A 56,513-nucleotide genomic window follows, 5' to 3' on the forward strand; every position below is an offset into this window, starting at 1 on the left:
GGCGGTGGGTGCCGCGCGGGGTTGCGGCGGCAATCGTGCTGTTCGTGGTCGCGGTCGGCTGGCTCGCGGTCACCGCGCCGCTGTCGAAATCGCTCCAGCCGCCAACGCCTCCGAGCATCACTTTGCTCGCCGATGACGGGACGCCGATCGCGCGGCGCGGTGCGATCCTCGATCCGCCCGTCGATGCCGCGAAATTGCCCAAGACCGTCACCAACGCATTTCTGGCGATCGAGGATCGCCGCTTCCGCTCGCATTGGGGGATCGACCCGCGCGGCATCGCGCGCGCCTTCTTCCACAACATGACGTCGAAGGGGCGCGATCAGGGCGGCAGCACGATCACCCAGCAATTGGCCAAGAATGCCTTCCTCGATTCGGACCGCACCGCCGCGCGGAAGATCCGCGAAGTGATGATCGCCTTTTGGCTCGAGGCGTGGCTGAGCAAGGATCAGATCCTGTCGCGCTATCTGTCGAACGTCTATTTCGGCGACAATGTGTATGGGCTGCGCGCCGCCGCGCGACATTATTTCGGGCGCACGCCGGAAAATCTGTCGATCGCGCAAGCGGCGATGCTGGCGGGGCTGGTGAAGGCACCGTCGAAACTTGCCCCGACGGTCAATCTGCAAGGCGCACGCGACCGGGCGAAGCTCGTGGTCGCGGCGATGGTTGCCGCGGGGTTCCTCGACAAGGCCGACGCCGCCGCCGTCCGCCCGGCGCGGATCGTGCGCGACCGGACACAAATTCTGCCCAATGGCACCTATTTTGCGGATTGGGTCCTGCCCGAAGCGCGCGATCAGGCCGGCGAGATCGTGACCGAGACGACGGTCCAGACGACCCTCGACCGCCGCTTGCAAAAGGCGGCCGAACGCGCGGTCAAACGGGCAGGTCTGCGCGACGCGCAAATCGCGCTGGTGGCGATGCGGCCCGACGGGCGTGTGGTGGCGATGGTCGGTGGCAAATCCTATGCCGACAGCCCGTTCAACCGCGCGACGCAAGCGCAACGGCAGCCGGGCTCGGCGTTCAAGCTGTTCGTCTATCTCGCCGCGATGCGCCACGGCATGACGCCCGATTCGGCGATCGACGACGAACCGATCACCATCGCGAAATGGTCGCCCAAAAATAGCGACGGGCGCTATTTGGGGCCGATCAGTTTGCGGCAAGCGTTCGCGCGCTCGTCCAACGTCGCGGCGGCCCGCATTACGCAGCAAGTAGGTGTCGCCAGCGTGATCCAGGCGGCGCGCGATCTCGGCGTTTCGACCCCGATCCCCAATGAAGCGACGATTGCGCTGGGCACGTCGAGCATGTCGCTGCTCGAGCTGACGGCAGCCTATGCCTCGGTCGCGGCGGAACACTATCCGGTGCGCCCGCGCGGGCTCGAAGGCGAACCGGAGCGCGGCGTGTTGGCCACGTTGACCGATCGCAGCCGTGCGCTGTCGGGCGACCTGCACGATCACATGCTCGATCTGCTCTCCGCCTCGGCCGAGACTGGCACGGGCCGCGCGGCGGCACTGTCCGTGCCGACCTATGGCAAGACCGGCACGACGCAGGACAATCGCGATGCACTGTTCATCGGCTTCGCGAACGGTCTCGTCTGCGGCGTGTGGGTCGGCAATGACGACAACACGCCGAATGCCGGGTTATCGGGCGGCGGCATCCCGGCGCGGGTGTGGCGCGATTTCATGCAAAGCGCATTGGGCGTAGGGCCAGCGGTCGCGCCCGAACCCGAACCCGAAACGGTCGATCCGGATGCGGGCAACGGCATTGACGAAACGCTCGAAAATTTCCTCGACCCCGCCAACATCCCCGATGTTGAGGGCGAAATTCCCGGTGTCGGCCGGGTCCGGCTACGGGGTGGTGAATTGGATTTCCAGCCCAACCGCCCCGGCGACCCCGACCGTGGACCGCGTCCTCGCCGCGATCGAAGCGACGAGCGGGCACCGCCGCCGCGCGATCCATTTGGCGAGCAGTGACGCTCGCGAGTTGACGCCGCCAACGCAGCGCCGCAAGGCCATGCCATGCGCTTTTTCTCCGACAACGCCGCCCCTGTCCACCCGGCCGTGCTGGCCGCGCTGGGCGATGCCAATGTGCTCGACACCGCCTATGACGGCGATGGCTGGAGCCAGCAGCTCGACGCGCGTTTCTCCGAGCTGTTCGAAGCGCCGGTGCGCGCCTTGTGGGTTCCCTCGGGCACGGCGGCGAATTGCCTCGCGCTCGCCGCGATGTGCCCGCCGCATGGCGCGATCGTGTGTCACCGCGACGCGCATATCCAGAATGACGAAGGCGGTGCGCCCGAATTCTACACGCATGGTGCCAAATTACTGCTGGCCGAAGGAATCGGCGCGAAGCTGACGCCGGACACGATTGCGGCGGTGCTCGACGCAACGCGCAACGACGTCCACCAAGTCCAGCCGCACGCCATTTCGATCACCAATGCGACCGAATATGGGCTGGTCTATACCCCCAATGACGTCGCCGCGATCGGGCATCTGGCAAAGGAGCGCGGCCTTGGCCTGCACATGGACGGCGCGCGCTTCGCCAATGCCGTGGCGCATCTCGGCTGTGCTCCTGCCGATGTAACGTGGCGCGCGGGCGTCGATGCGCTCAGCTTCGGCTTCGTCAAAAATGGCGGGATGAGCGCCGAGGCGCTGATCTTCTTCAAACCCGAATTGGCCGCCGCGACGCTTTATCGCCGCAAGCGCGCCGGACTGCTGCTGTCCAAGGGGCGCTACCTCGCAGCACAATTGCTGGCGTTGCTCGAAGGCGATTTGTGGCTTGATCTCGGGCGCAATGCCAATGCCGGGGCGGCCTTGCTGGCGAAAGCGGCAGGGACTCGGCTGGTCAACCCGGTCGAAGCGAACGAGGTGTTCCTGCGCGTGACCGCCGCCGAGGCCGAAAAGCTGCGCGCGCTGGGCTTCGACTTCTACGATTGGGGTCCGGGCGAAGCACGGCTGGTCATTTCGTGGAACCAGTCGCCCGAGGATATTCGGCCACTCGCCGACGCCATCGCCGACCTTCCGCCCCGTTCGTGCTGAGCCTGTCGAAGCACCCTCGGCCACGACCGGCACGCCCGCTATTGGCGCCGGCCCTTCGACAAGCTCAGGGCGAACGGGGGGTCCGGCAGTGACTCCTCCCCCTCCACCCAATTCGAGCAGGCTGGCCATTCTCATCCCGTTCGGGATCGTCACGCTGATCTGGGGATCAACGTGGCTCGTGATCCGGCATCAATTGGGCGTGGTGCCGCCAACCTGGTCGGTCACCTACCGCTTCATGGTCGCCGGCACCGCGATGCTCGGCTATGCGCTGATCCGGCGCGAAAAAATCATGCTCGATGCGCGCGGCTGGGCCTTTGCTGCGGTGACGGGGCTGTGCCAGTTCTGCCTCAACTTCAACTTCGTCTATCGCGCTGAGGGCTATGTCACCTCCGGGCTGGTCGCGGTGGTGTTCGCGCTGCTGCTGCTGCCCAATGCGGTGTTCGCGCGGATGTTCCTGGGGCAGAAGCTCGGGCGCCAACTGATCATCGGCATGGGCGTGGCGATGGCGGGCGTCATCCTGTTGTTCGTGCGCGAGGCGCGCGTCGATCCGCACGGGCCGACGCAAGTGTTGCTCGGCATCGGCTTCACGCTGCTCGCGATCCTGTCGGCGTCGATCGCCAATGTCATGCAAGCCACGCCGACCGCGCGCGCCTACCCGATGGCCGCGATGCTCGGCGTGGCGATGCTGATCGGCGCGGCGCTTGATGCAACGATCGCCTGGACGATCAGCGGCCCGCCGGTGTTCGACACCTCGCCCGGCTATATCGCGGGGGTGCTGTATCTCGGCATCTTCGCCTCGGCGCTGGCCTTCCCGCTTTACTACGGCGTGCTGCGCGTGATCGGCCCGGCCAAGGCGGCCTATTCGAGCGTGCTGGTGCCGGTGATTGCGATGCTGCTGTCGACGCTTTTCGAGGGCTATGTCTGGACGTGGCTGGCGGCGGGCGGCGCGGCGCTGGTACTCGGCGGGCTGGTCATCGCGCTGAGAGCTCGCAGGCCAGCGCGATAATCGGGATAGGTCGGGGCCCAGCCGAGCACGCGCTTGGCCTTGCCGTTCGCGACGCGACGGTTCTCGGCATAAAATCCGCGCGCCATCGCCGATAGCGACTCGATCGGAACGAAGGGCGGCGACGCTACGCCAAGCAGGCGCGCAGCGAAGTCGATCACATCGTTCTGACTCACGGGGCAATCGTCCGAGAGGTTGTAGGCTCCGGGCGGCGCGGAGAACCCGGCGATCACGCCGGCCACGATATCCTCGACATGAACCCGGCTGAACACTTGCCCCGGCGACTCGACGCAGTGCGCGCTGCCGCTAGCGACTCGTTCGAGTGGGGAACGGGCTGGGCCGTAAATGCCGGGCAAGCGAAACACATGCGCACCCGCCGCCAGCCACGCCGCATCGGCCTCGGCGCGCGCACTGCGACGGCCTGTGCCGGTCGGCGCGGTCTCATCGACCCATGCCCCGCCCGCATCGCCATAAACACCGGTCGAGGACAGATAGCCGCGCCACGCAGGGGTGTTCGCGAGGAGCGCGCCATAAACGGCGAGCACCGGGTCGCTGTCGTCGGCTGGCGGCACTGATGACAGGATATGCGTCGCCGCCGCAATCTCCGATGCCACCGCGGCGGGATCGCCGAACCTGATCGTCCCGTCCCGCCCGCCGCGCGACGTGCCGACGACGTGCCAACCCTCGCCGCGCAACCGCCCCGCCAGCGCTTGCGCGGTATAGCCCAGCCCGAAGATCAGCAGCCGCCCCATCGCGCTATTTCGCGCCATAGCCGTGGTAGAGCAGACCGAAGAAGTCGCCCTTGTTCCAGCGCGGTCGCGCATCGCCATCGGCGATTTCGCGCGCGATCGCGTAATTGGCGTCGATGAAGCGGATGCCCTGTGCCCAGTCGATCGGCTGCGCCACATCATCGGCTGGCTGGTGATAGCGCGTCTTGAAGAATTCGGCGGTGGCGGCCTTGCCCGGCCCCTTTTGCCCCGGCCACAGGAACACCGATGGCACGCCCTGCTGGACGAAACGATAATGGTCGGAGCGCACGAAAATGCCTTGGCCCGGGTCGGGATCGGGCGACATCGTCACGCCGAGCGTGCCGACCGCCTTCGCCACGATCGGCCCGAGCGTCGAGCGGTCGGCACCGAACACCGTCATATCCTCAAACGGATAGGTCAGGATCGGCATATCGAGATTGACGTCGGCGACGATCCGCTCGATCGGCACGGTCGGGTGCTTGGCGAAATAGTCCGATCCGACCAGCCCCTTTTCCTCCGCGGTCACCGCGAGGAATAGGATCGTGCGGCGCGGCGCCTTGCCAGTCGCGCGGAAACGCTTGGCTTCCTCGATCAGCGACGCGATGCCAACGGCATTGTCCTCTGCGCCATTATAGATCGTGTCCCCCTTCGCATCGGCGCGCCCGACACCGAGATGATCGAGATGCGCCGAGAGCACGACAACCTCCTTCGACAGCTTGGGGTCGCTGCCGGGGATCATCCCGGCGACGTTGGCGCTGCTGGCGGGTTCGAACACGGTCTTCAGCGCGACCGCGGCATTGACCGGCAGCGCCTCCGCCGCGAACACCGTCTTGCTGTCGGCGACGCGCGCGGCGATCGCGCTCCACGGCGTCTTTGCGCCCGCGAAGAGCTTGGCCGCGCCGGTCGCGCTGAACGTCGCGAGGATCGGCACGCCAGACGCATCGCCGGTCCCGTCGGGCCGCGCCCAACTCGTGCGGGGTCGGTCATAATTGACGCCGCCGCCCGGCAGGGGCGCACGCGTCAGCACGATTGCGCCGACCGCGCCCTGCGCCGCCGCGATCGTCGCTTTGGTCGTCGCGCTCTGGAAATGCGCGCGCTCCTCGCTTTGGAAATCGAGCGGCGCGCCGCCGAAGAACGCGACAATCTTGCCGCGCACGTCGACCCCGGCATAATCGTCGCGGCCGTAGTGCGGCGCGACCAGGCCATAGCCAACGAACACCACCGGCGCATCGATCACGGTCCGCGCCGCGCCGGCGACCGTGCCCGGCACATAATCCTCGCCGAAGATCAGCGGCGTGGGGGCCTCCCCCTTGCGCGTCAGCACGACATCGCCTTTGTCGCCGGCGCGATAGGTCACAAGCGGCACCTTCTGGAGATAGCTGCCCGGATCCCCCGCCGGCTCCAGCCCGGCGGCGAAGAATTGCGCAGCGACATATTCGGCAGCAATGCGATATTCGGCGCTACCCGCCTCCCGCCCGCGCAATACATCGGAGGCGAGAAACAGGACATGTGCCTTCATCGCCGCCTGATCGTCGGGGAGCGCAACATCCCCCGCCCGGTCCTGCGCCATTGCCGATCCTGCCAGGGCAATCGCCGCGAGTCCTGCCATCCAGCGCTTCATCATCGTCCTCACCTTCGTGTGGTGGCGGGGTATCACAGTGCCGTCGCCACGCAAGTACGGCGATTTCGGTGGCGAGCGCCGCCTGCGCATCCTACATCGACGTTAATGCTCGATATCCAGACCAGCCTCGCCCAGCCGCACGTCACCCGCCGCGCGGATTATACCCCGCCGGACTGGCAAGTACCCGACATCGCGCTCAATTTCGACCTGGACCCGGCCGCGACTCGCATCACCGCGACGCTGCATGTCCAGCGCAGCGGCGTGCACGATCGTCCGTTGCGGCTCGACGGCGCAGGGCAGACCTTGCTCTCGGTGTCGGTCGATGGAACGCCGGTCAACGATTGGGTGATCGAAGGCGGCGCGCTCATCCTGCCGCTGAGCGGTTCGGCGCATGTGATCGAAACCACGGTCGAGATCGCGCCCGAACGCAATACGCAATTGATGGGCCTGTACGCATCGGGTGGCAATCTGTGCACACAGTGCGAAGCCGAAGGCTTCCGCCGCATCACCTTCTTCCCTGATCGCCCCGATGTGCTGAGCCGCTATCAAGTGCGGATGAGCGCGGACAAACAGCGCTATCCCGTGTTGCTCGCCAATGGCGATCCGATCGCGTCGGGCGATCTCGACGATGGAAGGCATTGGGCCGAATGGCACGATCCCTTCCCCAAGCCCTGCTATCTCTTCGCGCTCGTCGCCGGCGACCTGGCGGTCAATCGCGGGAGTTTCATCACCATGTCCGGACGCGAGGTCGCGCTCGGCATCTGGGTGCGTGCCACCGACCTGGAGCGCACGCATCATGCGCTCGACGCGCTCAAGACCGCGATGGCGTGGGACGAGCGCGTCTATGGCCGCGAATATGATCTGGATGTGTTCAACATCGTCGCTGTCGACGATTTCAACTTCGGCGCGATGGAGAATAAGGGCCTCAACGTCTTCAATTCGCGCTACATCCTCGCCGATCCCGACACCGCGACCGATTACGATTATGACGCGATCGCGGCAGTCGTCGCGCATGAATATTTCCACAATTGGTCGGGCAATCGGGTGACGTGCCGCGACTGGTTCCAGCTGTCGCTGAAAGAGGGCTTCACCGTCTATCGCGACCAGTGTTTCTCCGCCGACCAGGGCTCGGCCGCGGTCAAGCGGATCGAGGATGTGCGCGGGCTTCGCGCGGCGCAGTTCCCCGAGGATGCCGGCCCGCTCGCGCACCCGATCCGGCCCGACGCCTATCAGGAAATCTCGAACTTCTACACCGCCACGATCTACAATAAGGGTGCCGAGATCATCCGGATGCTCGCGACGATTCTGGGCGCAACGGCGTTCCGCACCGGGACCGATTTATATTTCGACCGCTTCGACGGGACGGCGGCGACGTGCGAGGATTTCGTCGCATCGCTGGAGGAGGCAAGCGGCACCGACCTGACGCAATTCCGCCGCTGGTATGGGCAAGCCGGAACGCCGCGCGTGACGGCATCGCTGCTGCACCACGAAGGATCGGGCCGTGCCGAACTGGTGCTGGCGCAACGCACTCCGCCGACGCCGGGACAGGACAGCAAGACGCCCGTCGTGCTGCCACTGCGCGTGAAGCTGTTCGGCGCGCAAACCGCCGGCACCGTCGCGCCCGAGCACGTGATCCTGCTGAGCGACGCCGAACAGCGGATCGTGTTCGAAGGCGTCACCGAACGGCCGATCCTGTCGATCAATCGCGGGTTTTCGGCACCAGCGATCATCGAGACCGACCGCAGCGCGGCCGACCTCGCTTTCCTCGGCGCGCATGACGATGATCCGTTCGCGCGCTACGAGGCATTGCAGCAATTGATGCTCGATACGCTGGTGGCGGCGGCCGGCGGCAATCAGGCCGACCATGCCGCGGTCATCGCCGCCGTCGCGGGTACGATCGGCGATGCCAAGCTCGACCGCGCCTTCGCCGCCGAAGCGGTATTGCTCCCGTCTGAAAGCTTCATCGGCGATCAAATGGCGGTGGTCGATCCCGAGGCGATCTTCCGCGTGCGCGAGGCGCTGCGGCGCGACATCGGGCGGGCGCTTACCAGCGAATGGTGCGCCGCCTATGATGCAGCGCAAGCGATCGGCGGCTATGTCTATTCGCCCGAGGCCAAGGGATTGCGGCGGATGCGCGCGGTCGCGCTTGGTTATATCGCCGCATCGGGCGCGGCGGATTCGGGCGACCTCGCCTTTGCGCAGTTCGAGGCGGCGGATAACATGACCGACCGGCTGAGCGCGCTGACGACGTTGGTCGCAGGCGATGCCGCGCAGCGCACCCCCGCGCTCGACATCTTCTACAATCGCTACAGCGACAATGCGCTGGTGCTCGACAAATGGTTCTCGGTGCAAGCGATGGCGCCGCGCGACGATACCGGTGACGTGGTGCGCGAGCTACTGCGACATCAGGACTTTACATTGTCCAACCCAAATCGCGCCCGTGCGCTGATCGGGGCATTCGGGGTCAACCAGCGGGCGTTCAATGTTACCGACGGATCGGGCTACCGCTTCCTCGCCGATCAGTTGATCGCGCTTGATACGCTCAATCCCCAGACGGCCGCAAAGCTGATCCCGCCACTCGGCCGCTGGGGGCGCTTCGACGCCGCGCGCGGCGCGCTGATGCGCGCCGAGCTGGAGCGGATCGTCAAGGTTCCGGGATTGTCGAAGGATATGTTCGAACAGGCCTCGCGCAGCCTGGAGGGATGAGGCTTAGCGGTTTGCAGCGACCGGACTGGTAGCCGACGCACGCGCAGAGTCCGCCGGTTGGAACGTGACGAGCGCGATTGCGCCCAGCGCGAAGCCACCGAAGAACTGCCACAGGAAACCCGACTTCAATACGCTACGCATCACGATGCCCTTTCGCGTCGGCACCGGACCGATCGCTGCAACGCAGCAAATCGGGTCCCGGCGATCGTTTCGCAAGAGACATTCTGGCAACCATCCGTTACCAAAATGCCTCCTTCAGGCTATCGTACGTTGGCGCAGGCGGTTTGGATGCGTTCGCACGCTTCGCGCAACAGCGCGTCCGATGTGGCGTAGGAGATGCGCATCGCGGGCGACAAGCCGAACGCGGCGCCCTGGACTGCCGCCACTTTGGCGTCATCGAGCAGATAGGCGACGAACGCTTCATCACTGTCGATCAGCTTGCCCGACGGCGTCGATTTGCCGATCAGCCCGGAAAGCTCGGGATAGACGTAGAACGCCCCCTCGGGCCGCGGGCAGGTGATGCCATTGGTCTGGTTAAGCATCGACACGACCAGATCGCGCCGCGACTGGAATGCCGCTGCGCGATCTTTCAGGAAGGACTGATCGCCATTGAGCGCGGCGACCGCCGCCGCCTGCGCGATCGAACACGGGTTGCTGGTCGATTGCGACTGCAATTTTGAGATCGCCTTGATCAGCCACGACGCGCCCCCGGCATAGCCGATGCGCCAGCCGGTCATCGCATAGGCCTTGGAACAGCCATTTACGGTCAGCGTGCGCTCGTACAGCGACGGGCAGACCTGTGCGATCGTGGCGAATTCGAAATCGTCGTAAAGGATATGTTCGTACATATCGTCGGCGAAGATCCACACGTGCGGATGGCGTTCGAGCACTTCGCCGAGCGCCTTCAGTTCGGCCTTGCTATAGGCGGCACCGGTGGGGTTCGACGGGGAATTGAGGATCACCCATTTGGTGCGCGGGGTGATTGCCGCCTCAAGCTGGTCGGGGCGCAATTTATAGCCCTGCTCCGGGCCGGCCGCGACGAATACCGGCGTTCCGCCGGCAAACAGCACGACATCGGGATAGCTGACCCAATAGGGCGCGGGCACGATCACTTCGTCGCCGACATCGACCGTCGCGACGATCGCGTTGAACAAGGTATGCTTGCCGCCCACATTCACCGTGATCTGGTCGGGGGTATAGGCAAGCGCGTTGTCGCGTGCGAATTTGGCGATGATCGCAGCCTTCAACTCGGGCGTGCCGTCGACATTGGTATATTTCGTCTGTCCGTCGCGAATCGCCTTGATCGCAGCCTCTTTGACGAAGTCGGGCGTATCGAAATCGGGTTCGCCAGCCCCCAACCCGATCACGTCGACCCCGGCGCGTTTCAGCTCCAGCACGCGCGACGTGATCGCCAGCGTCGGCGAGGGCTTGATACGGGCGAGCGCGGCGGATGGGTGCATGAGTAAGGGCCTTGATGACGAAGCGTCGCGCGAGCGCTTATCGCGCGCGCGGCATCGCTGCAACCGCAAGGCGCGCAACGATCAGTCCGCGCAAGGCATTGCCGACGAAAAAATCGGTCGCCAGGTCCGCCGCGGTCAGATCACCCTCGATTGCACGGCCGCTTTCGAGCAAGTCCGCGCGCAGCACCCCCGGCAATAGTCCGACGCTGCATGGCGGCGTCACCAGGATATCGCGACCGGCTCCATCCTTTCTGGGCACGAACAGCGAGGTAAAGCTGCCCTCGGTCAGCCGCCCATCGGGACGTTCGAACACGACTTCATCCACGCCCGCACGGATCCGCGCATCGTCGTAAAAGCGGCGATCACTGGTCTTGTGGCGCAGCCGGATATCGGCGGGTGCTACTGGCAACGGTACGACCGCGACCGACAGTGCCGCATGCGCTGCCGGCATCGGTGCCACTTCGACCGCGACCGCGCCGCTCGGGGCTACCACCAGCCGTACCTTTCGCGCGTCGCGCAAGCGGAAGGTCGCGGCCTGCAATTCGTTGCGCGCGGCATGGCGATCGAAGGGAAAATCGAACGCGCGGGCGCTCGCTGCGAGGCGGTGGAGATGACGGTCGAGCAAGGCGATACCGTGTTCCGGGTCGAACGCCATCGTCTCGATCAAATCGAACGCGCTTGCATCGCGCGTCAGGAAATCCGTCTTGGCGCGGGCTTCATCCCATTCCTCGCTCGCGCGCGAATCCGCGACGATCCCGCCGCCCGCGCCGAAGCTCGCATGCTCGGCCCGATGCGCCAGGGTTAGCGTGCGAATCGCGACGTTGAACATCGCGTCCCCCGACGCGTCGAACCGACCGATCGCCCCCGTGTAAAGACCGCGCGCGCCGCCCTCGATCTCCGCAATCGCCTGCATCGCGGCAATCTTCGGCGCGCCGGTGATCGATCCGCACGGGAACAAGGCCGCTAGCACGTCGACCGCATCGGTTTCGGGCGCGATCTCGGCGGTGACGGTAGAAACCATTTGATGCACGGTGGGGTAAGTCTCGACGTCGAACAGCACTGGCACCGCGACCGATCCAGCGCGGGCGACACGTGACAAATCGTTGCGCATCAGATCGACGATCATCAGATTTTCCGCGCGCTGCTTGGGATCGCTTGTCAGCATGGCGACGATCGCCGCGTCCTCGCGGGCATCCGCGCCGCGCCGCGCCGTGCCCTTCATCGGGCGACAGGTCAGCGTCGTGCCGTCGAGCGCGAAGAACAACTCGGGCGACAGCGACAGGATCGTCGCGCCGCCCGCGCCGGACCCGGTATCGATCAGCGCCCCGAACCCTGCGCGCGCGGTGCCGCGCAACCGGGTATAGAGCGACAGCGGATCACCCCGCAGCGCGAGCTGCGCGCGATAGGTCAGGTTCGCCTGATACAGATCGCCCGCTGCGATCTTCGCCTGCACGAGCGCGAAGTGCGAATCATAGGTGGCGCGGTCGATCGCCGGTTCCGGGCGGCCACTCCACGCACCCGCCGGATCGGGCAAGAGGCCCGCAACCTGGTCGACACCGATCTCGGTATAGCGTTCGAACAGGCCGAACCACAGCAGCGGGAGGTTGGACGGGGCGGGATCGGCCAAGGCGGGTTCGAACGCCGCGCCCGCTTCGTACGACAGGAAACCCGCAGCATGCAGCCCGGCTTGCTGCGCTGCGCGGATCGCATCCAGCGCCGGACGGACAGCATCAACGGTGTTTGCCGTGACGATCCGCACCGGATCGACGTAGAGTCGGGCTGCCGCGCCACCATCGCGGGCGTCGTCGAGCAACACGAAGGGCGCGCGCAAAAGGGGGAGGGAAAGCATCGGCATCGTGTCAGCCCGTCAGATGCCCCGCGAAGGCCCCGTCCGGCAACCCTTGGTTTTCGCGTAGACCCACCGTATCTGCAGAAAGATGAACGCTCAGCCCCCGCCTTTGCCCCCTTTGCGCGCCGCGATGATCCCGGTCACGCCGCTGCAACAGAATTGCACCTTGTTGTGGTGCACCGCCACCATGCGTGGGGCGTTCGTCGATCCCGGCGGCGATTTGCCCAAACTGATCGCCGCCGCGGCGCAGCACAAGGTCACGATCGAGAAGATCATCCTCACCCATGGGCATATCGACCATTGTGGCGAGGCGAAGCCGCTGGCCGATCAGCTCGGCGTGCCGATCGAAGGGCCGCATGAGGAAGATCGCTTCCTCACCACGACCCTGTCCGAAAGCGGCGCGCAATACGGGATTGCCGGCGTGAATTTCGAGCCCGACCGCTGGCTGGTCGAAGGCGACACGGTGACCATCGGGGATCTGGTGCTCCAGGTCTATGAAACCCCCGGCCACACGCCCGGGCATGTGGTTTTCCACCATGCGCTGTCGAAACTGGCACTGGTCGGTGATGTGCTGTTCGCCGGATCGGTTGGGCGCACCGATTTTCCGCGCGGGAATCATCCGCAATTGCTCGCCTCGATCGTCGCCAAGCTCTGGCCGCTCGGCGACGACACGACGTTCATCCCCGGACACGGCCCGGCGAGTACGTTTGCGCATGAACGGCGTACCAACATGTTCGTCAGCGACGCCGCCTTGGCGGCTTAGCCGGCCGGCATCGCGCTGACCGCGGGAGTCCCGGTGGCGCCGTGCGGCAGGAACGGCAACGTCACCGCATAGCCGCCGAGGCCGAGCAGCAGCACGAAGGTCAGCAGCGTGCCGATCATGCGCCCGGCCGGCAGGCCATCCATGCCGAGCGGATGCGCGATGCGCGCGACCAGAAAGAGCGCGCTCGCCACCCAGAGCCACAGCGACGTGCCGGTGCTGAATTCGAGCAGGCCGATTAAAATGATGATGAACGGTGCATATTCGACGAAATTGGCGTGCGCGCGCATCCGGCGAATCAGCATCTCGTTGCCGCCGTCGCCGATGCTGACCTTGGCCTTGGTACGCACCGCGCCAGTGCGCAGCGCCAGCCACAAATTGAGGATCGCCGCGGCCCCGGCCGTCATTAATGTGATCGGCAGTATGATTGAACCCACAGCATTTCTCCCCTTTGCGCGATGATGGCTGCCTTGGCACCGTGCGCGCGCGCTTGCAACGGCGGGCAGAATCGCTATAGGCCCCCATCTTCGCGATATGTTTGGCCAACGTGCCGCTTGCGCGGCCGACGGCGTCGGTTGCGTGGCAGTCTGGTTCGGGCCTATCGCATCTGTCAGACAAGCATAAGGTTTCGCCGAAATGGCCGTCCCCAAAAGAAAAACCACGCCGTCGAAGCGCGGCATGCGTCGCAGCCACGATTCGCTGACCGCCGCCTCGTTCCAGGAATGCCCGAATTGTGGCGAGCTGAAGCGTCCGCACAATCTGTGCGCGGCGTGCGGCCACTATAACGGTCGCGAAATCATTTCGGTCGAAGGCTGAGCCGGACCTCGCGAACGGTACCGTGAACAGGGGAGCGGCCAGCGTGACGAACAGCTCCCGGATCGCGGTCGATGCGATGGGTGGCGACGAAGGGCTTGGCGTAATGCTGGCAGGGGTCGCCCGTGCTCGCCGCCGGTTCGAGGACATGCGCTTCATTCTGGTCGGCGACGAGACGGCGATTGCGGACGGCTTGAAGGCGCACCCCAATCTGAGCGCGCATTCCGAGATCGTCCATGCGCCCGAGGTGGTCGGTTCGAATGATAAACCGAGCCAGGCCATTCGCCGCGCCAAGACGACGTCGATGGGTATCGCGATCGACATGGTGAAGCAGGGCCGTGCCGCCGCGTGCGTTTCCGGCGGCAACACCGGTGCGCTGATGGCGATGGCCAAGCTGTCGTTGCGGATGATCCCGGGGATCGACCGACCGGCGCTCGCGGGCTTGATGCCAACGCTGGGCAAGAATGACACGGTCGTGCTCGATCTCGGCGCCAATACCGAATGCGACGCGCGCAACCTGATTCAGTTTGCGGTAATGGGGGCGGCCTATGCGCGCACCACGCTCGATCTTGCGCGTCCGCGGGTCGCCTTGCTCAACATCGGGAGCGAGGACCAAAAGGGGACCGAGACGATCCGCGACGCCGCCAGCGCTTTGCGCGCAGCATCGCATTTGCCGCTCGATTTCACCGGGTTCATCGAAGGCGACAAGCTCTCCCGCGGCGATGTCGACGTCATTGTCTGCGACGGCTTTTCGGGCAATATCGCGCTGAAGACTGCCGAGGGCACCGCGCGTTTCGTCGGCGATCTGCTCAAGCGTGCATTCCGCTCCTCGGTCCGTTCGAAGATCGGATTTCTGATCTCCAAGCCCGCGACCGAGTTGCTGCGCCATCATCTCGACCCCAACAACCATAATGGCGCGGTGTTTCTCGGCCTCAACGGTCTGGTCGTGAAAAGCCATGGCGGCGCGAACGAAGTCGGTGTCGCGACCGCGATCGCGGCTGCGGCAAAGATGGTGCGCGACGATCTGACGCGGCGAATCGCACAGGACCTTGGCGATTTCGAAAAGAAGGCGGCATGATGCGTTCAGTCATCATCGGAACCGGTTCGGCGCTCCCCGCACGACGCGTGTCGAATGCGGAACTGGCCGAAACCGTCGACACCTCCGACGAATGGATCGTCGAGCGCACTGGCATCCGCTTCCGCCACATTGCCGGCCCCGCTGAAACGACGGCAACGCTCGCCGCCGATGCGTGCCGTGCGGCGCTCGAATCGGCCGGCCTGACGGCGGACGCGATCGACCTGATCGTGCTCGCCACCGCCACGCCCGACCAGACCTTTCCCGCCAGCGCCACCAAGGTGCAGGCGATGCTCGGGATCAACGATTGTGTCGCGTTCGACGTCGCCGCGGTATGTTCAGGCTTTCTCTACGCGCTGCAAGTGGCCGACAGCATGCTGCGCAGCGGTGCCGCGGGCCGCGCGCTGGTGATCGGCGCCGAGACCTTCAGCCGCATCCTCGATTGGGAGGACCGCACGACCTGCGTGCTGTTCGGTGACGGCGCGGGCGCGGTGGTGCTCGAGGCGCAGGAGGAGGCTGTTTCCGGCGGGCGCGGGATCCTCGCGATGCGGCTGCACGCCGATGGGCGCCACAATGACTTGCTCTATGTCGATGGCGGACCCTCGACCACCGGCACCGTCGGCAAGGTGCGGATGAAGGGGCGCGAAGTGTTTCGCCACGCCGTCGTCAATCTTGCCGCGGTGATGACCGAAACGCTCGCCGTGGCGGGGCTTGCGGCCGACGACGTCGACTGGGTCGTGCCGCATCAGGCCAATGCCCGAATTCTCGATGCGACCGCGCGCAAGCTCCACCTCGCCCCCGAAAAGGTGGTGGTGACGGTCGACCAGCACGCCAATACTTCGGCGGCATCGGTGCCGCTCGCGCTCGATACCGCGGTCAAGGACGGACGGATCAAGCAGGGCGACCTGATCGTGCTGGAGGCGATGGGCGGTGGCTTCACTTGGGGTGCCGCAGTCGTCCGCTTGTGAAACGCTTCATTTCGCTGTTGTAACTAAGCACTTTCAGGGAGCGGCTTCTGTGTGTTACGCACATTCCCTAAGTTTCGGGAAGGGTAACGGATGGCACCTGCGGGCACTTTAACACGCGCCGATCTGGCTGAGGCATTGCATCATCAGATTGGTCTGTCGCGCGCCGATTCATCGAACCTGGTCGAACAGATTTTGGGTCATATGTGCGGTGCCCTTGCCAAGGGCGACAACGTCAAGATTTCAGGCTTCGGCACCTTCGTACTGCGCGACAAGGGCGAGCGCGTTGGGCGCAACCCCAAAACCGGCGTCGAGGTCCCGATCGCGCCGCGCCGCGTGCTGACCTTCCGCGCCAGCCAGATGATGCGCGACCGCATTGTCGAGGCCGATTGAGCGACACTGGGGCGGTGTCGCCGGACGTGATCGACAAGGCGGAGCGCGCATACCGGACAATCGGTGAGCTTTCGCGCGAAACGGGCCTCGCGCAGCACATCCTGCGCTATTGGGAGACGCGATTCCCGCAACTGCGCCCGCTGCAACGCGCTGGAAACCGGCGGTATTACCGGCCCGAGGACGTGGCGTTGGTGCGCCGCATCGCCGCGCTGCTCGACCAGGACGGCTATACCATTCGCGGCGTGCAGCAAGCGCTTGCCGGCAAGCCGGGCGCCGCGCCTACGATGCCCGATCGCGACACAAACAGCGCGATTCGCCGGGTGCGCGCGTCGCTCGCCGCGGCACTGAGCGAGGATGCCCGCGCCTAACGTTCGCGCGTCGCGGCGAAGGTGACCTTGGGGTAGCGCTCTGTAACATAGCCGACGTCCCACGCGGTCTTCGCCAGATAGACCGGGTTGGCATCGCGGTCCTTGGCCATCGACGTGCGATTCAAATCCATGAACGCCTTCAAATCCGCCGGGTCGACCGCCGAGACCCAGCGCGCGGTGTCGTACGGGGCCATTTCCAGCGCGGCATCGACCTTATATTCGGCCTCCAGCCGGCTGAGCAGCACTTCGAGCTGCAATTGCCCGACGACGCCGACGATCCAGTTCGAGCCGATCTCGGGATAGAAGACCTGCGTGACCCCCTCCTCGGCCATGTCGTCGAGCGCCTTGCGCAGCTGCTTGGTCTTGGTCGGGTCCTTCAGCGCGACACGGCGGAGGATTTCGGGCGCGAAATTGGGGAGCCCGGTGAAGCGCACATCGGCGCGTTCGGACAGCGTATCGCCCACCCGCAGCGTGCCGTGGTTGGGGATGCCGATGATGTCGCCAGGAAATGCCTCATCCGCCAATTCGCGCTCGCGCGCGAAGAACAGGATCGGCGAGTGGATCGCGATCGGTTTGCCGTGGCCCGTCGGAGTCAGCTTCATGCCGCGTTTGAACGTACCCGAACACAGCCGCATGAAGGCGATACGGTCGCGGTGGTTGGGGTCCATATTGGCCTGGACCTTGAACACGAAGCCGGTGACGTCGGCGCGGTCCGGATAGACCGCCGCCGGTTCCGCCGGTTGCGGGCGCGGGCCGGGCGCATGGCGTCCGAGCGCGTCGATCAGCTCCGCCACGCCGAAATCCTTGAGCGCCGAGCCGAAATAGACCGGCGTCTGATCGCCGCCGCGATACGCCTCGACATCGAACGCGCCATAGCCGCCAAGCGCGAGTTCCGATTCGTCGCGCAGCGTCTTGAGACCAGCGGCGGAGAGCGTCGCGGCGAGCGCCGGATCGTTCATCCCGGTGAAGTGCGTGGCCTTGCCGTGAAACTCGCGACTCGGTCCTTCCGGCTGGCTCAGACTATTGGCGTGGAGATCATAAATCCCCTCGAAATCGCTCCCCATGCCGACCGGCCAGCTCATCGGCGTCACGTCGAGCTGGAGCATTTCCGCCACTTCGTCGAGCAAGTCGAACGGCGGGCGACCCTCGCGATCGACCTTGTTGATGAAGGTGATGATCGGGACCGAACGCAAGCGGCACACTTCGAACAGTTTCCGAGTCTGCGCCTCGATCCCGCGCGCGGCGTCGATCACCATGACGGCCGAATCGACTGCGGTCAGCGTGCGATAGGTGTCCTCGGAGAAATCCTCGTGGCCCGGCGTATCGAGCAGGTTGAAGGTCAGGCCATTGCGCTCGAACGTCATCACCGAGGAGGTGACCGAGATGCCACGCTGCTGTTCGATCTTCATCCAGTCCGAGCGCGCACGGCGATTTTGCCCGCGCGCCTTCACTTCACCCGCGAGATGGATCGCGCCGCCGAAATAGAGCAGCTTTTCGGTCAGCGTGGTCTTGCCGGCATCGGGGTGCGAGATGATCGCGAAGGTGCGGCGGTCGGATGTGTGGTTCATGGGGAAAGTTGCTCAAACAAGACGGGGCGGCGAAAACGGAAGTTTAGGCTAAGTTTAGGCATAAACGCACCCGTTCGTCCCGGAGACCGCGTGTCGGGAGCGGACAGGTCGCAAGCGCGGACCGGGGGGCGGACGGACGGGCGGACGAACGGGTCACCGCGCGGCTTTGACAGAAGCCGGGCGTGTAGGACAGCCCCGGTCGTTAATGCTCCAGCGTGACCGCCATCGTGACGGTGCGCGTTTCGCCCGGCGCGAGAATCAAGATGCCGGGCTTTACCGCCATGGCGCCATTGAAATCGACCGGATCGGCGATGCCGTGCCACGGTTCGATACAGACGAACGCCGCGCCAGGCTTGCTCCAGATGCCGAGCATCGGCGTGTCGGGGAAATCGATTCGCAGGTTGGGGCCGGTCGGCGCGCCGTAGCGGAGGCTTTGCGAGCGGATTTGGTCCCAGACCAGCGCGTCGGCGGCGAACACAGCATCGTCCAGTGCGAGCGTCCGTCCGGCGAGCGGCGAGGGACGGGGCGCGGGATCAACCAGGCCGTCGGTCAACTGGCGGATCGATTCGGCCTCTTCCGCCTCAAAGATGATGCGGTGCGCGTCGCGCGGCTGGCCGTAGGGGAGCGGCCAGGCGAACGCGGGGTGGAAGCCGAAGCTCGCCGGGAGCGAGCGCTCGGTCTCGCGATTCTCAATGTGGATGGTGATCGATAGCGTCGCATCGTGGATTTCGTATGTGGCGCGCAGCGCGAAGGCGCGGGGATAGATTGCGCGGGTCTCGGCGTGGTCTTCCAGCAGGAACACCGCCTTGCTGGCGCGCTGTTCGACCAGCGTGAAGGCGTTGCGGCGGGCGAAGCCGTGCTGCTTCATCGGATAGTCTGCGCCGTCGATCCGTAGCACGTCGCCGTTGAGCCGCCCGACGATGGGGAAGAGCAGCGGCGCGTGGCCGGTCCAGAAGGCTGGGTCGGCGTCGGTCATCAACTCGCGCCCGTCGGCGTCGCGCAGGTGGATGAGTTCCGCGCCGAACGGGTCGATCGCGGCGGAGAGGTGGCGGGAGGCGATCGTGAGGAGATCGGGTTGGGGCATGTCCATCTTTCCTCGAACACAGGATCATAACTACCCCGGCGAAGGCCGGGGCCCAGCAGCGAGCGGATGGCGCGCGCTGCGCATCGTTACCAAGCCCTGTCCCGCTGGCCCCGGCGTTCGCCGGGGTGGGAAAGCGGGCCGCGCTGGTGCCTATCCCCGCAAACTCGCGCCCAGCTTGGTGGCCGCCGCGACGACCTTGTCCGCCACGGCCTTCAAATCCGCTTCGGTGAAGCTCTTCTCGCCGGGTTGCAGCGTGATTTCGACGCCGAGGCTCTTATGGCCGGGTTCGACGCCGGTGCCGACAAAGACATCGAACAACCGCGCGGCAACGATGCTGGCTTTGTCGGCCCCCTTCACTGCGCGCACCAACGTATCCGCCGCGAGCGCTTCGGGGACGAGGAAGGCGAAATCGCGACGGACCGCCTGCAGCACGGGCGGCGCATAGGCAGCGCGGGCGAAGCTCGTCGCTCGCTTGGCCGGAAGCGCATCGAGGTAAAGTTCGACCGCGGCGACCGGACCGTCGAGATCGAACGCGCGCAGCGTGAGTGGGTGGACCATGCCGAACGCCGCGAGCACCGTCTTGGGCCCAAGCCGCAGCGTGCCCGATTGGCCGGGGTGCCAGGCGTTGCCTGCCTCGCCCATGACCTGAAGGTTATCGACCGGTGCGCCTGCCGCCGCCAGTAATGCCAGCGCCTCGGCCTTGGCATCGAAGGCGGTGAAGGCGGTCGCCTTGCCGTCCTGCCAGCCGCGCGGGCGGTTCTCGCCTGCCAGCACCACGCCGAGCGTCGCGCGCTCGCCCTCGGCCAGATAGCGCCGACCGAGTTCGAACAGCCGCACGCCGGGCGCGCCGCGCTTCATGTTGCGCTCGGCTGCGGCGAACAGGCCGGGCAGCAGCGACGGGCGCATGACCTTCAATTCCTCGCTGATCGGATTGGCGAGGCTCCATGCGCCGCCGCCGATTGCTGCGGCTTGCGCGTCGGACAGGAAGCTCCAGGTGATCGCTTCGTTCAGCCCCCGCGCGGCGGCGGCGCGGCGGACGCGGCTTTCGAGCGCTTGGGCGGGCGTCGCGGTCGGCTTGGCCACGCCGGGGGTGCGGGGCAGCGGCGTTGCGGGGACGCGGTCGATGCCCTCGATCCGGATCACTTCCTCGACCAGATCGGCGGGGCCGTCGATATCGCGGCGCCACGTTGGAACCATGACGTGCCAGTCGAACGCGACTTTGAAACCTAGGCTTTCTAGGATCGCCAATTGCCGATCATGAGGAATTTTCAGGCCGCCAAGCGTCTCCGCGAGATTGGGTTCGTAGACAACAACCTTGTCACCCAGCGGCGGCTGGCCCGCCCGCGTGATCACGCTGGTGGTGCCGCCGCAATGTTCGGTCACCAGCCAGGTCGCGATCGCCAGGCCGGTGTCGAGGAACGCGGGATCGACGCCGCGCTCGAAACGCTGGCGCGCGTCGCTGGTCAGGGCGAGTTTCTGGCCGGCGCGGGCAATGTGATCGGGATCGAAGAAGGCGCATTCGATCAGCACGTCGGTGGTCGACTCCGACACGCTCGAATGCTCGCCGCCCATGATACCGCCGATATCGTGCACCGCGCTATCGTCGGCGATCACCGTCATCGACGGATCGAGCGGATAGGTCTTGCCGTTGAGCGCGAGCACACTCTCGCCAACCGCCGCGCGACGCGCGACGAGCGGGCCGAACAGCTTGGCGCGGTCATAGACGTGCAGTGGGCGACCGAGATCGATCGACAGGAAATTGGTGATGTCGACCAGCACGGAAATCGGTTTCTGGCCGATTGCGGCAAGCTTGCTGCTCATCCATGCCGGGGCTGGACCGTTGGTCACGCCCGAAACGGCTTGCGCGAAGAACGACGGACAGCCCTCGGGATCGTCGGTGCGGACCTGCGGCGCGGCGTCCGGGCCATCGACCGGGTCGAGCGTCGCCATGCGATAGACCGCGTCCAGCGGCTTGAGCGTTCCGAGGCCCGCCGCGGCAAGATCGCGCGCGATGCCGCGGACCCCCATGCAATCAGGCCGGTTGGGGAGCACGTTGATGTCGATCACCGGATCGTTCAGCGCGGCATAATCGGGATAGGCCATGCCGACGGGCGCATCGGCGGGCAATTCGATGATGCCGTCATGCCCCTCGCCCACTTCGAGTTCGCGCGCGCTGCACATCATGCCGTTCGATTCGACGCCGCGAATGGCCGCAACCTTCAGCACCATGCCGTTCGAGGGCACGACCGCGCCGGCCGGGCCGAACACGCCGAGCATGCCCGCGCGGGCATTGGGCGCGCCGCAGACGACTTGCAGCGGGCCGTCCCCGGCATCGATCGAGAGCACTTGCAGCTTGTCGGCCTGCGGGTGCGGCGCGGCGCTGAGCACGCGCGCGACCTTGAACGCGGCGAGCGCGGCGCCGGGGTTCTCGACCCCCTCCACTTCGAGGCCGATGCGGGTCAGCGTCTCGACAATGGTGTCGAGCGTGGCGTCGGTGTCGATATGCTCTTTGAGCCAGCCAAGCGTGGTCTTCATTTCATATCATCCGTCACCCCAGCGGAGGCTGGGGTCGTTGTGGGGCTTGGCGACCGCGCGCCAACGGGGAGACCCCAGCCTGCGCTGGGGTGACGATGGGGGCGGGGCGGCGTCATGCGCCGACTCCCTGGCTCAATGTGGGCACGTCGAGCGCGGAGAAGCCGTAATGCTTGAGCCAACGCGCATCGCCTTCGAAGAAGGGGCGCAAATCATCCATGCCGTATTTGAGCATCGCCAGCCGATCGACCCCGACGCCGAAGGCGAAGCCCTGCCATTCGTTGGGATCGAGCCCGCACGCCGCGATCACGCGCGGGTGGACCATGCCGCTGCCGAGCAATTCCATCCAGCCTTCCGAGCCGCCGAGCGTGCGGCGGCCCTTTTCCATCGTCCAGCCGACATCGACTTCGGCCGAGGGTTCGGTGAAGGGGAAATAGCTCGGACGCAGCCGCAGCACGATATCGTCGCGCTCGAAAAACGCTTTCAGGAACGTCTCGAGCGTCCATTTGAGATGGCCGAGCGTGATGCCCTTGTCGATTACCAGCCCCTCGATCTGATGGAACATCGGCGTGTGCGTGGCGTCCCAGTCCGAGCGATAGACGCGGCCCGGTGCGATGATGCGGATCGGGGGTTGCTGGCCCATCATGGTGCGGATCTGGACGGGGCTGGTGTGCGTGCGCAGGACATACATCTCCCTCTCCCCTTCAAGGGAGAGGGTCGGGGAGAGGGGCTGTGCTGGGTCGCCGAGGACACCAACTGATGCAGACGCCCCCTCTCCCCGGCCCTCTCCCCGGAGGGGAGAGGGAGAAAGATAGAAGGTGTCGTGCATCGCCCGCGCGGGGTGGCTTTCGGGCATGTTGAGCGCGGTGAAATTGTGCCACTGATCCTCGATCTCGGGGCCAGTCGCGACCGCGAAGCCGAGATCGGCGAAGATTTCGGCGAGCTCGTCCATCACCTGGCTGACCGGGTGGACCGACCCCTGCGGGGCGGCAGCGGCGGGGAGCGTCATGTCGAGCGTTTCGCTGGCGAGGCGCGCGTCGAGCTCGGCGCGGTCGAGGGATGCCTTGCGCGTGGCGATGGCCGTGGTGACCGCCTCGCGCAGGCCCTGGATGCGGGGTCCCTGTACTTGCCGCTCGTCGGGCGACATGCCGCCCAGCGTCTTCAGGAGTGCGGTGACGCTGCCCGCCTTACCGAGCGCAGACACGCGGACCGCCTCCAGCGCATCGAGCGTCGCAGCCGAATCGATCGCGGCGAGCAGGTCGGTTTTCATCTGGTCGAGGTCGGTCATCGCATTCCCGTTCGTTGCACCGTGGCCGATAACGAAAAGGGCGCGGATGGCCTAGACCATCCGCGCCCCGATTTCGGTCGCTCGCAGGTCGCCTCAGGCGGCCTGGGGCAGAGCCGCCTTTGCCTGCGCGATGATGCCGCTAAAGGCGCCAGCTTCGTGCATCGCCAGATCGGCCAGGACCTTGCGGTCGAGCTGGACGCCGGCGAGCTTCAGGCCGTGCATGAACACGCCGTAGGTGAGACCCTCGGCGCGGACAGCGGCGTTGATGCGCTGAATCCACAGCGCGCGGAAGTTGCGCTTGCGGACCTTGCGATCGCGATAAGCATATTGTCCGGCCTTTTCGACGGCCTGACGGGCGATGCGGATCGTGTTCTTGCGACGGCCATAATAGCCCTTCGCCAGATTGAGGATCCGCTTGTGTTTTGCGTGGGTGGTTACACCCCGTTTTACGCGTGCCATTTAATCAGTCCTCCGATTCAGCCGAGACCGTAAGGCGCCCACGCCTTAACGGTGGCCGTGTCGGCCTTGGACAGCAATTTCGTGCCACGGTTCTGGCGGATGTACTTGCTGTTATGGCTCATCAGCCGGTGGCGCTTGCCCGCAACGCCATGCTTGAGCAGGCCGGTCGCGGTGAGCTTGAAGCGTTTCTTGACGCCGCTCTTCGTCTTGAGTTTGGGCATTTTCGTCCTTTCGTTATCGCGGGCGAGTATGAACGGCCTCGGCAGCCCATACCGGCCGGGCAGTTCCTCTGTACACGCGTGAGAAGCGCGCCGTTTAAGCGAGAGTCGCGCCAAATGCAACCGTCGGTGAAAAACGCAGACACGCTTTGCGATCCGCCACGCAACGCGGTAACGCTGCACCGCAATGGACATCTACCTGCCCATCGCCAATCTTTCGGTCAACGCGCTTGTCATCGTGTTGCTGGGGGGTGGCGTCGGGCTGCTGTCGGGGATGTTCGGCGTGGGCGGTGGATTTCTCACCACGCCGTTGCTGATCGTCTATGGCATCCCGCCGACCGTCGCCGCTGCGTCTGCCGCGAGCCAAGTGACCGGCGCGAGCGTCTCGGGCGTGTTCGCGCATGTCCGGCGCAAGGGCGTGGATTTCAAAATGGGCGGCGTGCTGGTCGCGGGCGGACTGGTCGGATCGGTGTTGGGCGGGTGGATTTTCCGGCTGCTCCAAGCGAGCGGGCAAATCGATACCGTGATCGCGGTCATCTATGTGCTGCTGCTGGGGTCGATCGGCGCGCTGATGGCGAGCGAATCTTGGGGGGAAATCCGGCGGCAGCGCAGCGGCGAGCCGCCCAAAGCGCGCAAACGCCGCCACCATCCGCTGGTCGCCTCGCTCCCCTTACGGACGCGCTTCTACCGATCAGGCCTGTACATCTCGCCGCTCGCGCCGCTGATCCTCGGTTTCGGGGTGGGGATCTTGACCATCCTGCTCGGCATCGGTGGCGGGTTCATCCTGGTGCCGGCGATGCTCTATCTGCTCGGCATGACGACGCAAGTCGTGGTCGGCACGTCGCTGTTCCAGACGCTGTTCGTTACCGCAATGGCGACGATGATCCATGCCACGACGACCAAGGCGGTCGACATCGTGCTGGCAGCGCTGCTGCTGCTCGGATCGGTCGCGGGCGCGCAAGTCGGCGCGCGGCTGGCGAGCAAGGCCAAGCCCGAATATCTGCGCCTCGCGCTCGCGGTGATCGTGTTGTTGGTCGCAGGGCGAATCGCGCTTGGCCTCGGCTGGCGGCCCGATGAGATTTATTCGGTCGAGCTGTCGTGATGGGTTGTTTGTGGCTCTGGGCTCCTGCCTTCGCAGGAGAACGACGGGTGAGGCGGGGGTGGCTGCCGCTGCTGCTGGCACCCTTGCTGATGGGGCAATCGGCCCCCCGGCCAACGGTCAAACCGGTGCTCGTCCCCGACGTGTCGCAGCGCGATATCGAGATTCAGTACAGCTTCACCGGCGCAAACCTGTTGCTGTTCGGCGCGATTCTGTATCCGCAGGGGCGCTTGCCCAACGATGACAAGCCGACCGATATCGTGGTGGTGGTCAAAGGACCGACGCAATCAATTCTGGTGCGCGAGAAGGACAAATTGGGCGGGCTGATCTGGGTCAATGCCAGTCGCCTGCGCTATCGCTCCGCCCCCAGTTTCTACGCGATCGCATCGTCCAAGCCGATCGAACAGATGCTCGATGCCCGCACCCGCGCGATTTACGAACTCGGCGTATCGAGCCTGCAGCTTTCCCCGGCGTCGAACGCACCGCTGACCGAGCAGGACCGCTTCGCGCGTGGGCTGGTCGAGCTCAAGGCCCGCTCCGGGCTCTATGTCGAGGCCCCAGGCGCGGTCGAGATTACCGACGGCGTGCTCTACCGCGCGCGCGTGCAGATTCCGGCGCGCGTACCGGTCGGACGCTTTACCGCCGAAACCTTCCTGATCCGCGACGGACGTGTGCTGGCAGCGGCGACCCGCGACATCGAGATTCGCAAATCGGGCTTCGAACGCTTCGTCGCGCGCTCAGCCGATCGCCATGCGATCCTGTACGGGTTGGTCGCGGTGGCGCTATCGGTCTTGTTCGGCTGGGCAGCGGGGCAGATCGCGCGGCGCTTTTGATTGAGGCACCCGCCTTGCCGGCGCACATCGTCTGACACCCAATCTTTACCGGTGCTCCGCCATAGCACTTCCCTGATAAACGGGGCGGATACCACGAATGACCGAAATGCAGGGTGCCCAGGTTTTTGCACACGCCGCACCGCTGGCGACGGCAACCTGTATCGGCATGGTGTTCGAAATCGCCGGATCGAGCAGCATGGTGATGCTCGATCCGCAAGCGCTCGATACGACGCTGTCGCATGCCGATCCGGTCATCGCCAGCGCCGGTTCGGTCGGCAGCCAGATCAAGATGCGCGTCGGCGGCACGTGGTTGATCGCCAATATCCGGTCGCTGAAAATGGTCGACGGGCATGACGACCGCATCGCCGCGCACGTCGATTTTCTCGGCGAAGGCGACGAGGAGAAGCTGACCGGCAAGCTCTACCACTTCCGCCGCGGCGTCACGCGCTATCCGACCCCCGGTTGCGCGGTCTATCCGGTTTCGACCGCCGATCTGAAACAGATCTACGCCGCCGACGACCGCGCCAATATCGAGATCGGCACGGTCTATCCGACCAAGGATATCCGTGCCGCGCTCTATGTCGATGCGATGCTCGGCAAGCATTTCGCACTGCTTGGTTCGACCGGTACTGGCAAATCGACTGCGGCTGCCTTGATCCTGCACCGTATTTGCGAACTCAGCCCGCAAGGGCATATCGTGATGATCGATCCGCATGGCGAATATGCCGCCGCGTTCAAAAGCAATGGCGCGATCTACGATGTCGGCAATCTGCAAATGCCGTATTGGCTGATGAATTTTGAGGAGCATTGCGAGGTGTTCGTCACCTCCGCGGGTTCCGAAAAGCAAATCGATGCCGACATCCTCGCCAAATGCCTCTTGCTTGCCAAGGGGAAAAGCCGGTTGGGGCAGGAAATTACCAAACTGACGGTCGACGCGCCGATCCCGTATCTGCTGAGCGACCTGACCAATTTGATCCAGCTCGAAATGGGCAAGATGGACCGCGCGGGCGACACCGCGCCCTATCTGCGGCTGAAGACCAAGATCGAAGAGATCAAGGCCGATCCGCGCTATGGCTTCATGTTTTCCGGCATGCTGGTTGCCGATACGATGGCGGCGTTCCTTGAACGCATCTTCCGCTTGCCCGGCGACGGCAAACCGATCTCGATCATCGACGTGTCGGGCGTGCCGTCCGAGATCACGTCGGTGGTCGTTGCCGTATTGAGCCGAATGGTGTTCGATTTCGCGATCTGGTCGCGCGGCGAGGCGCAGCGCCCGATCCTGCTCGTGTGCGAGGAAGCGCATCGCTACATCCCGGCCGGCAGCGACAGTGCCGGGGGTGGCGCATCGAGCGTCGGGCGGATCCTCAGCCGAATCGCCAAGGAAGGCCGCAAATATGGCGTCTCGCTCGGCCTGATCACGCAGCGTCCGTCCGATCTGGCGGAAGGCGTGCTGTCGCAGTGCGGCACGATCATCGCGATGCGCCTCAACAACGATCGCGACCAGGCGTTCGTCCGCGCGGCGATGCCCGAGGGCGCGCGTGGATTCCTCGATGCGATCCCAGCTTTGCGCAACCGCGAGTGCATCATTTGCGGCGAGGGCGTGGCGATTCCGATCCGCGTCTCGTTCGATGCGCTGGACGATGACAAGCGTCCGGCGTCGGACGATCCGGTCTTCTCGCAATTGTGGCGCGAGACCGGCGGCGAAGGCGAGATCATCGCGCGCACGCTGAAACGGTGGCGCTCGCAGGGGCGGTAGGGTTTCGCACGCGAAGGACGCGAATCAAAAGAAGAAGCTTGGTTCGCGCGGAGACGCGGAGAAGAAGGAAGAGGGCGGCAGCCCTCAATACAGCACAGATCGATCCTGCATCGTCGTTCGTAAAGTCTGCCAACCTCAGGGCTGGGTGATCTCCGCGTCTCCGCGTCTCCGCGCGAACCAACCTTCTTGGGATTGAAGCGCTAACGGCACCGAAAGTGCATGCTTACGCCCCCGGCTTAACCGCCAGCAGCCCCGCCACCTTCGCCTTGAACGCGCGCAATTGCTCGCCCGAAAGCGTCGCGATGCTCGAGAAGGAGAAGCCGCGCGGGTTGACCGCAACGCCGCCGCGCAGCACTTCCCAATGCAGATGCGGGCCGGTCGACAGGCCGCTATTGCCCGAATAACCGATGATTTGCCCACGCGAAACACGCTGGCCCGAGCGTGACGCGAAGCGGCTGAGATGGCCGTAGCACGTCACGATATTGCCGCCATGCGCCATCTTGATGTAATTGCCATAGCCGCCACTGCGCCCGGCATAGACGATCGTGCCGTCGGCGGGGGCGTGGATCGGGGTGCCCCACGGCGTGCCGATATCGATCCCTTTGTGCATCCGCGTGAAGCCGAGCAGCGGGTGGAAGCGCATGCCAAAGGACGACGTTACGCGCGCCATCGACACCGGCATGGTGAAGGTGCCCTGACGCTCGGCCTGGCCGGTTGCTTCATACCAGGTGCCGTCATTCCACTGCACCAATTGCGTTTTTTTGCTGCCGTGATCGAGCCCGGCGAAGAGCAGATTGCCGATCTGGGTCTCGCCCGTGGCAGCGCGTTTGCGGTCGATCACGAAATCGTAGCGGTCGCCGGAGCCGATCTGCCCGATTGCGAATTTGCTGTTGATCGCGCGGATATAGCTTTCGACGACCTTGGCCGGGATGCCCGCGGCGCGTGCCGAACGATACAGGCTGCTGCCGACCAGACCCTGAATGCGTAAGGGGGTATTGTCGATCGCGATCACTTGGCGGCTAAGCACGAGAGTGTCGCCGACGCGCTTCAGCGACAGTTCGAGATCGAAACGCGCGCGTAGCGCGAGCGCTTCGAGCGGACGCGCGACGGTCTTGTTCGGGCGACGGCCGAGCGTCATCGGGATTTGCTTGCCCGCCGTCAGATCGCCCAGCGGCACCGCGCCCGCGATCAACACGACCGCATCCTGCGCATCACGTTCGGAGAGCCCGGCGCGTTGCAGGACGGCACCGAGGCTGTCGCCATGCCCGATCGTCGCGGTACGTTCCTCGATCGGGCGTTCGGGCGCTTCGGCGAGCGGAACCACAAGATCGTTCGCGGCCATGTGGCGGCCGGTATCGGCACCCCAGGCAAGCGGCGCGATCGCCTGCGCGCGCGCTTCATCACGGTCGCTGCCGCTGAGCGGGGCAGGCGCAGAACCGAGAATAGGGTAGGCGATGGGGGGTGCGAGTACGACTGCCGTGGCGCACAAGGCGGCACAGGTCGCTGCCCCGCGCCACCACTCAAGCGAGCCGATGCGCGATCCGAGATCGGGCACCCAGTCGATCCGCATTGCTGCGGCCCGCAGCCTGTCGAGCGTGCCGAGTTCCGCGACCGGGACGAACGCGCGACCGAACGACACGGCGGCGGTGCCTCCGGCTTGCTCGAACCCATGATCGTCACGCAAGAACAAGGCGTTTGTGCCCCCGAAAAATTTCAAAACCGCTGCCGTCCCGCCCCGCAGCGTAGAGCCACTCGACTGTGGCCGCCAAAGCCTAAAGTCAAATTAACCGCTGTCCCGTTAGGACACACTCACGGCGAAGCGTTGCGAGGCTGCGGCAAGGTGTTGGAACCGACCGTAAGCCCCGTGTTTTAACAGGGTTAATGCAGAGCGGCAGAGCGTATTTACCCTTAGCGGTTGCACCAGCGCCCCGGGCACGCGATGTTTGTCAGTCATGAACCGCCACGATGAGCATCAGGTCACCGCGGTCCTCGGGCCGACCAACACCGGCAAGACGCATTTGGCGGTCGAGCGGATGTGCGGCCATTCGAGCGGAATGATCGGCTTCCCGCTGCGTTTGCTGGCGCGCGAGGTTTATGACCGCGTCGTCAAGATCAAGGGGGCGAGCCGTGTCGCGCTGATTACGGGCGAGGAAAAGATCGTTCCCAAGGATGCGCGCTGGTTCCTGTGCACGGTCGAATCGATGCCGCTCGAGAAGGATCTGGCGTTTGTCGCGGTCGACGAGGCGCAATTGGGCGCGGACCCCGAGCGCGGGCATGTCTTCACCGACCGGATTCTCCGCGCGCGCGGGCGCGACGAAACGATGCTGCTGGGGTCGGAGGCGCTGCGCCCGATGCTCAAGGCGCTCGTGCCGAAGATCGAGATCATCAACCGCCCGCGTTTCTCCACCCTGACCTACGCCGACGCGAAGAAGATCAGCCGCTTGCCCAAACGCTCGGCGATCGTCGCGTTCAGTGCGGAGGAAGTTTATGCGGTCGCCGAGATGCTGCGGCGCTTGCGCGGCGGCGCGGCGGTGGTGATGGGTGCGCTCTCGCCGCGCACCCGCAACGCGCAAGTCGCGATGTTCCAGGCGGGCGAGGTCGATTATCTCGTCGCGACCGACGCGATCGGCATGGGGCTCAACATGGATGTGGCGCATGTCGCGTTTGCCAGCCTCAACAAATTCGACGGCCGTCGCCAGCGCCGCCTGACCGTCGCCGAAATGGCGCAGATTGCCGGGCGCGCCGGGCGGCATCAGCGCGACGGGACGTTCGGCGCGCTGGTCGAGGAAGGGCCGGGCGCGTTCACGCCGGAGGAAGTGCTCAATATCGAGGAGCACCGCTTCCCGCCGCTCGAACAGCTTTACTGGCGACAGGGCGAGCCTGATTATAGCAGCATCGCGGCGTTGATCGACAGTCTGGAAGCCCGTCCAGCGCACCGCGTGTTGTGGGCGGCCCCGCAAGCGGTCGATCTGGCGGTGTTGAAGCGAATGGCGAGCGAGGATTGGGTGCGTGACCGCGCACGCTCCCCGGCGATGGTCGCGCGGTTATGGGCAGCGTGTGGCCTGCCCGATTTCCGCAAAGTGGGGGTCGATCCGCACACGCGCTTCGTCGAACGGGTGTTCCGTTATCTGAGCGAAGGCATGGGCCATGTCCCGCACGACTGGTTCGCCGCCGAGCTGGCGCGGCTCGACAATGTCGCGGGGGATGTTGCGACGCTTGCGGGCCGCATCGCGGCGGCGCGGAGCTGGTCGTATATCGCCAACCGCGCCGACTGGCTCGCCGATCCCGCGCATTGGGCGGCGCGCGCGGGGGCGGTCGAGGAACGGCTGTCCGATGCACTGCATGCGAGCCTGACGCAGCGCTTCGTCGACAAGCGTACCACCTTGCTGATGCGCCAGATCGGCGCCGATCCGCGCGCGCTGCCGGTGGTGATCGGGCCGGAGGGCGAAGTGCTGGTCGAGGATCATGCGATCGGGCGGCTCGACGGGTTTCGCTTTATCGTCGCCGGCGATGCGCGCGCGGCGGACAAACGCTTGTTACTGGCGGCGGCCGAGCGGCGGCTGGGCGACGAGCGCGCGCGGCGCGGAAGCGCGCTCGTCGCGGCGGGGGACGCCGATCTGGCGCTTACCGCCGAGCCCGGCGCGGCGCCGACGCTGCGCTGGCTGGATCTGGCGGTCGCAACGCTCGCGCCGGGGCCGAGTGTGCTGCGGCCCCGCGTCTTGCTCGACCGCGCGCTCGATTGCTTGACGGTCGAGCTCCGCGCGCGGATCGAGACGCGGCTGCGCGATTGGCTGGCGGGGCAGCTCAAGCGTGCGCTGCCGGGGTTGGTGGTGCTCGATGCGGTGCAGCGCGATCCTGCCGCCACGCCTGCATCGCGCGCGGTGGCCGCGGCGTTGGTCGCGCAAGCCGGGCTGGTTTCGCGGGCGGAGATAGCCTTGGCGGTCGACGGGCTCGATCCGGTGGCGCGCAAGGCTTTCCGCGCGGCGGGCGTGACGATCGGCGCGCTCGACCTGTTCGATCCGCGCGTGCTGAAGCCCGGCCCTGCGCGCTGGCGGGGGGCGTTACTGGCGGCGCGACAGGGCAGCCAGGTCGCGGTCGGGGCGCAACCGGGCGCGACGGTGCTGGAGCGCGGTGCGCCGGGCGCCACGCTCGATCACGGCTATCGCCCGGTCGGCGGGCAGGCGGTGCGGATCGATCTGATCGAGCGCATCGCGCGCGCCGCGCACGACGCGCGGGGTCGCGAAGGCCGCAAGCCGTTCGCGCTTGACCCGGCGCTGGCGCTGTCGATGGGACTGACACGGCCGACACTCGAGCGGCTGATGGCGGGGTTCGGTTTCCGCCCGGCCGCAAGCCCCGATGATGCGCCGCGCTGGACGTGGCGGGGGCGGCCGCCCGTACCGGTGACGCCCCCGCCCAAGGACAATGCGTTCGCCGCGCTGGCGGCGCTGACGGCACCTTTTGGCATCTAGCGCGGGCGATACGATCCGGCTCGACCGGTTCCTGTGCTTTGCGCGGATCGTCAAGACGCGCGGGCAAGCGCAGGCCATGGCGGAAAGCGGGCATGTGCGGATCGACGGGCGCGCGGTCGACAAAGCGGCGACGCCGGTGCGGGTCGGCTGCGTGATCGCCTTTGCGACCCCCGGCGGGCAGGTTCGCGCGCTACGGATCGTCGCCTTGCCGGTGCGGCGTGGCCCCAGTGAGGAGGCGCAGCGCTGTTATGATGACCTGATCGAAAATGCGCGCGGACCCCGCGCGGGCGTTGACGCCGCCAGCGCCCGCGCATAGCAGCATCGCTGTTCGTTGCTCCAGGAGTGTTTCAATGACCTACGTCGTCACCGACGCCTGCATCAAGTGCAAGTACATGGACTGCGTCGAGGTATGCCCGGTCGATTGCTTCTATGAAGGCGAGAACATGCTGGTGATCAACCCCAGCGAGTGCATCGATTGCGGCGTGTGCGAACCCGAATGCCCGGCCGAGGCGATCCTGCCCGATACCGAAAGCGGGTTGGAGCAATGGCTCGAGGTCAACACCGCTTATTCCGCCGAGTGGCCCAACGTCACGCGCAACACTGGCCAGACCCCGGCGGATGCCGACGCGTTCAAGGGCCTGGAGGGCAAGTTCGACAAGTTCTTCTCGGCAGAACCCGGCAAGGGCGACTGACCGACGCAGGCGCGACCGCGCCGATGCGGCAAGGCCGCAGCGTCGGTCGCGGACGGCTTTGCCGACGGCCCGCGCAGAAAGAATCCCGTTTCTGGCCACCAAACCGCAACAAACCAGACGCATTTGAGCGTTACCGCCGCGCGTCGTGCCATGCGACGCTGGTAATTTTATTACGACTGTGTTAATCAGGCTCCGACGGAAGCGTATCCCATGCGCGTTTTCCGGCACGGAGACGTACACAACCCACACCCCGCGCGCGCCGATGCAGCCTTGCTGCCGCAGGTGCGTTGCCCCGGTATACCCGGTCCACAGAAAGGTCTTACGGAATGGCTGCCAAGGCGCTGTCCTTCGACGTCGGCGATTATGTCGTTTACCCCAAGCACGGCGTTGGCCGTGTGATCGAACTGCAACGGCAGGAAATCGCCGGGATGCAGCTCGAACTCTATGTGCTGCGCTTCGAAAAAGAACGCATGACGCTGCGCGTTCCGACCAACAAGGCCGAAAGCGTCGGCATGCGCAAACTCAGCAGCGACAAGACGCTGCGCGAAGCGCTCGACACGCTGACCGGCAAGCCGCGCGTGAAACGCACGATGTGGTCGCGCCGTGCGCAGGAATATGAAGCGAAGATCAATTCGGGCGACCTCGTGTCGATCGCCGAAGTGGTGCGCGACCTGTTCCGTGCCGAGGACCAGCCCGAGCAGAGCTATTCCGAGCGGCAGATCTTCGAAGGCGCGACCAGCCGCCTCGCGCGCGAACTTGCTGCGATGGAGCAAGTCGACGAGCCGACCGCGCAGGAGAAGATCCTCGACATTCTGCGCAAAGCTGCGGCGATCCATAACAAGGACAAGGTTGCCGCCTGATCCGGTTGGCAGATCATCCCAGGTACCAAAAGGGGCGGCTGGCGACAGTCGCCCCTTTTCGCAGGTGCGCGACGTAGCCGCGTTGCTACGCGACGCGGCGCGTGCGACATTCGCACTGTGGCCGAACCAGAAGACGCTGATCCCGAGTCCGTTCGCGGATTTCGGGCTTTCCTGAAGTCGCTCGGGCCTGGCCTGATCACCGGCGCAGCGGATGACGACCCGAGCGGAATCGGCACGCATAGCCAGGTCGGTGCCGAATTCGGCTATGGCCTGGCCTGGACCTTCGTCCTCAGCTTCCCGCTGATGGTGGCGATCCAGCAAATCGCCGCAGAGATTGGCCGCGTCACGGGGGCCGGCATCGCACGCAATCTGAGGCGGCATTATCCGCGCCCGATCCTGTGGGTGATGGTCACGCTGTTGCTGATCGCCAACATCGTCAATCTCGGCGCCGATCTGAGCGCGATGGGCGCGGCGCTGAAACTGCTGATCGGTGGCAATGGCGCGCTCTACACACTGCTGTTCGGCATCCTGTGCATCGTTCTGGAAGTCGGTCTGAGCTACCCGCGCTATTCGGCGATCCTGAAATGGACGACGCTGTCGCTGTTCACCTATGTCGCGGTGGTGGTGGTGGCGCATGTGCCGTGGGCGCACGCGCTACGGTCGCTCATCGTCCCCGAGCTGCAATTCAATATTGCCTATGCCACTGCCTTCGTCGCGATCCTCGGCACGACGATCAGCCCGTATCTGTTCTTCTGGCAGGCGGGGCAGGAAATCGAAGAACAGCATCGCCACCATGCCAAACCGCTGTGCCTGACTGCGAAGACCGCCGGACCCGAGTTGCGGCGGATCCGGATCGATACCCTGACGGGCATGGCGTTCAGCACGCTGATCTCGCTCGCGATCGTGTTCGCAACGGCGGCGACGCTGCATGCCAGTGGCGTGCGCGACATCACGACATCGTCGCAAGCTGCCGAGGCACTCCGGCCGATTGCGGGGCAGTTCGCCTTCGTGATGTTTGCGGTCGGGGTGATTGGCACGGGACTGCTCGCGGTGCCGGTGCTGGCCGGATCGGCCGCCTATGCCGTGACGGAAATGGCGGGGGTGGCCGGCAGCCTCGACGCAAAGCCGCTATCGGCGCGGCTCTTTTATGGGACGATCGCGGCGACGACGCTGGCCGGCTCGTCGCTCAATGCGGTCGGCATCGATCCGGCGCGCGCGCTCTATTGGGCGGCGGTGGTCAATGGCATCCTCGCCGGCCCGCTGATGGTGGTGATGATGCTGATCGTTCGCAATCCGCGCGCGATGGGGCGGTTGACGATTGGGCGTGAGCAGGTGATCTTCGAATGGGCGGCAACCGCCGTGATGATCGCGGCCTCGCTGCTGTTCCTTGGGTTCGTGATCCGGGGCGTGGCCTGAGGGGATGCCAGTCCTGACGGGTGCGCCCCCGGTCTTGCATACCGATCAATTCAGTGTATTGTAGCAGCAACACACAGGAGGTTCTGATGCGCGCACTCATGCTTCTTCTCATCGTGCCGTTGGCGGCATGCTCGGTCGATAGCGACGCGTCGCGACCGGGTGTCGCCGGATCGGGTAGTGGCACGACGCGAACCTTCGCAGTCGCCGATTTCACCGCGCTCTCGCTGCGCGGCTCGGACGATGTCGATGTCCGCGTCGGCACCGGTTTCTCGGTCCGCGCCGAGGGGCCAAGCAAGGAACTCGACAAACTCAAGATCGAGCGCGTCGGCGATACGTTGCGAATCGGGCGGAAAGACCGGAGCGGCTTCAGCTGGGGCGATAGCGACGATGTGAAGGTGTTCGTGACGATGCCGCGCATTGCCGCCGCGACGATCGCCGGATCGGGCGACATGGCGATCGACCGCGTCGAGGGCGAGCGCTTCGTCGGCGACACCGCCGGTTCGGGCAGCCTGAACATCGCGATGCTCGGTGTGCGCGAAGCCAAGCTGTCGATGGCGGGTTCGGGGGATATGACGCTGAAAGGAACCGCCGAGCGGCTGACGATCGACATTGCCGGGTCGGGCGATGTCGATGCATCCGGCGTCAAGGCCAACACCGCCGCCGTGGCGGTGATGGGATCGGGCGGGGTCCGCGGCGATGTCACCGGCGCGGCGACGGTATCGGTGATGGGGTCGGGCAATGTCGATCTTGGCAAGGGTGCCAAATGTTCGATCACCAAGATGGGATCGGGCGAGGTGAAATGCGGCGGGTAAGGCTTGCCTGAAGCCGCGATTGGGGTGATGCCGGGGGCATGAAATGTGCTCTACTCCTCGTCCTGCTGATCGCAACCCCGGCTCAAGCGGCGGAGCGCAGCATCATCGTCACCAGCTTCGATCGGTTGCGCGTCGACGGGCCGTTCGACGTGCGCGTGGCAACGCGGCGCCCGCCCTCGGCACGGATCGAGGGCACGATCCGTGCCGCCGATGCGGTCTCGATCCGAGTCGAGGGGACCACATTGATCGTCAGCACCGGACCCAAAGGCTGGACCGAAGTCCCCGTGATCGGCAAACCGAGCGCGCCGATCGTGTATCTCGGTACGCTGACGCTGCGCAGCGCAACCGTCATCGGCGGCGGAACCGTGCAAATCGACGGGCCGTTACGCGGACAGCGGATCGACCTGCAAGTCACTGGCAGCGGCGGGCTTGCCATCGCCGCGCTCGATGCCGACCAGCTCAATGCCACGCTGCTCGGCCCGGCCACGATGGCGCTCGGCGGGCGCGGTGCGCGCGTGCGGCTGATCGGCAGCGGGCCGGGCCGCCTCGATGCGGGCGCGTTGCGCGGCGATGAGGTGACGGTGCGGCTGGAAGGTCCGGGCGCGATTGCGGCGCAGGCGCGCTACACCGCCGACGCGATCAGCACCGGAATCGGCGCGATCACGATTTACGGCAAGCCGGCGTGCAAGGTGAAGGCGGCGGCGGGCGGGCCGATCAGCTGTGGCGCAATCGCAGTGCCGCCGGTCAAATAAGCCCAAGCGCGGCGAGCTTACCGATCAGCCCGACCGGCATCACATCGCCCGCCAGCACGCCGTCGCCAAGATCAGCAGGTGCATCCGCCGCCTCGAGATAGCGCCAGCCCTGATGCGCGCGCTTGGGGCGTCCCTCGGTCAGCACCAAGGCGGGATCGATATGGATCGCGACGCGCCCGCCCTCGGCCTCGCCAAACTGCAGGATCGGCGAGCGCGCGACGAGCGTGTGCTTGATGATCCAGAACAACGATCCGCCACCCAAAATCTCTTCGTGCCGCTTGGGCAAATAGCGCGTCGTGAGAAACACCGGCCCGTCGGCGCTGCGCTCGCGCAAGCGCGTTGCGAGGTGATCGAGGCTGGTCGCGCCAAAGGCGACCTTGGTCAGGTGAAGCGGCATTGCAAGGATATGCGGTGACGCGCGTCAGGAACCAAGCCCCGCCAGCGCCGCCAGACCGAGAAACGTAAAGAAACCAAGGCAATCGGTCATCATCGTCACGAACACCGCCGACGACACCGCCGGATCGACATCCAGCCGGTCGAGCGTCACCGGAATCAACACCCCGGACAGGCCCGCGACCAGATTGTTGATCAGGATCGCCAGCCCGAACACGATGCCAAGCGGCACATTATGATAGAACAGGATCGTCCCAAGGCCGATCAACACGCCAAGCACCATGCCGTTTGCCAGCGCGATGCGGAATTCGCGCACGATCATCCATACCGTATTGGAACTGGTCAGCTGGTTGGTGGCGATCGCGCGGACGACCACCGCCAGCGTCTGCGTGCCGGCATTGCCGCCCATGCCCGAGACGATCCCCATCAGCGCGGCGAGCAAGGCGAACTTGGCGATTTCAGTCTCGAACAGGCCGACGACGGCGGCGGCGAGCATCGCGGTGCCGAGGTTGATCACCAGCCACAACACGCGCGTGCGCACCGTCAACGCGATCGGCTCGTTAATGTCGCCATCGCCCGCGCCCGACAGGCGCAAAATGTCCTCACCGGCTTCTTCGGAAATGATGTGGACGACATCGTCGACCGTGATCATCCCGACCAGCCGGCCGCCCGGATCGACCACCGCCGCGGAAATCAGCGCATATTTCTGGAAGCGCAGCGCGACCTCTTCCTGATCCATGTCGACCGGGATCAGCGTCTGTTCGCGCTTCATCACATCGGCGATGGCGATGCTGCGCGGGGTGCGCAACACCCAGGACAAGGCGACCGTGCCGACTGGCTTGTGCGCCGGATCGACCACGAAGATTTCCCAGAAATCAGTCGTCAGTTCGTCATGGCCGCGCAGATAATCGAGCACGTCGCCGACCGACCAATGTTCGGGCACCGCGATCAGCTCGCGCTGCATCAGGCGACCAGCCGATTCCTCGGGATAGGAGAGCGCTTCCTCGATCGCAGCGCGATCGTCGGGGTCTAGCGCGCGGAGCACTTCGCGCTGATCGGCGGGCTCCATATCCTCGATGATCGCGACGGCATCGTCGGTGTCGAGCTCGGAGGCGATGTCGGCGACTTGCGTTGCCGACAGCGCGTCGATCAAATCCTCGCGGACATAATCGTTCATCTCGGCGAACACGTCACCGTCGAGCAGATCGGTGATGGCCGTGGCGAGCGCCGCGCGCGAATCGCGCGGCGTCAGTTCGAACAGATCGGCGATATCCGCCGGGTGCAGCGGTTCGACCAGCGCCCGCGCCGCCTCGGCATCGCCCGTATCGACCGCATCGAGGACGGCGCGGACGAATTCGGGCTTCAGCCGGTCATCCGCGTCGAGCTGGGTGGTGTCGATCTCGGGTTCGGGAAGGTCGGTCTCGCTCATTTCGGACCTCCAAAGCCAAGCGCGTGGCGCGGTGTAGCGCCGCGCTGTCACAAAGCCAATGCCGGATACCCAGTGTGGATTTGCCAGCCGCGCGCCGCCTCGCTAGGGCGGCACTTCCCCCATTTGCCAGGAGTGCCATGATGGCCGATCTACCCGAAACCCTTACCCTTTCTTTGGATAGCGGCGGCGACGTCGTCATCAAGCTGCGCGGCGATCTTGCCCCCAACCATGTCGCGCGGATCGCCGAGCTCGCCAATGACGGCTTTTACGATGGCGTCGTGTTCCACCGCGTGATTGCGGGCTTCATGGCGCAGGGCGGTGATCCGACCGGCACTGGCATGCACGGATCGGACAAGCCCAATCTCGCGCAGGAATTCTCCAAGGAGCCGCACGTCCGCGGTGTCGCGTCGATGGCGCGCGCGCAGAGCCCGAATTCGGCCAACAGCCAATTCTTCATCTGCCTCGACGATGCCCGCTTCCTCGACAATCAATATACCGTGTGGGGCGAAGTGACGTCGGGCATGGAGCATGTCGACGCGCTACCTAAGGGTGAGCCGCCGCGTACGCCCGGCAAGATCGTCAAGGCGAGCGCAGTCTGAGGTAACGCCTGCCTCCCCCCGTTCACCCTGAGCCTGTCGAAGGGCCAGTGCCAGATGCTTGCCGCGTGCCTCTGGCACGGTGCCCTTCGACAGGCTCGGGGCGAACGGGTGGGGAATTCCCACCCGTTCGGGCGGCGTCACAAAACCTTGCGCACCTGAAGATACGCATAGCGCCCGCGCCGCGTCGCGCGCTCCTCGCGGAAGAGGAGCGGTGCCACGGTGCGCGGGCCGTCATAGACATCGCGCAGCGTCGCGCTGCTGCCATTGACGAGATGGCCGAGGTCGAGTCGGAGTGTCAGGTCCGACGTGGGTTTCCACTGGCCATAGACATAGGCGAAGGGCGGCGCGCGCCCGATCCGTACCTCATCGATGCGATAGCCGGTGACACGCGCGACGTCACAGCCGTGTTCAAACCCGAACTGGAAGCGTCCGCCCTTCACATCCTGTGTAAAGCCGACATTGCAGTCAAACCTTTGCTGATATGCCAAGGTCCGCGGTATCCCGGTTAAGGGATCGGTCACGCTTGATTGCCGGTAGGCGGAATTGAGCTTCAGCAGCCCGTCCTTCAGCCCGAGTTTGTCGAACGGGAGCGTCAACGCAGCGCGCACGACATTCGAGCGGGCATGGCCGATATTGCCGGTCGCGGTGAAGCCGCCCGCGAGCGGGATCGAATCGATCACATCGAACAATTCGGTATGCCGCGCGGTCAGTTCGAATACGCCCTTCTTCCAGAAGCGGCGCTCATATACCGCCTCCGCCGCGATCGAGTGCGACGGGCGCAGATCGGCATTGCCGCCCGAGATGGTGCCAAGCGCGAGATCGCTCGACGCTGCGAAATCACCGAAATTGAGCTGGGCGACTTCCTGTTCGAGCCGCAGCCGGAGTTGGTGTCCCTCCTTGGGCAGCCATGTGACCAGCAATTTCGGCTTGGGAAAGAGGAAGTTTCGCGAGCGTGTGACATCACCGGTCTGGCCGATTCGCGAGAGTTCGACGCGCATCGTGGCGTCGATCGTCAGCTTCGGCTGCGGATTCCAAACCGCTTGGGCAAAGCCTTCGCCGCGCACTTCGCTGACGCGTACCGACGCATTGGGAAGCGGAACCGCGACGCCATCCGCGGCAAAGGCGCTTTGGCTGTCGCGGAAATTGTACGCGATCTCCCCGCCACCTTCAAACGTCCAGGCACCGCCCGGACGATAGGTATCCGTCGCGCGAAGCACGCTTTCCCCCGCTGTCGCGCGGCTGACGAAGAGCGATTCGCTGCCAACGCTGTCGAAGCGTCCCCGATAAGTATTGTGGTTGAGGCGTTGCAGTCCGGTCAGCTCGAACGTGCTGCGCGGCCGCTCGCGTGTCCAGGTGAAGCCAAGCTCACCACTCGGATAATAGCTCGCCTCGCGTACGCGTTCATCGTCGCCGCTCCCGACCAGGATCGTGGTGGTCTGAGTATCGTGCTGCTGGAAGTAATCGAGCACGGCATTGGCCTGGAGCTTGCCACCGAACAGCGGTCGCTGGATCGATCCGCGCGCATCATAACTGCCATAGCGTTCAACGGTGTCGAGCGCGGCGGCCTGGAGCACCGTGCCCGCCGGCGTGGTGCGGTCGCGCGTGCCGCTGGTGGTGTTGCCGCGATCGTTGGAGGCGTATAGCGATGCTTCGGTCACCCGCTCGCCGTTGCGCCGGGTGTAAGACAGCTTGCCCGATGGCCCGGTCTCGCCATTGTCATAGACGAAGGCGTTTCCTTCGGCGACGATCTCGGTCTTGGGCGTGCGCTTCAAAATAACATTGGCGACGACCGCGCGACCGCGCATGTCGATCCTGGGCACGCCCCCGCGGATCAGCTCGATTCGCTCGACGCTCACTGCGGTGGTGCGATTGAGGACATCGGCGACATTGTCGCTTTTCGACGAGGGCCGACTGCAGTCGATCAAAACATTGCCGCTTGCCCCGGCCAACCCGCGCGAATCGAGATCGCCGACATCGAGCGTGAAGCCCGGCAGCCGCTGGATCATGTCGAATGCGGTCCCCGGATTGCTGCTGGCGAAGAAGCTCGCCGGATAGACCAGCACCGCCTGCGACGACGGGGCTGCAGAGTCGGGGGCGGCGGGCGCAGTCGCGGGAGCGGGGACGGATTGCGCCATTCCGGCGAGCGGCCACGCCGCGACCGACGCCGCACTCCCCGACCAGACCGCCCACTGTCTCAACCCAGCCTCCCGCCACGTCTTTTCCTGCTAATGCCGCGGCATTACGGCATAAAACAGGCGCTAGACGCCCGGCTCGGCGATTGTTGCGATCAGCCAGTCGTGGAACAGCTTGACCGGGCGCGTTGCAAGCGCGCGCGGGCGGCAGGCGAACCAATAGCTGTACGGGCTTTCCACCACGATATCGAACAGCCGCACGATCCGCTCATCGCGCGCATCCTGAAAATGGCTTTCGTGCATGAACGCGATGCCGAGCCCCTGCGCGGCAGCCTCGAGCATCAATTGCCCGGAATCGAAATGGTCGATCGCCAGCGGCTCGAGCTCGCCCAGCCCTGCTGCGGCGCGCCACGCGCTGAACGTATCGGGCATGTCGCGGTGGACGAGCGCAGTCAGCCCGGCGAGCTGTTCGGGGCGCACGATCGGATCGTCGCGTTCGACCAGCGCGCGCGCGCCGATGACATAGACCTGGTTGCGGTCGAGCCGCCGCGCGTAGAGCGTCGGATCGATCTCGCGCGCCAGCGCGATCACCGCATCGAGCCCCTCGCCCAGCCGCGCCAGCCCATGTTGCGCGGTGTCGATATCGAGATGCAGTTCGGGATGCCGGGTGCGCAGTTCACCGAGCCGCGGGAACAGCCGCTGCGATGCGAACAACGGCAGGATGCCGAGCCGCAGCCGCAAGACATCGGTATTGCTCGTCATCACCTCGACCGCGTCGGACAATTGATCGAGCGCCGGCGCGATCTGCGCCAGCAGCCGTTCGCCATCGGCGTTGAGCACGACCGCCTGATGCCGCCGTTCGAACAAGGGGCGCGCGATGAACCGCTCAAGCGCTTGAATCCGGCGGCTGAGCGCGGGTGGCGACAAAGCAAGCTCTTGTGATGCGGCCTTGATCGACCCGGTCCGCGCGACCTGAACGAACGCTTCGATCGCGGTGAGCGGTGGCAGTCTGCGCATTGTCGGACGATCCTCTCTATGGTTCTTTGTGCAGCGCACAAAGATACCCTCACCTCGAAAGCTAACATTCCTCCACGGCAAAAAGGAAGCACCGATTGCAGAAAGTGCAATCGTGCGCGATCCTTTCGCACTTGCAACATAAACCGAGTCGCTGCAGATAGGGGGTGCCTTTCAGGCATCCTCTCCTAAAACTTTCAAGGCCGATCCTCCGGGGTCGGCCCTTTTTTTGTGCATTTTCCGGCGCTTGGCACGGCGCGTCAGTATCGCCCTATTATTCGTGGAACCGCCTTCCTATCTCGCGCACTCAGCAATGGGTTCCACGTGAAGGTAGCAGAAATGGCGGATGCCGAGGCACCGATTCAGAAATTGCAGGTCGCCAATGCACGGCCCGAGGATAGTGGTCGTGGGTTGGCGCATCTGCCGCGCGCGATGCTGGCGGCGCTTGGCATCGGCGAAGGCGATGTGATCGAGATCATCGGCAAATCCTCGACCCCGGCGCGCGCGGTGGCACCTTATGCCGAGGATGAGGGGCTCGAGATCATTCGTATCGACGGTCTGCAGCGCGCCAATGCCGGTGTCGGGTCGGGCGATTTCGTCGAGGTCCGCAAGGTCGAATCGAAGGCGGCCACGCGGGTGGTGTTCGCCCCGGCACAGCAGAACCTGCGGCTACAGGGGTCGAGTCAGGCGCTCAAGCGCACCTTTTTCGGGCGGCCGCTGACGCAAGGCGACATCGTCGCCACCGCGGGACAGCAGCGCGTCGACAATATGCCGCCCGGCGTCCAGAACATGCTGCGCGCGCCGGCCTATGCGCTGCAGGAGATCCGCCTCGCGGTCATATCGACGGTGCCCAAGGGCGTCGTCCATGTCGACGAGACGACCGAGATCGAGCTGCGCCCCGAATATGAGGAGCCGAAGGAAGCGCGCCGCGCCGACGTCACCTATGACGATATCGGCGGGATGGGCCCGACGATCGACCAGTTGCGCGAGATGGTCGAACTCCCTTTGCGCTATCCCGAGCTGTTCCAGCGGCTGGGCGTCGACCCGCCCAAGGGCGTGTTGCTGCACGGGCCGCCGGGCACGGGCAAGACGCGACTCGCGCGTGCGGTCGCCAATGAATCGGCGGCGGAATTCTTCCTGATCAACGGGCCCGAGATCATGGGCTCGGCCTATGGCGAATCCGAAGGCAAACTCCGCCAGGTGTTCGAGGAAGCCGCCAAGGCCGCGCCCTCGATCGTGTTCATCGACGAAATCGATTCGATCGCGCCCAAGCGCGGTCAGGTGTCGGGCGAGGCGGAGAAGCGGCTCGTAGCGCAATTGCTGACACTGATGGACGGGCTCGAAGCGCGCGCCAATGTCGTGGTGATTGCGGCGACCAATCGCCCCGAGGCGATCGACGAAGCGCTGCGCCGTCCCGGCCGGTTCGACCGCGAAATCGTCATCGGCGTGCCCGACGAACGGGGCCGCCGCGAGATTCTCGGCATCCACACGCGCGGAATGCCGCTGGGCGACAAGGTCGATCTCGATGAGTTGTCGCGTACGACCTATGGCTTTGTCGGGGCCGATCTCGCCGCGCTCGCGCGCGAAGCGGCGATCGAGGCGGTGCGCAAGCTGATGCCGCGCTTGAATCTCTCCGAAGGGACGATTCCGCCCGAAATCCTCGATACACTTGCCGTGACGCGCGAGGATTTCCTCGATGCGCTGAAACGCGTCCAGCCGAGCGCGATGCGCGAAGTGATGGTCGAGGCACCGCGTGTGCGGTGGGACGATGTCGGCGGGCTCGACGATGCGCAGATCCGCTTGAAGGAAGGCGTCGAACTGCCGCTGAAGGACCCCGATGCGTTCCGGCGACTGGGGATACGCCCGGCCAAGGGCTTCCTGCTCTACGGCCCGCCCGGCACCGGCAAGACCTTGCTCGCCAAGGCGGTCGCGCGCGAGGCGCAGGCCAATTTCATCGCGACCAAATCGTCTGATCTGTTGAGCAAATGGTATGGCGAGAGCGAGCAGCAAATCGCCAAATTGTTTGCGCGCGCGCGGCAAGTCGCGCCGTGCGTGATCTTCATCGACGAACTCGATTCGCTCGTGCCCACGCGCGGCAGCGGGATGGGCGAGCCGCAAGTGACCGAGCGCGTCGTCAACACGATCCTGGCGGAGATGGACGGGCTGGAGGAATTGCAGTCGGTCGTCGTGATCGGCGCGACCAACCGGCCCAATTTGATCGACCCGGCCTTGTTGCGGCCGGGCCGGTTCGACGAACTGATCTATGTCGGCGTACCCGACCGTCCCGGGCGTGAGCGCATCCTGAAAATCCAGACCGGCAAGATGCCGCTTGCCGCCGATGTCGATTTGTCGACCGTCGCGGCGCGGACCGATCGCTTTACGGGTGCCGATCTGGAGGATGTCGTGCGCCGCGCGGGCCTCAACGCGCTGCGCCGCAGTCTGAAGGCGGCGGAAGTGTCGATGGTCGATTTCGAGGAAGCGCTGAAGGATTCACGCGCCTCGGTCACGCCCGAACTGGAGCGCGAGTATGAGTCGATGAAGGCGCGGCTCAAGCAGGATGCGACGTCGCTACAGCCGATCGGCTTCGTCTCGCCCGGCCAGTTGCGCGCCCGCGAGCGAGATGGCTGAGGGCTCGCGCAAGGCGAAGCGGGCGTAGGCGAACAATACGAGCATCGCCGCGCCCGCGAGCAAATACGGCAAGGAATGCTGCACTTCATACAGGCCAACGCCGATCGACGGGCCGAGCACGAAGGCGGCGCCATTGACCGAAGTGACCTTGCCCGCGACCGAGCCTTGCGCATTATGGCCGACCGCAAGCGAGGCCCCGGCGGTAAAGGCAGGGCGGGTGAAGCCGAAGCCGACGCTCGCCAGCGCATAGGCGCAGGCGATACTGTAGAGCGAGGTCGCAAGCCCGGTCAGCGCGCAGCCCATCGCGGCGAACACCAGTCCGGTCAGCATCATCGTGCGCGGGCGCAAATTGAGGTTGGGGATGATCCCCCATTGCACCAGCAGCGCCGCCCCTGCCCCCATCATCAGCACGAGTCCCGTCGGCTGCAGCGCGAGCGCCGGCGCGACGTGGAGCCGATCGATGACGAGGAAGCCGATCGCCTGGCCCGTCATCGCCTGACCATGCCCCATCACCAGCCCGGCGATCATCCAGCTGCGGATGCGCGGATCGGTATAGCCGACGGGTTCGCTGTGCGGTTCGGTCGCCGCGGTGATGCTGGCACCCGAACTTTGCCCGCCGATCGAGGGGTAGGCATTGGCGGCGCCGTGACAGTCGTCGCGCGGCACATCGCCCGGACGCGGACGGTCATCGGGAAGGATGCGCAGCACCGCGATCCATACGCACAGCCCGAACAGTGAAAAGATGAAGGCCGGCCCCGCCAGCCCGATCTCGACCCCGCCAAGCGACCCGAGCAGCAGATAGGGGGCGATCGCCGGCCCAAGGATCGTCCCGAGGCCGAAGGCCGAGCCCAACAACGTCAACGCCTTGGTCCGCTCAGCGCGCGTCGTGCGGCCCGCGACCAGCGCCTGCACCGCGGGCGGAGCCGCCGCGCCGAAACTGCCGTAGATCAGCCGACCGCCGATGAAGCAGACGAACGCGGTCGTGCCGCCGATCCAGCCATTGATCCCGGCGGCAAGACATATCCCGCAAATCGCCAGCGACAGCGCAAACCCGCCCATGCCGAGCAGGATCATCGCGCGCCGGCCATGCCGGTCCGCGCGGTTGGCCCAGAACGGGGCGGCCAGTACCCAAAGCAAGGCCGACACCGAAAAGGCGGCGGCCACCGCGCTGTCGGGCACCTTGAGCGATCGCCCAAGCGCGGGCAGCACCGATTGCAGCGCGGTATTGCCGCCCGCGATCGTCAGCATCACGACGAACAACAACGCAAAATCGCGGTCGGGCCGTGACGAGGGCGACGCCGCAGCGGTCATGCGCGCGGCCCGAAATTGAGCCGCTTGGTGATGTTATAGTCGAGCACGGTCATCACGAAAAAGGCCGCGGCCTGTTTGGTGCGCGTCCACCAGCCGGTGCGGGCCCGGTACAGCGCGGCGGTGATGCGTTCGGATTCGGCGACCTCGCCGTCGACATAGGTGCGGACGTGCGCGGCAAAGGTGGCGTCCTCGATCCGCAGCATCATTTCCAGATTCAGGAACAGGCTGCGAATGTCGTAATTGGACGAGCCGATATAGACCACATCGTCGAGCACGAAGAGCTTGGTGTGGAGTTTGGTCGGCTGATATTCGTAGATCTGCACGCGTTTGCGCAGCAGCCCGGCATACGTGAAGCGCGATGCCCAGATCGCCGCGCCATGATCGTTCTTGGAGGCAAGCACGATCCGCACCTCCCCGCGCAAACCCGCGGTATCGAGCCGCCGCAGCATCGCCGGGCTTGGGGCGAAATAAGCGGAGATCAGGTCGACCTTCATTGCGCGCTGCAAGTCTTTCTTCAAAGCGTGCGCCCAAGGCGACAGCCGCCGCGTCGGGCCACCGAACAGCCAGCGCACGTTGCCCTCGGGCTCGCTCCAGCTCTGCAAGGCGCGGCGCAAGGCGCGCAGCGGCGGCTTGGACCGCGCCGCCCAGCGCGCCAGCGCATCGAAATAGCCGGTGATGCTGTGCGCGGCGGCGCCCTCGATCAGCAAACCGAGATCGCGCCACGCCTGTTCGGCGGGCGTGCCGAAATAGCTGTCCTCAACGTTGAACCCGCCGATGATCGCGCGCGCATCGTTCTGCTCGCCATCGGCGAGTGCGAGTTTTTGATGGTTGCGCAGCAGATAACGCCGCCCCCAGCGCGGCACGAAGCGGCACACCGTCACGCCAGCCGCGCGCAGCGGCGCGAAGAAATCATGGCTTTCGGCCACTTCGCTGCCAAGCCCATCGACGATCAGCGACACGCGCACGCCGCGCGCCGCCGCACGGAGCATCGCCGCGCGCACCGTTTTGCCGGCTTCGTCATCGACATAAATGTAATAGATAATCCGCAAGGTATGCCGCGCGCCGTCGATCAGCGCGATCAGCGCATCGAGCCGCCGCGGCCCGGTGTCGAGCAGCGTGAGCGTATTGCCCGCAATTCCAAAGGTAGGTTGCACTGCGGACTCTGCCATCGCTATTGCTCTGGCGGGACGATACGGGCCACGCAAGCCGAATTTCTTGACTCTGCGCGCCTTCCCGCCTAGATCGCCGCCTTTCCGACATTCGTCGCACAGAAGGAAGCCGTTCATGGCGCGCGTCACCGTCGAAGATTGCGTCGACAAGATTCCCAATCGCTTCGATCTCGTCCTGTTTGCGGCACAACGTGCGCGGCAAATCTCGGGCGGCGCCGAAATCACGATCGATCGCGACCGCGACAAAAACCCGGTCGTCGCCTTGCGCGAAATCGCCGAGGAAATGGTCCATCCGCCGACACTGAAGGAATCGATCATCAACGGCCTGCAGCGCGTCCAAGTCGATGACGAAGACGTCGCCGATGCGGTTGGTTCGCTCGCGGCTTCGGCCGAGGCACTGCGCCTGACGGCGGCAGCACCGCCGCGCAACCAGAACCTGGGTGCGGATTACGAAGGTTGAGGCCCAAGGCTAACGCTTAAGCGTTAGCCGCGGATCAGCCGAAACCCGGACGGCGGGCCCTCGGCCCCGACCGACGACGTGGCTTTGCCACGGCGCTATCGTCCTGATGCACCTAATCCCGCAAGGCAGTCGATAGCGCCGCCTTGCCCAGCGCGGCGACGTCGTCGCGCGGGTCGCCATAACCGCCATGCACCAGTCGCGCGATGCGCTGCATGAGCGGTTCCGGCGCACCGTTCTTCTGCGCCGCCGCGATAAAGGCCCGCTCGTCCCACGGCGCGCCAGCCTTGACGAGCGCGAACAGCGTCTTGTTGACGGCGTGCAACCCGTCGCCATTTCCGGCCCGTAGCGAATCATCGACCGCCAGCCAGATCAGCAATCCGCACTGATAGTGCAGGTCGAAGTTCCCGGCGGCGGTGGCCTGATCGAGCGGAGCGCTCGCCAGCCCTTTCGCGCAGTCGGCCTCGGCACTGCGAACCCGACCTCCGACATACGCGCGGTCTTCGGTCCCGCGTCGCGCCAAGACGAGCGCGGCCATCGCATCGGCGCCGCCCTCGTGGATCCACGTTGCGGTTTCGTCGCCCGCGAGCTTGCCGATCTTGTCCTGCTGGAAGAGACGGGCGGCTTCGTGCGCGAAAAACCAGTCGAGCCAGAAGTGCGCCCCCGCAGTCACGCGTTGGCGGGCATTTTCCCCGTCGAAATGCATAAAGATCTGACCCGGCAGCGTTCCGCCCTGGGTCGAGACATGGCCGTCCTTTCGGGGCCGGGCATCGATCGAGACATACAACTCGGGACGGAACGACAAAGCGCCATAGCTGCGCGCGAACGTTTCCATCGCGCGGGGCAGCGACTGTTTCAAATGGTCGCGTGCGATGGGTGGAAGGCCGGGGTCGATGATCGCGATGAATCCCTCGGCATCCTCCGGCACCAGCCTCCCGACAAAAATGTTGGTGCCTTCGTCGCGACTGATAAAGCGCGTTCGATCGGCAAAACGGCGCGCTTCGACGCCAATGGTCTTTCCCGTTGCAGTGATGTCGATCGGCAAGGCCGCGGCGCCCTCGCATGGCGCGCGCAAGCAGGCATGGAACTGGCCCGAGTGGATCAGGACGCTCCCGTCGCTGAACGGGGAGAAGGGCGCGTAGCTCTTCGGCAAAGCGCGGTAGCGGGCCGGCAGGGTGAATCGCACTGAGCGGAATACGCCGCCATCGGATCGCTCAATCCGCTCGCCGGGGCCTTCCTGAATCCATCGGAAACCGCCCGATTGCGGTTGCCAATCCTCCGGGCGATACCCGCCCAACGCCTGCGCAAAATGGAGCGCCCGGGTCGGCGCCGTTATCCGATAGGTCACTACGACGGTTTCGTCGGGTCGAACGTCGAGGTCGAGTGTGATCGGTGAAGCAGTGTTTTGGGAAAGTCGGTCGATCGACGCGCAGGACGACAGCGCAAAACAGAGAAGAAGTGCGGCCAAGGCCGCTTTCGGGGACGCCTTCATAGTGCCACCTCGGGCCGAAACGGATGGGCCGTAACGATCCGTCGGGCGACGCGGATTGGCAAGCGTTAATCCGCTGAGCGCCCCTTAAATCCCTGCGCCACGACATACCATTCGCTCGACGCCTTGCGCGACGCCGGCGGCTTGGCATGCTTCACGGTCGCGAAGTTGCGCTTCAATTCCGCCACCAGCGCGGTATCCGCGCCGCCGGCAAACACCTTCCCCACGAACACCCCGCCCGGTGCCAGCACGTCGATCGCGAATTCCAGCGCCGCCTCGACCAGACCCATCGTGCGCAGCGCATCGGTTTGCGGATGGCCGACGGTGTTGGCTGCCATGTCCGACAAGACCAGATCGGGCATGCCGTCGAGCGCGGCGCAAAGCCGTTCGGGCGCGACATCGTCCATGAAATCGAGCTGGAGGATCGTCACACCGTCGATTGGATCGACGGGAAGCAAATCGATCCCGACGATCGCCGCCTTGGGCACTTGCCGCCGCACCACTTGCGCCCAGCCGCCCGGCGCGATGCCGAGATCGACGACGCGGCGTTTGCCCTTGAGAAAGCCGAAGCGTTCGTCGAGTTCGCTCAATTTATAGGCCGCCCGGCTGCGAAAGCCGTCGGCCTTGGCGCGCTTGACGTAGGGGTCATTCAACTGCCGGTCGAGCCAGCGCGTCGATTGCGCGGTGCGCTTGCGCGCGGTTTTCACGCGGACCCTAAGGCCGCCCCCGTCGCGGCTCACGCGACCATCCTAAAGCTATCCCTGCTCATGACCCATTTCCCATCAAACGCCGTAAAATGCCTTCGCGGATGCCACGATCGGCGATCCCGATCCGCTCCGCCGGCCACAAATCCATGATCGTCTCGAGAATCGCGCAGCCCGCCACCACCAGATCGGCGCGCTCGGTGCCGATGCAAGGGAGCGTGGCACGCTCGCGTAAATCCATCGCCGCCAGATCCGCGCTGATCCGCCGCAGCGCAGGTGCCGGAACGATCAGTCCGTCGACTTGCGCACGGTCATAATGCGTCAGCCCGAGATGCACGCTGGCAAGCGTCGTGACCGTACCCGACGTGCCAAGCAAGCGCGGCACCACGACATCCCGCGGCAAGCGTGCGGCGAAACCCGCCATGCTTTCCGCAACCAGATCGCGCATCCGGGCGTAGCTGGCGGCGCGCCCCTCGGCGCCGCCATCGCGCCCCGGCGGGCCGTGGCCGGCACTTTCGGTGAGCGAGACCACGCCCCATGGCGCGCTGTGCCAGTCGAGCACGACCGGCAGAGCGGGGCGCGTATCGACCAGCACCAACTCGGTTGATCCGCCGCCTATGTCGAATACCAGAGCGGGGCCCTCGCCCGGCTCGATCAGCGCGTGGCAGCCAAGCACCGCAAGGCGGGCTTCTTCCTCCGCGGAGATGATGTCGAGCAGGATGCCCGTCTCGGCATAAGCGCGCGCGATGAAATCGGGGCCATTGCTTGCGCGCCGGCACGCCTCGGTCGCCACCGCGCGCGACAGCGTGACGTTGCGCCGCTTCAATTTGTCGGCGCAGATTTTCAGCGCGGCGATCGTGCGTTCGATCGCGGCGTCGCTGAGGCGCCCCGAACTCGCCAGCCCCTCGCCCAGCCGCACGATTCGCGAAAAGGCGTCGACCACGGCAAAGCCATCGCCTTGCGGGCGCGCGATTAACAGCCGACAGTTATTGGTACCGAGATCGAGCGCGGCGAAATGGCGGGGTTCGCGTGGCCGCGCCGTGCCCGCCGCCTTACCTGGGGCCTTGGGATGTGCGTTGCCGTGGACCGGCGCCGAACGAGCAGGGCGGGCCTGCCGGTACGGCATATCGGGAACGTCCCCCATGCCGTGTTACTCGCTTATTCTGTTCTGCCGTCGCGCCGTGCCGAAGGGCGCGACGCTCGGTGCTTGGGCGCGATCCTAGCGGATGGCCGGGTGGGCGGCAAGCGACGGACTTTGCACGGATTGCGCGGCTCAGTTGACACTCAGGGCCCACACCCGTAGATCGCGGCCCGGCCCACGCCTTGCTGATGCCCCGTCGTCTAATGGTAAGACTGCGGTTTCTGATACCGCCTATTGAGGTTCGAATCCTCACGGGGCATCCAGCCATGCTAACACCATTGAAAAACAACAGTTTTTACCCCATCGGGGTGCGGACTGTAGCCCAACGGTGTCGCCCAAAGGTCGGCGTGATCATGGGTCAAACCATTCTGATAGAACGATAATCGGTCGATCACGGTGTAGCCCAATGGTGTCGCCCANCGTTCATTGGCAACATCTTCACGTCGTGAAGCAAGGCGCGCGCTTCGCGCGACGGCGCATGAAATCGACATGTACTTCGACGATGTGCGGCGAAACGGTGCGCCAACTCGCGCGGCAACGACTCGACCATCGCGGGCAGCACCAGCAGACGAAATCACGCTGCGTCAGGCATACGAGATGTTCCTCAACGACGCATCGACAGCGCGGTCCGCAAAAACGCTGCTCGCTTACCGCACGATCAGCCAGACGGTCATGGACATTCTCGGGGAGCATGTGCCGCTGCGATCAATCACCCGACCCCAGTGCCGCGAGTTGCTTACGAAGCTGGGCATGCTTCCGCTGCACGCGCGAGCACGGTGGCCAGATCGTAGCGCGCTTGAGGCCATTTCGCTCGGCGAAGGTCAAGGCTTGCGAACGATGAGTCCTGCACACGTCAACGGCCATATGAATAAGTTTTCGTCCCTGCTGAATTGGGCAACCAAGGAGGAACTGATTGCGCGAAATCCTGCGCTCGGCCTGCGCGTCCATGATCCTATCCCAGCCCGTGACAAGCGCCGACCTTTCAGCACACAACAACTTCAGAAAATCTTCGAGGCACCTATTTTTCGAGGCTGCATAGATGACGAAAATGGATACGCAGCCTCGGGATTTAACAAGCCAAAGCGCGGTCGTTTTTGGATACCAATCATCGGCTTGCATTCGGGCCTACGACTGAACGAAGCCTGCCAACTCGATACTTCCGACGTGAGGATGGTCGATGGGCATCTCTGTTTCCTGATCACCACCGCGTCGATGCACGGGGGGGACGACAAGCGCTTGAAGACATTATCGAGCGAGAGGATATTGCCTGTTCATCCCGTTCTGCTCGATTTGGGGTTCGCAGATTATGTAGAGGAGCGTCGGTTCGCCAACGATCTCAAATTATTCCCAGAACTACCGCTCCGACACGGTCTTTACTCCCACCTATTCAGCAGGTGGTTTGGTCGCTTCCTCGTTTCGTGCGGCGCAGCCGCAGAACGAACGTGCTATCATTCCTTCCGCCACAGCTTCAGGGATGCCTGCCGAGCAGCCCATCTTGATCGTGATTTGGTGATGGCGTTGGGCGGCTGGTCGTCTGCCTCAGATGCTTCGGGATCAGTTTCCGATAGCTACGGCAGGGGGCACTCGTCCGAAGCGCTTCATCAAGCAATTACAAAGATCGCATACGACGGGATCGACTGGAACGCGTTGAAATGACGTTTTGCTGCAAATATGTGAGCGATTCGCGCCTGCGGTACGTGCAGGATATTGGCGGCACGCGAGAGATCAAAGGGACTGCGATTCACTTGCCGCTTGGGCGACGTCAGCGTCCAAATCACGTCTTAGGCGGCGACGGAGTGGGTGCGGTGTTGCGGTGCAGCGGGCGAGCGCGATACGCACGGCGGGATCAGAATGGCCCGAGAGATGGTCGGCTATGATAGCAACGTCGATCTCAGTGAAAAGATCAAGATCACCTGCAATCGTGGTTGCCAAATCGACGTCGCCCGATGCGAAGGCGCGCAAACGCTCCGTTGTCACCTGTCGCTGGAATGCCCTCGACTGTAAAAGTGCGCGCCGCACTTCAATTGCGCCATCGACTTCGAGTTCCTCGATTGCAGCCGATCCGAGACAATCATATGAGGCGACTACAGCGCGAATAGCGGCGGCGGGGTGCGCTGCGAGCGTCTCGATTAGGTCCGCGTTTGCTGCGTCGTCTGCTATCGCCATAACAAGCGAGCGCAGCGCCTCCGTCCCAAGCGGGATATCGTATGACGGTTGATTGGGCCGATTGATCGTCAGGACGTAAGTTGCGCCGTCTATCATAATTGATTCCTAATTCCGTGAAGCGCACGCGTCGCGTCACCTCACATGCGCCTTTGCGCAGTAATCTATGCCTCTCGCTTTTGCCTTCTTTTTTCTGCATTGTTGAGGCGAAGGAGATGTCCGAGGTGACACAGATAACCGATCCCGCATCATGGGCACAGGCAGCGACAATCGAGTTGCGAAAGATCGCAGAAAACGTCGCCACCGCTTCCACTCCCCAACTTCTTGGGGTCGAACAGCTTGAGTTCAAAAAGCTAGCCGAGACGGCTGGCGCGGCCATCGATAGGCTAACCTTGAATGGCAAAATCGATCGGGATCGGTGCATTTATGTCATTACCCTCGATGACGACGCTGACCCCGAGGCGCTGCAAAACACGTTCGCTGATACCAAAAAGCTTAGCGATCTTAAGCTCCCGCAGCCTAACCATAATTTATCGAAAACGATGTATGTCGGTAGCTCGTGCGCAACGCACAAACGCGCAGGTACCTTACGCAACCGTCTGCGGCAGCATCTGATAAAAGCACCGAAAGGGACCTACGCACTTTCGCTTGCAAGTTGGGCGTCCGAATTAGAGGGCGGGTTGCTCCTAAGAGCATGGCAATACCCTGCGGCAGGAGAGGGAGAGGAAGGCGACGCTATGGCGCGAACGATCGTGCTGGCCATTGAGGATTGGCTATCGGGCGAGCTAAAACCGATGCTGGGGCGTCGTGGATCACGTCATTGATCAGCATCCTGCTGCCCGAGGTGGATGCGGCGCGACTGATGAAACAGATATCGGCCCATACCGCCGCCGAATTCGGTGCCGATTGTGAGCCGTCTGGCTACGAAATCGTAGTGGCGGTTCACCCTGCGTTTGGAGCAGAAGCGGTTCTCAGGCTTGGGGCGCATGTCATACCACTCGGAAAAGCGACCGTTGAGTGATCACCACGTTGATTCGCTCGGTGCCCAGCACCCCCACAAGGTCACGTGGGACACGAACGCGGCATTGAAAAACCGATCCTCGACGCCACAGGCCCCGATCACGATTGGGCGACACCGTTGGGCTACAGTCCGCACCCCGATGGGGTAAAAACTGTTGTTTTTCAATGGTGTTAGCATGGCTGGATGCCCCGTGAGGAGCGAGAGGGGCCGCATTTCCACCGTCGAGGAGAGCCTTGAGCAACGCCTGCTTTTCGCCGATCGAGCGTGATTCAAGGCTGGCGATAACGGTCTCGATCGACGGCTGACCACCATCATCGTCGTGAGCATGGGGGCAGGCTTCTTCACCGTCCTGGGGGGCTGGGTCGATGCTGGTGGTAATGATGGTCTCCTACAGTTGATGGGCGTTATGGTCGGCGTGCCGATCGTGATAATGGCGGTCGCGACCGCTGGTACTATCGTCGCTCGAAGAAGGCGGCGGTTTTGGCCACGCAGCCCTCTGGCATCGGCTTCTTTCTTGTTTGAACGTAGCCCGCGTCGGCCATCACGTCGGCCATGAAGGTGCCTGCCCAACTGGTCGTGTCGTGGTTCCCGTACCGCGAGCCGAGTGCTTTGCTGAGCATGTGATCGACGCCAGCCATGGCTGGTTGACCTTCATCCGAAGCCTTCTTGCCGCCTGCTCGTCCTTCGTCCGAGCGGATGATCTCCTCGATCTTTTGGATGGTCGGATGTTCACGAGGCAGCCCGCCACCTTCGCGGACGAGAAGGTCGTGCTCGACCATTAACGCGATGATCTGCTGCCCCTCAGGCGTGTTCTTGGCGCGCGCATTATCGAAGAGCGTCTCGCGCTTCGCAGCGGGCAGTGCCTCGATCTTCTCCCTCGTCCACTCCATTTGCATCCTCCTGGTGTTGGTCAGCGACGCTACGCCCATCAAGGCCACATGTCCGTCTTGGCTTCATACGATACGGCGTTGGCATCAGCGAACTCGCGAACCGCCCAGTAGCTGCCGAACCGATCCTTCAAGATGTCTTTCAGCACTTCGGGCTCGGGTACATCGGTGATGCCGAGCGCGGCTGACATTTGTGTCTGACCCACATGGTTCAGTCGGATTTGCTTGGCGAACTCGTACGCGACATCTTCGCCGAAGCTGTACCACTCGACGACCACCACGCCGTCCTCGACTGTAAAAATCTGGCCGCGCTGATCGGGGGCTGGTTTAGGCATATCAATGCTGCTCATGCTGCCAACGCCCGATACACGCTCGCCCGACCGATCTTGAGCTTCTTGGCGATCTCGGTTGCGCCCAGGCCTTCCGACCGAAGCTGACGGATATCGTCGGGGTTAATCGTGGCAGGCCGACCGTTGTAGACATCGCCCCGCAGCTTGGCCGCCTCGATCCCGCGCCGCTGCCTCGCCTTGATGAAGTGCTTCTCCATCATCCCGATCATGCCGAACAGCGTGAGCATCACCTCGGCCATCATGTCGGTGCCGTCGAACACGATGCTCGGATCATGGATGCGCAGCACCGCCTTCTTCTCGACGATGCGCTTGGCCACGGTCAGCAGGTCGGCGGTATCGCGCGCGATCCTGTCGGGATGCAGGGCGAGAAGTTCGTCCCCTGGTTCCAGCAGTCGGATCGCGGCTTCGAGTTGATCACGACCGTCCAGGCTCGAACCGTTCCCAACATCGTGGAAGACGACGATCGCGCTGAGCTTGGTCAGCGCAGCCTTCTGGCTCTCGATGTCCTGCCCCTCGTTGGTGCTGATGCGTGCGTAGCCGAGCGTCTTCCCCAAATCGGTCTCCTGTCTCACATGGGTCTAAGAGCGTCGGTCCCGATCGTCTCGAAACAACATCTCCTACCCTATGGGGACGGGAATCACGTCTCAGAAGATGTCCCGTTTGCGGTTACCCTGGCGAGGCAATGAGCGCGCGCGGACAGATCAATGATTATGAAGGTCAAGGATCGTACGGCTGGGTCAGGCTTGGATCGTCACATCTATCAGCGAAAACTTTCGGTCCGTTGGCATGCAAAATAGGCATTTGCCGTCACTTGCATCTGCCCAGACACTTCCGATCATGCGTTTATCCCCCTCGCCTGGATAGAGGTGCCCGCCCTTATATTCCACGACGAGGATGCGGCCATCATGAAGCATTGCAACGAAATCAGGATAGAATTTCTGATGCGGCAGTTGCAACCAAAACGACCCGCTCTTCCCTTCCACATTCCTGATCCAAA

54 protein-coding genes and 1 tRNA gene (2 of these 55 running past the window's edge) are annotated in these 56,513 nt (G+C 64.8%); 27 read left to right on the forward strand and 28 right to left on the reverse strand.

Annotation, left to right across the window (positions count from 1 at the left end):
- The 3 genes from IEV62_RS10975 to IEV62_RS10985 all read left to right on the forward strand — a co-directional run.
- A protein-coding gene (locus tag IEV62_RS10975) for a transglycosylase domain-containing protein (RefSeq protein WP_188447378.1) crosses the window boundary here: on the forward strand, positions 1-1,967 show its 3' portion. The gene continues 178 nt to the left of window position 1, outside the view; the window shows 1,967 of its 2,145 coding nt (coding positions 179-2,145); its start codon lies beyond the left edge, outside the window; it ends in the stop codon at positions 1,965-1,967.
- Between the two features lie 45 nt (positions 1,968-2,012).
- Entirely contained in the window at positions 2,013-3,029 is a 1,017-nt protein-coding gene (locus IEV62_RS10980; protein ID WP_188447380.1) for a threonine aldolase family protein, read from the forward strand.
- Positions 3,030-3,117: 88 nt separating this feature from the next.
- The gene (locus IEV62_RS10985) at positions 3,118-4,035 is read left to right on the forward strand and encodes a DMT family transporter (RefSeq protein WP_188447382.1); all 918 of its coding nucleotides are present in this window, start codon (positions 3,118-3,120) and stop codon (positions 4,033-4,035) included.
- On the opposite strand, the gene IEV62_RS10990 is transcribed toward IEV62_RS10985, so the two are convergent.
- Positions 3,945-4,802 (reverse strand): Rossmann-fold NAD(P)-binding domain-containing protein, encoded by an 858-nt coding sequence (locus IEV62_RS10990; protein WP_229733040.1) that lies wholly within the window; start codon positions 4,800-4,802, stop codon positions 3,945-3,947. The genes IEV62_RS10985 and IEV62_RS10990 overlap by 91 nt on opposite strands.
- Positions 4,789-6,402 (reverse strand): M28 family peptidase, encoded by a 1,614-nt coding sequence (locus tag IEV62_RS10995; protein WP_188447477.1) that lies wholly within the window; start codon positions 6,400-6,402, stop codon positions 4,789-4,791. The genes IEV62_RS10990 and IEV62_RS10995 overlap by 14 nt, the downstream gene beginning before the upstream one ends.
- Before the next feature lie 105 nt (positions 6,403-6,507).
- Here IEV62_RS10995 and pepN point away from each other — a divergent pair, with 105 nt between their 5' ends.
- On the forward strand, positions 6,508-9,108 hold the full coding sequence (pepN, locus tag IEV62_RS11000) for an aminopeptidase N (RefSeq protein ID WP_188447384.1): 2,601 nt from the start codon (positions 6,508-6,510) through the stop codon (positions 9,106-9,108).
- 3 nt (positions 9,109-9,111) lie between these two features.
- Here the strand turns inward: pepN and IEV62_RS11005 are convergent, their stop codons facing one another.
- The 3 genes from IEV62_RS11005 to pabB all read right to left on the reverse strand — a co-directional run bounded on the left by IEV62_RS11005 (position 9,112) and on the right by pabB (position 12,423).
- Positions 9,112-9,249, reverse strand: coding sequence for a hypothetical protein (locus IEV62_RS11005; RefSeq protein WP_188447386.1), 138 nt, complete (start codon positions 9,247-9,249; stop codon positions 9,112-9,114).
- A 119-nt stretch (positions 9,250-9,368) separates the two neighbouring features.
- On the reverse strand, positions 9,369-10,568 hold the full coding sequence (locus IEV62_RS11010; protein ID WP_188447388.1) for a pyridoxal phosphate-dependent aminotransferase: 1,200 nt from the start codon (positions 10,566-10,568) through the stop codon (positions 9,369-9,371).
- Positions 10,569-10,605: 37 nt separating this feature from the next.
- Complete coding sequence (gene pabB / locus IEV62_RS11015) at positions 10,606-12,423, reverse strand: aminodeoxychorismate synthase component I (RefSeq protein ID WP_188447390.1); 1,818 nt, start codon at positions 12,421-12,423, stop codon at positions 10,606-10,608.
- An 82-nt stretch (positions 12,424-12,505) separates the two neighbouring features.
- Between pabB and IEV62_RS11020 the strand changes: the two genes are divergently transcribed.
- A complete protein-coding gene (locus tag IEV62_RS11020) occupies positions 12,506-13,180 on the forward strand; it encodes an MBL fold metallo-hydrolase (protein ID WP_308510909.1) in 675 nt (224 codons plus the stop codon).
- Here the strand turns inward: IEV62_RS11020 and IEV62_RS11025 are convergent.
- Positions 13,177-13,584: an MAPEG family protein gene (locus tag IEV62_RS11025; RefSeq protein WP_188447392.1), complete on the reverse strand. Its 408-nt coding sequence runs from the start codon at positions 13,582-13,584 to the stop codon at positions 13,177-13,179. The genes IEV62_RS11020 and IEV62_RS11025 overlap by 4 nt on opposite strands.
- A gap of 229 nt (positions 13,585-13,813) precedes the next feature.
- Here IEV62_RS11025 and rpmF point away from each other — a divergent pair, with 229 nt between their 5' ends.
- From rpmF to IEV62_RS11050, 5 genes are all read left to right on the forward strand, one after another.
- Positions 13,814-13,993: a 50S ribosomal protein L32 gene (gene rpmF / locus IEV62_RS11030; protein ID WP_188447394.1), complete on the forward strand. Its 180-nt coding sequence runs from the start codon at positions 13,814-13,816 to the stop codon at positions 13,991-13,993.
- A 43-nt stretch (positions 13,994-14,036) separates the two neighbouring features.
- Complete coding sequence (gene plsX / locus IEV62_RS11035) at positions 14,037-15,068, forward strand: phosphate acyltransferase PlsX (protein WP_188447396.1); 1,032 nt, start codon at positions 14,037-14,039, stop codon at positions 15,066-15,068.
- Positions 15,065-16,033, forward strand: a complete 969-nt coding sequence (locus IEV62_RS11040; protein WP_308510910.1) for a beta-ketoacyl-ACP synthase III — start codon at positions 15,065-15,067, stop codon at positions 16,031-16,033. Before plsX ends, IEV62_RS11040 begins: the two co-directional genes overlap by 4 nt.
- A 90-nt stretch (positions 16,034-16,123) precedes the next feature.
- Positions 16,124-16,423 carry an integration host factor subunit alpha gene (locus IEV62_RS11045; protein ID WP_188447398.1) on the forward strand — a complete coding sequence of 100 codons (300 nt, stop codon included), beginning with the start codon at positions 16,124-16,126 and terminating at the stop codon, positions 16,421-16,423.
- Complete coding sequence (locus IEV62_RS11050; protein WP_229733042.1) at positions 16,420-16,791, forward strand: MerR family transcriptional regulator; 372 nt, start codon at positions 16,420-16,422, stop codon at positions 16,789-16,791. Before IEV62_RS11045 ends, IEV62_RS11050 begins: the two co-directional genes overlap by 4 nt.
- Here IEV62_RS11050 and IEV62_RS11055 read toward each other — a convergent pair.
- The 6 genes from IEV62_RS11055 to rpmI form a co-directional block, all read right to left on the reverse strand.
- Positions 16,788-18,359, reverse strand: a complete 1,572-nt coding sequence (locus IEV62_RS11055; RefSeq protein ID WP_188447400.1) for a peptide chain release factor 3 — start codon at positions 18,357-18,359, stop codon at positions 16,788-16,790. The genes IEV62_RS11050 and IEV62_RS11055 overlap by 4 nt on opposite strands.
- 202 nt (positions 18,360-18,561) lie before the next feature.
- Entirely contained in the window at positions 18,562-19,443 is an 882-nt protein-coding gene (locus IEV62_RS11060) for an aldose 1-epimerase family protein (RefSeq protein WP_188447402.1), read from the reverse strand.
- Positions 19,444-19,593: 150 nt separating this feature from the next.
- Positions 19,594-21,978 carry a phenylalanine--tRNA ligase subunit beta gene (gene pheT, locus IEV62_RS11065; RefSeq protein ID WP_188447404.1) on the reverse strand — a complete coding sequence of 795 codons (2,385 nt, stop codon included), beginning with the start codon at positions 21,976-21,978 and terminating at the stop codon, positions 19,594-19,596.
- Between the two features lie 112 nt (positions 21,979-22,090).
- On the reverse strand, positions 22,091-23,263 hold the full coding sequence (gene pheS / locus IEV62_RS11070; protein ID WP_188447407.1) for a phenylalanine--tRNA ligase subunit alpha: 1,173 nt from the start codon (positions 23,261-23,263) through the stop codon (positions 22,091-22,093).
- Between the two features lie 93 nt (positions 23,264-23,356).
- On the reverse strand, positions 23,357-23,722 hold the full coding sequence (gene rplT / locus IEV62_RS11075; protein WP_176497693.1) for a 50S ribosomal protein L20: 366 nt from the start codon (positions 23,720-23,722) through the stop codon (positions 23,357-23,359).
- A 17-nt stretch (positions 23,723-23,739) separates the two neighbouring features.
- Positions 23,740-23,943 (reverse strand): 50S ribosomal protein L35, encoded by a 204-nt coding sequence (rpmI, locus tag IEV62_RS11080; protein ID WP_010184218.1) that lies wholly within the window; start codon positions 23,941-23,943, stop codon positions 23,740-23,742.
- A 184-nt stretch (positions 23,944-24,127) separates the two neighbouring features.
- Here rpmI and IEV62_RS11085 point away from each other — a divergent pair, with 184 nt between their 5' ends.
- The 3 genes from IEV62_RS11085 to IEV62_RS11095 all read left to right on the forward strand — a co-directional run bounded on the left by IEV62_RS11085 (position 24,128) and on the right by IEV62_RS11095 (position 27,628).
- Entirely contained in the window at positions 24,128-25,042 is a 915-nt protein-coding gene (locus IEV62_RS11085) for a sulfite exporter TauE/SafE family protein (protein ID WP_188447408.1), read from the forward strand.
- Between the two features lie 89 nt (positions 25,043-25,131).
- On the forward strand, positions 25,132-25,872 hold the full coding sequence (locus IEV62_RS11090) for a TIGR02186 family protein (RefSeq protein WP_373868585.1): 741 nt from the start codon (positions 25,132-25,134) through the stop codon (positions 25,870-25,872).
- A 97-nt stretch (positions 25,873-25,969) separates the two neighbouring features.
- Positions 25,970-27,628: an ATP-binding protein gene (locus IEV62_RS11095; RefSeq protein ID WP_188447412.1), complete on the forward strand. Its 1,659-nt coding sequence runs from the start codon at positions 25,970-25,972 to the stop codon at positions 27,626-27,628.
- A 223-nt stretch (positions 27,629-27,851) separates the two neighbouring features.
- Here IEV62_RS11095 and IEV62_RS11100 read toward each other — a convergent pair whose 3' ends face one another.
- Positions 27,852-29,318 (reverse strand): M23 family metallopeptidase, encoded by a 1,467-nt coding sequence (locus IEV62_RS11100; protein ID WP_188447484.1) that lies wholly within the window; start codon positions 29,316-29,318, stop codon positions 27,852-27,854.
- 262 nt (positions 29,319-29,580) lie between these two features.
- Between IEV62_RS11100 and IEV62_RS11105 the strand changes: the two genes are divergently transcribed.
- The 7 genes from IEV62_RS11105 to IEV62_RS11135 all read left to right on the forward strand — a co-directional run bounded on the left by IEV62_RS11105 (position 29,581) and on the right by IEV62_RS11135 (position 36,629).
- Complete coding sequence (locus IEV62_RS11105; protein WP_188447414.1) at positions 29,581-32,097, forward strand: helicase-related protein; 2,517 nt, start codon at positions 29,581-29,583, stop codon at positions 32,095-32,097.
- Positions 32,087-32,413, forward strand: coding sequence for an RNA-binding S4 domain-containing protein (locus tag IEV62_RS11110; RefSeq protein ID WP_188447416.1), 327 nt, complete (start codon positions 32,087-32,089; stop codon positions 32,411-32,413). Before IEV62_RS11105 ends, IEV62_RS11110 begins: the two co-directional genes overlap by 11 nt.
- A 34-nt stretch (positions 32,414-32,447) precedes the next feature.
- The gene (gene fdxA, locus IEV62_RS11115) at positions 32,448-32,789 is read left to right on the forward strand and encodes a ferredoxin FdxA (RefSeq protein WP_188447418.1); all 342 of its coding nucleotides are present in this window, start codon (positions 32,448-32,450) and stop codon (positions 32,787-32,789) included.
- A 326-nt stretch (positions 32,790-33,115) separates the two neighbouring features.
- A complete protein-coding gene (locus tag IEV62_RS11120; protein ID WP_188447420.1) occupies positions 33,116-33,649 on the forward strand; it encodes a CarD family transcriptional regulator in 534 nt (177 codons plus the stop codon).
- Positions 33,650-33,766: 117 nt separating this feature from the next.
- Positions 33,767-35,065, forward strand: coding sequence for an NRAMP family divalent metal transporter (locus tag IEV62_RS11125; protein ID WP_188447422.1), 1,299 nt, complete (start codon positions 33,767-33,769; stop codon positions 35,063-35,065).
- A gap of 86 nt (positions 35,066-35,151) precedes the next feature.
- Complete coding sequence (locus tag IEV62_RS11130) at positions 35,152-35,877, forward strand: head GIN domain-containing protein (RefSeq protein WP_188447424.1); 726 nt, start codon at positions 35,152-35,154, stop codon at positions 35,875-35,877.
- Positions 35,878-35,915: 38 nt separating this feature from the next.
- A complete protein-coding gene (locus IEV62_RS11135) occupies positions 35,916-36,629 on the forward strand; it encodes a GIN domain-containing protein (protein ID WP_188447426.1) in 714 nt (237 codons plus the stop codon).
- Here the strand turns inward: IEV62_RS11135 and IEV62_RS11140 are convergent.
- Both IEV62_RS11140 and mgtE read right to left on the reverse strand, forming a co-directional pair.
- Positions 36,622-37,026 carry a DUF1489 family protein gene (locus IEV62_RS11140; protein ID WP_188447428.1) on the reverse strand — a complete coding sequence of 135 codons (405 nt, stop codon included), beginning with the start codon at positions 37,024-37,026 and terminating at the stop codon, positions 36,622-36,624. The genes IEV62_RS11135 and IEV62_RS11140 overlap by 8 nt on opposite strands.
- A gap of 24 nt (positions 37,027-37,050) precedes the next feature.
- Positions 37,051-38,451: a magnesium transporter gene (mgtE, locus tag IEV62_RS11145; protein ID WP_188447430.1), complete on the reverse strand. Its 1,401-nt coding sequence runs from the start codon at positions 38,449-38,451 to the stop codon at positions 37,051-37,053.
- 140 nt (positions 38,452-38,591) lie between these two features.
- Here mgtE and IEV62_RS11150 point away from each other — a divergent pair, with 140 nt between their 5' ends.
- Entirely contained in the window at positions 38,592-39,050 is a 459-nt protein-coding gene (locus IEV62_RS11150; RefSeq protein ID WP_188447486.1) for a peptidylprolyl isomerase, read from the forward strand.
- Between the two features lie 137 nt (positions 39,051-39,187).
- On the opposite strand, the gene IEV62_RS11155 is transcribed toward IEV62_RS11150, so the two are convergent.
- Positions 39,188-41,248 (reverse strand): TonB-dependent receptor domain-containing protein, encoded by a 2,061-nt coding sequence (locus IEV62_RS11155; RefSeq protein ID WP_188447432.1) that lies wholly within the window; start codon positions 41,246-41,248, stop codon positions 39,188-39,190.
- A 60-nt stretch (positions 41,249-41,308) separates the two neighbouring features.
- Positions 41,309-42,199: a LysR substrate-binding domain-containing protein gene (locus tag IEV62_RS11160; RefSeq protein WP_188447434.1), complete on the reverse strand. Its 891-nt coding sequence runs from the start codon at positions 42,197-42,199 to the stop codon at positions 41,309-41,311.
- Positions 42,200-42,535: 336 nt separating this feature from the next.
- On the opposite strand from IEV62_RS11160, the gene IEV62_RS11165 reads away from it, so the two are divergent.
- The gene (locus IEV62_RS11165; protein WP_188447488.1) at positions 42,536-44,824 is read left to right on the forward strand and encodes a CDC48 family AAA ATPase; all 2,289 of its coding nucleotides are present in this window, start codon (positions 42,536-42,538) and stop codon (positions 44,822-44,824) included.
- Here IEV62_RS11165 and IEV62_RS11170 read toward each other — a convergent pair.
- Both IEV62_RS11170 and IEV62_RS11175 read right to left on the reverse strand, forming a co-directional pair.
- Positions 44,765-46,135, reverse strand: a complete 1,371-nt coding sequence (locus IEV62_RS11170) for an MFS transporter (protein WP_188447436.1) — start codon at positions 46,133-46,135, stop codon at positions 44,765-44,767. The genes IEV62_RS11165 and IEV62_RS11170 overlap by 60 nt on opposite strands.
- A complete protein-coding gene (locus IEV62_RS11175; protein ID WP_188447438.1) occupies positions 46,132-47,304 on the reverse strand; it encodes a phospholipase D-like domain-containing protein in 1,173 nt (390 codons plus the stop codon). The genes IEV62_RS11170 and IEV62_RS11175 overlap by 4 nt, the downstream gene beginning before the upstream one ends.
- A 115-nt stretch (positions 47,305-47,419) precedes the next feature.
- Here IEV62_RS11175 and rpoZ point away from each other — a divergent pair, with 115 nt between their 5' ends.
- Complete coding sequence (rpoZ, locus tag IEV62_RS11180; RefSeq protein WP_188447440.1) at positions 47,420-47,764, forward strand: DNA-directed RNA polymerase subunit omega; 345 nt, start codon at positions 47,420-47,422, stop codon at positions 47,762-47,764.
- A gap of 112 nt (positions 47,765-47,876) precedes the next feature.
- On the opposite strand, the gene IEV62_RS11185 is transcribed toward rpoZ, so the two are convergent.
- The 3 genes from IEV62_RS11185 to IEV62_RS11195 all read right to left on the reverse strand — a co-directional run bounded on the left by IEV62_RS11185 (position 47,877) and on the right by IEV62_RS11195 (position 51,098).
- On the reverse strand, positions 47,877-49,109 hold the full coding sequence (locus IEV62_RS11185) for a hypothetical protein (RefSeq protein WP_188447442.1): 1,233 nt from the start codon (positions 49,107-49,109) through the stop codon (positions 47,877-47,879).
- 209 nt (positions 49,110-49,318) lie between these two features.
- Positions 49,319-49,990 carry an RlmE family RNA methyltransferase gene (locus IEV62_RS11190; RefSeq protein WP_188447444.1) on the reverse strand — a complete coding sequence of 224 codons (672 nt, stop codon included), beginning with the start codon at positions 49,988-49,990 and terminating at the stop codon, positions 49,319-49,321.
- 25 nt (positions 49,991-50,015) lie between these two features.
- Positions 50,016-51,098: a Ppx/GppA phosphatase family protein gene (locus IEV62_RS11195; protein ID WP_229733044.1), complete on the reverse strand. Its 1,083-nt coding sequence runs from the start codon at positions 51,096-51,098 to the stop codon at positions 50,016-50,018.
- 186 nt (positions 51,099-51,284) lie between these two features.
- Here IEV62_RS11195 and IEV62_RS11200 point away from each other — a divergent pair.
- Both IEV62_RS11200 and IEV62_RS11205 read left to right on the forward strand, forming a co-directional pair.
- Positions 51,285-51,358: transfer RNA gene (locus tag IEV62_RS11200), tRNA-Gln, on the forward strand.
- A gap of 226 nt (positions 51,359-51,584) precedes the next feature.
- Positions 51,585-52,751: a site-specific integrase gene (locus tag IEV62_RS11205; protein ID WP_188447446.1), complete on the forward strand. Its 1,167-nt coding sequence runs from the start codon at positions 51,585-51,587 to the stop codon at positions 52,749-52,751.
- A gap of 69 nt (positions 52,752-52,820) precedes the next feature.
- On the opposite strand, the gene IEV62_RS11210 is transcribed toward IEV62_RS11205, so the two are convergent.
- Positions 52,821-53,357, reverse strand: a complete 537-nt coding sequence (locus tag IEV62_RS11210) for a hypothetical protein (RefSeq protein WP_188447448.1) — start codon at positions 53,355-53,357, stop codon at positions 52,821-52,823.
- 116 nt (positions 53,358-53,473) lie between these two features.
- Between IEV62_RS11210 and IEV62_RS11215 the strand changes: the two genes are divergently transcribed.
- Entirely contained in the window at positions 53,474-54,082 is a 609-nt protein-coding gene (locus IEV62_RS11215; RefSeq protein ID WP_188447450.1) for a hypothetical protein, read from the forward strand.
- A complete protein-coding gene (locus tag IEV62_RS11220) occupies positions 54,079-54,279 on the forward strand; it encodes a hypothetical protein (protein WP_188447452.1) in 201 nt (66 codons plus the stop codon). The genes IEV62_RS11215 and IEV62_RS11220 overlap by 4 nt, the downstream gene beginning before the upstream one ends.
- Here the strand turns inward: IEV62_RS11220 and IEV62_RS18425 are convergent.
- The 5 genes from IEV62_RS18425 to IEV62_RS11240 all read right to left on the reverse strand — a co-directional run.
- Positions 54,248-54,394: a DUF6538 domain-containing protein gene (locus tag IEV62_RS18425; RefSeq protein ID WP_373868586.1), complete on the reverse strand. Its 147-nt coding sequence runs from the start codon at positions 54,392-54,394 to the stop codon at positions 54,248-54,250. The genes IEV62_RS11220 and IEV62_RS18425 overlap by 32 nt on opposite strands.
- 337 nt (positions 54,395-54,731) lie before the next feature.
- A complete protein-coding gene (locus tag IEV62_RS11225; protein WP_188447454.1) occupies positions 54,732-55,169 on the reverse strand; it encodes a hypothetical protein in 438 nt (145 codons plus the stop codon).
- Positions 55,170-55,207: 38 nt separating this feature from the next.
- Positions 55,208-55,516, reverse strand: coding sequence for a hypothetical protein (locus IEV62_RS11230; RefSeq protein ID WP_188447456.1), 309 nt, complete (start codon positions 55,514-55,516; stop codon positions 55,208-55,210).
- Positions 55,513-56,070 carry a recombinase family protein gene (locus tag IEV62_RS11235; RefSeq protein WP_188447458.1) on the reverse strand — a complete coding sequence of 186 codons (558 nt, stop codon included), beginning with the start codon at positions 56,068-56,070 and terminating at the stop codon, positions 55,513-55,515. The genes IEV62_RS11230 and IEV62_RS11235 overlap by 4 nt, the downstream gene beginning before the upstream one ends.
- Before the next feature lie 183 nt (positions 56,071-56,253).
- Positions 56,254-56,513, reverse strand: the end of a protein-coding gene (locus IEV62_RS11240; RefSeq protein ID WP_188447460.1) for a DEAD/DEAH box helicase. Its footprint extends 2,401 nt past the window's final position; only the last 260 of its 2,661 coding nucleotides appear in the window; its start codon lies beyond the right edge, outside the window; it ends in the stop codon at positions 56,254-56,256.

It is taken from the genome of Sphingomonas psychrolutea (assembly GCF_014636175.1).
GTDB lineage: Bacteria > Pseudomonadota > Alphaproteobacteria > Sphingomonadales > Sphingomonadaceae > Sphingomonas > Sphingomonas psychrolutea.

Excerpts from the sequence above, each read along its gene's own strand:
- IEV62_RS10980 (WP_188447380.1), top strand. The coding sequence starts at position 2,013 with ATGCGCTTTTTCTCCGACAACGCCGCCCCTGTCCACCCGGCCGTGCTG.
- IEV62_RS10990 (WP_229733040.1), bottom strand. The coding sequence starts at position 4,802 with ATGGCGCGAAATAGCGCGATGGGGCGGCTGCTGATCTTCGGGCTGGGC.
- IEV62_RS10995 (WP_188447477.1), bottom strand. The coding sequence starts at position 6,402 with ATGAAGCGCTGGATGGCAGGACTCGCGGCGATTGCCCTGGCAGGATCG.
- pepN (WP_188447384.1), top strand. The coding sequence starts at position 6,508 with ATGCTCGATATCCAGACCAGCCTCGCCCAGCCGCACGTCACCCGCCGC.
- IEV62_RS11005 (WP_188447386.1), bottom strand. The coding sequence starts at position 9,249 with ATGCGTAGCGTATTGAAGTCGGGTTTCCTGTGGCAGTTCTTCGGTGGC.
- IEV62_RS11010 (WP_188447388.1), bottom strand. The coding sequence starts at position 10,568 with ATGCACCCATCCGCCGCGCTCGCCCGTATCAAGCCCTCGCCGACGCTG.
- pabB (WP_188447390.1), bottom strand. The coding sequence starts at position 12,423 with ATGCCGATGCTTTCCCTCCCCCTTTTGCGCGCGCCCTTCGTGTTGCTC.
- IEV62_RS11020 (WP_308510909.1), top strand. The coding sequence starts at position 12,506 with ATGAACGCTCAGCCCCCGCCTTTGCCCCCTTTGCGCGCCGCGATGATC.
- IEV62_RS11025 (WP_188447392.1), bottom strand. The coding sequence starts at position 13,584 with ATGACGGCCGGGGCCGCGGCGATCCTCAATTTGTGGCTGGCGCTGCGC.
- rpmF (WP_188447394.1), top strand. The coding sequence starts at position 13,814 with ATGGCCGTCCCCAAAAGAAAAACCACGCCGTCGAAGCGCGGCATGCGT.
- IEV62_RS11040 (WP_308510910.1), top strand. The coding sequence starts at position 15,065 with ATGATGCGTTCAGTCATCATCGGAACCGGTTCGGCGCTCCCCGCACGA.
- IEV62_RS11045 (WP_188447398.1), top strand. The coding sequence starts at position 16,124 with ATGGCACCTGCGGGCACTTTAACACGCGCCGATCTGGCTGAGGCATTG.
- IEV62_RS11055 (WP_188447400.1), bottom strand. The coding sequence starts at position 18,359 with ATGAACCACACATCCGACCGCCGCACCTTCGCGATCATCTCGCACCCC.
- IEV62_RS11060 (WP_188447402.1), bottom strand. The coding sequence starts at position 19,443 with ATGCCCCAACCCGATCTCCTCACGATCGCCTCCCGCCACCTCTCCGCC.
- pheT (WP_188447404.1), bottom strand. The coding sequence starts at position 21,978 with ATGAAGACCACGCTTGGCTGGCTCAAAGAGCATATCGACACCGACGCC.
- pheS (WP_188447407.1), bottom strand. The coding sequence starts at position 23,263 with ATGACCGACCTCGACCAGATGAAAACCGACCTGCTCGCCGCGATCGAT.
- rplT (WP_176497693.1), bottom strand. The coding sequence starts at position 23,722 with ATGGCACGCGTAAAACGGGGTGTAACCACCCACGCAAAACACAAGCGG.
- rpmI (WP_010184218.1), bottom strand. The coding sequence starts at position 23,943 with ATGCCCAAACTCAAGACGAAGAGCGGCGTCAAGAAACGCTTCAAGCTC.
- IEV62_RS11085 (WP_188447408.1), top strand. The coding sequence starts at position 24,128 with ATGGACATCTACCTGCCCATCGCCAATCTTTCGGTCAACGCGCTTGTC.
- IEV62_RS11090 (WP_373868585.1), top strand. The coding sequence starts at position 25,132 with ATGGGGCAATCGGCCCCCCGGCCAACGGTCAAACCGGTGCTCGTCCCC.
- IEV62_RS11095 (WP_188447412.1), top strand. The coding sequence starts at position 25,970 with ATGACCGAAATGCAGGGTGCCCAGGTTTTTGCACACGCCGCACCGCTG.
- IEV62_RS11105 (WP_188447414.1), top strand. The coding sequence starts at position 29,581 with ATGAACCGCCACGATGAGCATCAGGTCACCGCGGTCCTCGGGCCGACC.
- fdxA (WP_188447418.1), top strand. The coding sequence starts at position 32,448 with ATGACCTACGTCGTCACCGACGCCTGCATCAAGTGCAAGTACATGGAC.
- IEV62_RS11120 (WP_188447420.1), top strand. The coding sequence starts at position 33,116 with ATGGCTGCCAAGGCGCTGTCCTTCGACGTCGGCGATTATGTCGTTTAC.
- IEV62_RS11130 (WP_188447424.1), top strand. The coding sequence starts at position 35,152 with ATGCGCGCACTCATGCTTCTTCTCATCGTGCCGTTGGCGGCATGCTCG.
- IEV62_RS11135 (WP_188447426.1), top strand. The coding sequence starts at position 35,916 with ATGAAATGTGCTCTACTCCTCGTCCTGCTGATCGCAACCCCGGCTCAA.
- IEV62_RS11140 (WP_188447428.1), bottom strand. The coding sequence starts at position 37,026 with ATGCCGCTTCACCTGACCAAGGTCGCCTTTGGCGCGACCAGCCTCGAT.
- mgtE (WP_188447430.1), bottom strand. The coding sequence starts at position 38,451 with ATGAGCGAGACCGACCTTCCCGAACCCGAGATCGACACCACCCAGCTC.
- IEV62_RS11150 (WP_188447486.1), top strand. The coding sequence starts at position 38,592 with ATGGCCGATCTACCCGAAACCCTTACCCTTTCTTTGGATAGCGGCGGC.
- IEV62_RS11160 (WP_188447434.1), bottom strand. The coding sequence starts at position 42,199 with ATGCGCAGACTGCCACCGCTCACCGCGATCGAAGCGTTCGTTCAGGTC.
- IEV62_RS11165 (WP_188447488.1), top strand. The coding sequence starts at position 42,536 with ATGGCGGATGCCGAGGCACCGATTCAGAAATTGCAGGTCGCCAATGCA.
- IEV62_RS11170 (WP_188447436.1), bottom strand. The coding sequence starts at position 46,135 with ATGACCGCTGCGGCGTCGCCCTCGTCACGGCCCGACCGCGATTTTGCG.
- IEV62_RS11175 (WP_188447438.1), bottom strand. The coding sequence starts at position 47,304 with ATGGCAGAGTCCGCAGTGCAACCTACCTTTGGAATTGCGGGCAATACG.
- rpoZ (WP_188447440.1), top strand. The coding sequence starts at position 47,420 with ATGGCGCGCGTCACCGTCGAAGATTGCGTCGACAAGATTCCCAATCGC.
- IEV62_RS11195 (WP_229733044.1), bottom strand. The coding sequence starts at position 51,098 with ATGGGGGACGTTCCCGATATGCCGTACCGGCAGGCCCGCCCTGCTCGT.
- IEV62_RS11205 (WP_188447446.1), top strand. The coding sequence starts at position 51,585 with ATGTACTTCGACGATGTGCGGCGAAACGGTGCGCCAACTCGCGCGGCA.
- IEV62_RS11210 (WP_188447448.1), bottom strand. The coding sequence starts at position 53,357 with ATGATAGACGGCGCAACTTACGTCCTGACGATCAATCGGCCCAATCAA.
- IEV62_RS11215 (WP_188447450.1), top strand. The coding sequence starts at position 53,474 with ATGTCCGAGGTGACACAGATAACCGATCCCGCATCATGGGCACAGGCA.
- IEV62_RS11225 (WP_188447454.1), bottom strand. The coding sequence starts at position 55,169 with ATGGAGTGGACGAGGGAGAAGATCGAGGCACTGCCCGCTGCGAAGCGC.
- IEV62_RS11230 (WP_188447456.1), bottom strand. The coding sequence starts at position 55,516 with ATGAGCAGCATTGATATGCCTAAACCAGCCCCCGATCAGCGCGGCCAG.